This window comes from Mycobacterium sp. MOTT36Y (assembly GCF_000262165.1).
GTDB lineage: Bacteria > Actinomycetota > Actinomycetes > Mycobacteriales > Mycobacteriaceae > Mycobacterium > Mycobacterium intracellulare.
Map to the genome: position 1 here is coordinate 5089331 of NC_017904.1, position 57218 is coordinate 5146548.

The following is a 57218-nucleotide window of genomic DNA, read 5'->3' on the forward strand; positions in this document are numbered from 1 at the left end:
CGACGCGCAGCGGCTGCCCGAGGTGCTCGACTCCGGCGCCCGCCGTGTGGTGGTGGTGCGCGCGATCACCGCGGCGTCCGACCCGCGGGCGGCCGCCCGGCGGCTCAGTTCGGCGCTGGCAGCAGCGAGCTGATCCGTCGGCTCAGCTGCGACGGGACCTCGTCGGCGTCACCCGGCATGCACCACACGAAGACGCCGGCCTCGACCTCGATCGTGCGGGGCAGATACTGCCGGCGTTCGTCGCCGTCGCCCAGCGGCACCAGCGCCGTCGCGGTCCGCAGCCGTTGCCAGCTGGCCGCGAAGCCCGGATGCAGCGGCAGGTCGGCCACCTCGTCCTCGGCCACCCACCGCATTTCCGCGCTCTCCCGGTTCGGGACGGTGTGCAACAACTCGTCGGCGTCGGCGACGACGGTCGTGTAGCTCCACCGCGTGCCGCCGATCCCGGCGACCTCGGCGGTGACCAGCGTCGCGCGCACGGCGAGCCGGTCGACGAGCAACCCGGCCTCCTCGTTCGCCTCGCGGACCGCCGTCTGCTCGGGCGTCTCATGGCTGTCCCGGGCCCCACCCGGCAGCCCCCAGGTCCCGCCCTGATGGCTCCACACCGCCCGATGCTGCAGCAGCACCGCGGGCGTGCCGTCGTCCCGCGGGGCGCGCAGCAAAAGACCGGCGGCGCCGTACCGACCCCAGTAATGGGCGCCGCGCTCCGAGATCACCCAACCGTCGCCGTCGCCCTGCACGGATCAAGGATAGGCAGACTTGGTTCTTGGCGGTCTTCGGCGCGTCGGCAATTGCGTCGGCCTCCACCCATCCACCCGAACATGCTCTTAGACTTCGCTTATAGAGGTCCGTGCAGCGAAATCCAGTGGCCAAGAGATGAGGGCTGATCAGACGTGACGGTTGAGCTGGCGCATCCGTCGACCGAGCCGCAGGGATCGCGGTCACCGGCCGAACCAGCCCATCCCCGCTGGTGGTTCATCTCCACGACGCCGGGCCGCATCCTGACCATCGGCATCGTGCTGGCGGCCCTCGGCGGGATCAGCGCCTTCGCCACCTCGACCACCATCAACCACCGGCAACAGGTGCTCACCACGGTGCTCAACCACACCGAGCCGCTGTCGTTCGCGGCCGGGCGGCTCTACACAACGCTGTCGGTGGCCGACGCCGCCGCCGCCACGGCGTTCATCGCCGAAGCCGAACCGCCGCCCGTGCGGCAGCGCTACGAGCAGGCCATCACCGACGCGGCCGTGGCCGTGACCCGGGCCTCCAGCGGACTCACCGACGAACCGCAGGTGCAGCTGCTGGGCCGGATCAACGCCCAGCTGGCCGTCTATACCGGCCTGATCGAGATCGCCCGGACCAACAACCGGGCGGGCAACCCGGTCGGTTCGTCGTACCTGTCGGAGGCATCGGGGCTGATGCAGTCGACGATCCTGCCCGACGCGGCGCGGCTGTACCGGGCCACCTCGGAGCGGGTGGACGTGGAAACCACGGCGTCGACCCAGATTCCGGCGCCGGTCATCATGGTCGTCGGCACCACCGTCGTCTTCGGCGCCTTCTCGCATCGCTGGCTGGCCCGGCGCACCCGGCGCCGCATCAACCCGGGCCTGGTCGTGGGCGCTCTCGCTATCCTCGTCATGGTGGTGTGGGTCGGGACTGCGCTAACCATCTCTACGACGGCAAGTCGTAGCGCGAAGGACACCGCCGCGGAGTCCCTCAAGACCGTCACCAACGTCGCGATCACCGCCCAGCAGGCGCGCGCCGACGAGACGCTGTCGCTGATCCGCCGCGGCGACGAGGAGAAGCGCAAGCAGTCGTTCTATCAGCGGATCGACTCGATGCACCGCCAGCTCGACCAGTACATGTCCCGCAGCGACGCCGTGGACAAACCGGACCTCGAGGGCGCCGACCAGCTGCTGCTGCGCTGGCGTCAGGCCAATGACCGGATCAGCTCGTACATCTCGGTGGGGAACTACCGCGCCGCCACCCAGGTCGCGCTGGGCAGCAGCGAGGAGGATTCCACCCCGGCGTTCGACAAGCTGGAAGACGAGCTGGTCAAGGCCATGGACCAGGGCCGCATCCACCTGCGCAACGACGTCATCAACGCGCGCAGCGGGCTCTCCGGCGCCCAGGTGGGCGGCGTGGTGCTCAGCCTCGGGGCGGCCATCGCGGTGGCGCTGGGCCTGTGGCCGCGGCTGAAAGAGTATCGATAATGATCCGCCTGCCCCTGCTGCGCCGGGCGTGCACCGTGGCCGCCGCGGTTTGCATGCTGGCGGGTTGCGGGCACACGGAATCGCTGCACGTGGCCAGCGTCCCGACGTTGCCGCCGCCCACCCCGGTCGGCATGGAACAGCTGCCGCCGCAGCCGCCGCTGCCGCCCGACGGCCCCAATCAGGACTGCGACCTGACGGCCAGCCTGCGGCCCTTCCCCACCAAGGCCGAGGCCGACGCCGCGGTCGCCGACATCCGCGCGCGGGGCAGGCTGATCGTCGGGCTCGACATCGGCAGCAACCTGTTCAGCTTCCGCGACCCGATCACCGGCGAGATCACCGGATTCGACGTCGACCTCGCCGGCGAGATCGCCCGCGACATCTTCGGCGCGCCGTCCCACGTCGAGTACCGGATCCTGTCGTCGGACGAGCGGGTGACCGCGCTGCAACGCGGCGAGGTCGACATCGTGGTCAAGACCATGACCATCACCTGCGACCGGCGCAAGCTGGTGAACTTCTCCACCGTCTACCTCGACGCCAACCAGCGCATCCTCGCCCCGCGCGACTCGTCGATCGTCAAGGTGAGCGACCTGTCTGGCAAACGCGTCTGCGTGGCCAAGGGCACCACCTCGCTGCACCGCATCCGGCAGATCGACCCGCCCCCGGTCATCGTGTCGGTGGTCAACTGGGCCGACTGCCTGGTCGCGATGCAGCAGCGCGAGATCGACGCCGTGAGCACCGACGACTCGATCCTGGCCGGGCTGGTCGAAGAGGACCCCTACCTGCACATCGTCGGCCCCAACATGGCCACCCAGCCCTACGGCATCGGCATCAACCTGAACAACACTGCACTGGTGCGGTTCGTCAACGGGACCCTGGAAAGGATCCGCCGCGACGGCACGTGGAACACGTTGTACCGCAAGTGGTTGACCGTGCTGGGCCCCGCGCCGGCCCCGCCCACACCGAGGTATCTGGACTGATGGCCGAGCCGGACAAGCACTCCGAGAAGCCGGAATCGGGCCCGGAAACGGTGGAGGACGCGAACCCCGGCACCCAGCCGGCGGAGGTCCAGACCGGCGCCTCGACGGGGCGGCTGCAGGCCACGCAGGCGCTGTTTCGGCCCGACTTCGACGATGACGACGACGACTTTCCGCACATCGCGCTGGGCGCCCTGGACACCGACACCGGCGACCGCATGACGGTGGCGACGCGGGCGCTGCCCGCGGTCCGACAGCTCGGCGGTGGACTCGTCGAGATCCCGCGGGGACGCGACATCGACCCCCGCGAAGCGCTGATGACCAACCCGGTGGTCCCCGAGTCCAAGCGCTTCTGCTGGAACTGCGGGAAGCCGGTGGGCCGGTCCAGCAAGAAGAGCAAGGGCACGTCGGAGGGCTGGTGCCCGGCCTGCGGCAGCCCGTATTCGTTTCTGCCGCAACTCAATCCCGGCGACATCGTTGCCGGCCAGTACGAGGTCAAGGGGTGCATCGCGCACGGCGGGCTGGGCTGGGTATACCTGGCCGTCGACAAAAACGTCAACGACCGGCCGGTCGTGCTCAAAGGCCTGGTCCACTCCGGCGACGCGGAGGCGCAGGCGATCGCGATGGCCGAACGGCAGTTCCTGGCCGAGGTGGTCCACCCGCAGATCGTGCAGATCTTCAACTTCGTCGAACACAAGGACCAGCACGGCAATCCGGTCGGCTACATCGTCATGGAGTACGTCGGCGGGCAGTCGCTCAAGCACGGGAAGGGCGAGAAACTTCCGGTCGCCGAGGCCATCGCCTACCTGCTGGAAATCCTGCCCGCGCTGAGCTATCTGCACTCCATCGGCCTGGTCTACAACGACCTGAAGCCGGAGAACATCATGCTCACCGAGGAGCAGCTCAAGCTCATCGACCTGGGCGCGGTGTCGCGGATCAATTCGTTCGGATACCTTTACGGCACACCGGGTTTCCAGGCGCCCGAGATTGTGCGCACCGGCCCGACGGTCGCCACCGACATCTACACGGTGGGCCGCACACTGGCGGCGCTCACGCTCAACCTGCGCACCCGCAACGGCCGCTACGTCGACGGCCTGCCCGAGCACGACCCGGTGCTGAGCACCTACGACTCGTTCCACCGGTTGCTGCGCCGCGCCACCGATCCCGACCCGCGTCGCCGGTTCGCCAGCACCGAGGAGATGTCGGCGCAGTTGATCGGCGTGCTGCGCGAGGTGGTCGCCCACGACACCGGGGTGCCGCGGCCCGGCCTGTCGACGATCTTCTCCCCCAGCCGCTCCACGTTCGGGGTGGATCTGCTGGTCGCGCACACCGACGTGTACCTGGACGGGCAGGTCCATTCGGAGAAGCTGACCGCCCGCGAAATCGTCACCGCACTGCAAGTGCCGCTGGTCAATCCGGCCGACGTCGCCGCGTCGGTGCTGCAGGCGACGGTGTTGTCGCAGCCGGTGCAGACCCTGGACTCGTTGCGTGCGGCCCGGCACGGGACGCTGGACGCCGACGGCGCCGAGCTGTCCGAGTCGGTCGAGCTACCGCTGATGGAGGTGCGCGCGCTGCTGGATCTCGGCGACGTCGCCAAGGCCACCCGCAAGCTCGAGGACCTTGCCGAGCGGGTGGGTTGGCAGTGGCGGCTGGTCTGGTACAAGGCCGTGGCCGACCTGCTCACCGGTGATTACGATTCGGCCACAACACATTTCACCGAGGTGCTGGACACGTTCCCGGGTGAGCTCGCACCGAAGCTGGCGCTGGCCGCCACCGCCGAGCTGGCCGGCGACGTCGACGAGCACAAGCATTACGAGACGGTGTGGAAGACCAACGACGGCGTGATCTCGGCGGCCTTCGGGTTGGCCAGATCGCTGTCCGCGGAAGGTGATCGGGCCGCCGCGGTGCGCACGCTGGACGAGGTGCCGGCCACCTCGCGGCACTTCACCACCGCGCGCCTGACGAGCGCGGTGACGCTGCTGTCCGGCCGGTCCAAGAGCGAGATCACCGAAGAGGACATCCGGGACGCCGCGCGACGGGTGGAGGCGCTGCCGCCCACCGAACCCCGCGTGTTGCAGATCCGTGCGCTGGTGCTGGGCTGCGCGATGGACTGGTTGGAGGACAACAAGGCCAGCACCAATCACATCCTGGGCTTCCCGTTCACCGAGCACGGGCTGCGGCTGGGCGTCGAGGCGGCGCTGCGCAATCTGGCCCGCGTCGCCCCCACGCAGCGGCATCGCTACGAGCTGGTGGACATGGCCAACCGGGTGCGGCCCACGAGCACGTTCTGAGGTCTTTGCGGGTTTGCCGGTTTGCGCCGCCTGGTGGTTTTCCCGCGTCGACCTTTCCCGCGTCGGCCTTTCCCGCGTCGACCTTGCGTCCTTTGGCCGGCCCTTTCGCGTCGGCCGCCCCTTTCGCGTCGAGTGTGAATCCTGGGCGTTCAGTGTGAACCCTGGGTGGCGACACGCCGACAAACCCCGCCGTGGGTTCACACTGAAAGCCGTGGGTTCACACTCAAAGTCGGTGATTCACAGTCGATTTAAGCCGGGGCCTGGCGGACCCGGCGTCAGCCCGTCCGGCGGCTTGCCGTGCGCGCCCTGTGCACAGACGCACTCGCCGACCGTGGTTGACGTGCAATCGTTCGCGGCATGAGACAAGTGCCGTTCATCGGCAGCGAGGAGTTGGCGTCGGGAAGCCTCAGCCGCCACCAGCTGCGGGTGTCCTACCGAGCGGTGTTCCCGAACGTCTACGTGCCGATGCACGCCGAGGTGCCGCTCGAATTGCGCATCCGCGCGGCCTGGCTGTGGTCGGGGCGCAAGGCGGTCATCGGTGGAGCCGCCGCGGCCGCGCTGCATGGCGCCCAGTGGATCCCCGACAGCGTCCCGGTCGAGCTGATACACACCAACACTCATCCTCCCCGCGGCGTGCTGACGCGCCGGGAAACCCTGTGCGCCGGCGAAACCCAGATCAGCGATGGGCTCGCGGTCACCACTCCGGAGCGGACCGCTTTCGACATCGGACGGCGCGGCGCGGTGCGCTCGGCCGTGGTGCGGCTGGACGCGCTCGCCCGGGCAACGGGTTTCAAGGTCGATGACGTGCTGGATGTTGCGGCGGCGCACCCTCGCGCACCCGGCTTGCGGCGATTGGAGGCCGCGCTCGACCTGGTCGACCCCGGCGCTCAGTCCCCCAGGGAGAGCTATCTGCGACTGCTCCTCATCGATGCCGGCCTGCCCCGGCCGCAGACGCAGATCCCGGTGCTGGCCGCCGACGGCCTACCGTTCGCCTACCTGGATCTGGGCTGGGACGAATCGCTGGTTGCTGTCGAGTACGACGGCGATCACCATCGCAGCGACCGGCGCCAATTCGTCAGAGACCTCCGGCGCATGGAGATGCTCGAGGAGATGGGCTGGACCATAGTCCGGGTGGTCGCTGAGGACCGCCCGGCCAGCATCCTGCGCCGGGTGCGCGAGGCCCTCGCGAAATCGCCTGTGAGCCGGGGGCTTTCGGTGTGAACCTACGGCGTGGATTATCGGCGTGTCGCCGCCGACGGTTCACGATCAAAGCCCAGGATGCACACTCGGCGGCGAGCTATCCCGCCAGCACGTTCACGCAGTCGCGGGCGATGGCGAGTTCTTCGTTGGTCGGGATCACCAGGACGGCGATCGGCGAATCGTCGGCGGAGATCTGCCGCGCACCCTTGCCGCCACCGAGGTTGCGGCGCTCGTCAAGCACGATGCCCAGCTCCTCCAAGCCGGCGACCGCGTCGCGGCGCACCGCCGCGTCGTTCTCGCCGATCCCCGCGGTGAAGCTGATGACGTCGGTGTGCCCCAGCACCGCCAGGTAGGCGCCGACGTACTTGCGCAGCCGATGCGTGAACACGCTGTAGGCCAATTGCGCTGACTCGTCGCCGGATTCGATCATCGTTCGCAGCCGGCGGAAGTCGCGCTCGCCGGAAAGGCCCAGCACCCCGGATCGCTTGTTGAGCATGGTCTCGATGTCGTCCACGCCCATCCCGGCGGTGTGGGACAGGTAGCTGACGACGCTGGGATCGATGTCCCCGCTGCGGGTGCCCATCACCAGCCCCTCCAGCGGGGTGAGGCCCATCGAGGTGTCGATCGGCCGGGTGCCGGCGATCGCTGACGCCGAGCAGCCGTTACCCAGGTGCAGCACAATCTGTTTCAGGTCACTCGGCGGCCTGTCCAGGAAGGCGGCGGCCTGCTCGCTGACGTAGCGGTGCGAGGTGCCGTGGAACCCGTACCGGCGGATCTGATGCCGCTGCGCCAGCTCGCGGTCGATGGCGTAGGTCGCGGCGGCGGGCGGCAGGTCGTGGAAGAACCCGGTGTCGAAGACCGCGATGTGCGGAATGTCGGGCAGCAGCCGCCGGGCGACCTCGATTCCCTTGAGCGAGGGAGGGTTGTGCAGCGGCGCCAGGTCCGACAGTTCGCCGAGCCGGGCGATCACCGCATCGTCCAGCGGGGTGGGCTCGTAGAACGCGTTGCCGCCGTGCACCACTCGATGGCCGACCGCGACGACGCCGCATGTCTTGAGGTCGATGCCGTCGTCGGCCAGCGTGTCGAACGCGCGGCGCAGCGCGGCGTCATGGTCGGGAACCGGCGAACCCGCCTCACCGATACGCTCCACCAGCCCGGTCGAGAGCGCGGTGCCCGAATCGGGATCGACCAGCTGAAACTTCACCGACGACGAGCCGGAGTTGATCACCAGCACCAGGCGATCGGTCATGGGCCGCCCTGCGCCTGAATCGCGGTGATGGCAACGGTGTTCACGATGTCCTCGACCAGCGCGCCCCGCGACAGGTCGTTCACCGGCTTGCGCAGACCCTGCAGCACGGGTCCGATGGCGAGGGCTCCGGCGCTGCGCTGGACCGCCTTGTAGGTGTTGTTGCCGGTGTTGAGGTCGGGGAAGATCAGCACCGTGGCGCGTCCGGCCACCGGCGAGTCGCGCAGCTTGGTGGCCGCGACCGACGGTTCGATCGCCGCGTCGTACTGGATGGGGCCCTCCACCGGCAGGTCGGGGTTGCGCTCTCGCACCAATTGCGTTGCCGTTCTGACCTTGTCGACGTCGGCACCGGAGCCGGAGTCGCCGGTCGAGTAGGACAGCATCGCGACCCGCGGTTCGATGCCGAATTGTGCGGCGGTGCGCGCCGAGGAGATTGCGATGTCGGCCAGCTGCTCCGGTGTCGGATTGGGGATGATCGCGCAATCGCCGTAGGCCAGGACACGATCGGGCAGGCACATCAGGAAGATGCTGGACACGGTGGACACGTCCGGGACGGTCTTGATGATCTCGAACGCGGGCCGCACGGTGTGCGCGGTGGTGTGGGCGGCGCCGGACACCATGCCGTCGACCATCCCGTTGTGCACCATCATGGTGCCGAAGTACGTTGTGTCGCGCATGATCTCGCGAGCCTGCTCGACGGTGACCCCCTTCGCCTTGCGCAACTGCGCATACTGGTCGGCGAACTCGTCGCGCAACCGGCTGGCGCGCGGATCGATCACCGTCACATCAGCCAGGTCCACCCCGAGTTCGCCCGCGCGCTGGCGGATTTGGGCCTCGTCGCCCAGGATGGTCAGGTCGGCGACGCGGCGTTGCAGCACCCGCCCGGCCGAGCGCAGGATGCGGTCGTCGTCGCCCTCGGGCAGCACGATGTGCCTGCGATCCGAACGCGCCTGCAGCGTCAGCTGATGGATGAACATCTGCGGCGTGGTCACGGTGGGGATCGGAATGGCAAGCTGCGCCAGCAGATCGGTGATGTCGACGTGGCCGTCCATCAGCTCGACCGCGGTGTCGATCTTGCGTTGCGACGCCGCCGTGACGCTGCCCCGGGCGGAGGCCGCCGCGCTGGCGGTGTCGTAGGTGCCCAGCGCGGTGGCGACGATCGGCAGCCGCAGCCGCAGCCCGGCGACCAGGGCCGCGATGGACGGGTGCAGCTCGAAGCCGCCGTTGAGGACGATGCACGACAGGGACGGAAACCCTTCCGCGGCATGGGCGCTCGCGACCGCGAGCACCACGTCCGAGCGGTCGCCGGGGGTGATGACCGCCATTCCGTCGCGCAGCCGTTCCAGGACGTGGTCGGCGGTCATCCCGGCCACCATCACACCGGTGACCTCGCGTTCGCGCAGCGACTCTTCGCCGCTGACCGGCGTCCCGCGCACCGCGCTCTGAAGCTCGGCCACCGTCGGCGCCGACAACAGCGGTTCGTCGGGCAGGACGTAGCTGCGCAGGGACGACGGCCGCAGCGCCTCGTCCAGCTTCTTCCGGATGGCGTCCAGCTCGGCCGGTTCGCAGCGGTTGGCCACCACCGCCGCGGTGTGGGCGTGCTGGGCGTCCAGCTCGGCCAGGCACACCTTGACGACGTCGGCGACCTCACCGGCGGTGCGGCCCTTGCCGCTGACCGTCAGCAGCAGCGGCGCGCCGAGGTTGACCGCGATGCGCGCGTTGGTGGAAAGCTCCGCGGGTCGAATCGCCTGTCCGAGTTCGGAATAGTCGCTGCCGACGATCACCACGACGTCGCACTGCTCGGCGACGGCGTGGTAGGCGTCAACGATGGCGGCGATCGCCGCGTCGCCGTCCGCGTGCAGCTGCTGGTAGGTGACGCCGACGCATTGCTCGTACGACAGGCCCGCCGTGGTGCGCGACAGCAGCAGTTCCAGGATGTAGTCGCGATCCCCCCGGTCCTGCGGCGACCCGCTGCGCCCGGCTTCGCCGCGCTGGCGATCGCCGCCATCTGAACGCGTAATGGGCCGGAACACACCGACTTTCGCCACCGTCGCGGTCAGCCGGTGCAGCAGGCCCAGCGCGATCGTCGACTTTCCGGTCTCCGGCTCGGGCGCGGCGATGTAGATTGCCGTTGCGGCGCCCGAGACCACTCGTCCGCCCCTCAGGCCAGCCGCCGCAACCGCGGCGCCAGGTCCTTCTCGAAGAGGTCCAGGAACCGGCGCTGGTCGTGACCGGGCGCGTGGAACACCAGGTGGTTGAGGCCCCACTTCACGTACTGGCCGACCTTTTCGACCGCCTCGTCGGGATCGGATGCCACGATCCAGCGCTTGGCGACCTGCTCAATCGGGAGCGCATCGGCGGCCTTCTCCATCTCGATCGGGTCGTCGATGCTGTGCTTCTGTTCGGCGGTCAGCGACAGCGGCGCCCAGAATCGGGTGTTCTCCAGCGCCAGTTTGGGATCGGGGTCATAGGAGATCTTGATCTCGATCATCTTGTCGATGTCGTCGATGTTGCGGTCGTTGATCGCCGCGCCCTCCTTGACGGCGGGGATCAGCTTGTCCTTGTAGAGCTCCTCGCCCTTGCCGGAGGTGCAGATGAAGCCGTCGCCGGCGCGCCCCGCGTACTTGGCGACCGCGGGGCCCCCGGCCGCGACGTAGATCGGGACCCCGCCCTCGGGCACGTCGTAGATCGAGGCCCCCTTGAGCCGGTAGTACTCGCCGTCGAAGTCGACGCGGTCGCCGCGCCACAGCTCGCGCATCAACCGCACCGACTCGCGCAGCCGGGCGAACCGCTCCTTGAACTCTGGCCAGTCGCCCTCGTATCCCGTGGCGATCTCGTTCAGCGCCTCGCCGGTGCCGACCCCGAGGAAGATGCGGCCCGGGTACAGACAGGCCATGGTGGCGAAGGCCTGCGCGATGACGGCGGGGTTGTAGCGGAAGGTCGGGGTGAGCACGGAGGTGCCCAGCGTGATGCGCTTCGTGCGTTCGCCGACCGCGGTCATCCAGGCCAGCGAGAACGGGGCGTGCCCGCCCTCGTGCCGCCACGGCTGGAAATGGTCACTGACCGTTGCGCTGTCCATGCCGTGACCTTCGGCGGCGACCGCAAGCTCGACGAGCTCGCGCGGTGCAAATTGTTCGGCGGACGCTTTGTATCCGAGTTTCAGTTCAGCCACGAGTTCTTTCTACTCCTGTGCCGATGGTCGCGACCCGCCGCGCCCGGCGAAACGCCGCGCTTGCGATCGCTCCGTGCCGATGGTCGCGACCCGCCGCGCCCGGCTACGCCGCGCGTCAGACCTACACTCGCGGGCATGGGACCGGCGCCAACTCTTGTTCAAGCCACCGACACGGTGCACCTCGCCCGGGGCGACGCCGTCAACTGGACGATCGTCGCCGACGACACCGGCGTGATGCTGATCGACGCCGGCTATCCCGGGGACCGCCCCGACGTGCTGGCGTCGCTGCGCGAGCTGGGCTTCGACGCCGGAGACGTGCGTGCCATCCTGCTGACCCACGCCCACATCGACCACCTGGGCTCGGCGATCTGGTTCGCCAACGAGCACGGCACCGACGTGTATTGCCACGCTGACGAGGTGGGGCACGCCAAGCGCGAATACCTGGAGCAGGCCTCGGTTTTCGATGTCGCCCTTCGCATTTGGCGGCCGCGGTGGGCGGCGTGGGGGTTGCACGTGGTGCGCAGCGGCGGCCTGATCCGCGACGGCATCCCGTCGACGCGGCCGCTGACCGCCGACGTGGCCGCCGGCCTGCCCGGGCATCCGATGGCCGTTTTCACCCCGGGGCACACCAGCGGGCACTGCTCGTATGTGGTCGACGGGGTCCTGGTCAGCGGCGACGCCCTGATCACCGGCCACCCCCTGCTCAAGCACGACGGGCCACAGCTGCTGCCGGAGGTGTTCAGCCACAGCCAGCAGAATTCGCTGCGCAGCCTGGACGCGTTGGCCCTGCTCGACACCGAGGTGTTGCTGCCGGGGCACGGCGACGTGTGGCGCGGCCCGATCCGCGAGGCGACGGCTCGGGCCATCTCGGTGGCCGGCGGTGGGTAGGTGCCGTTAGGCGGTGAAACCCGTTGCGGCGCCGGCTATGCCAGCCACTTCTCGAAGGCGATCGGGATGAACGGCCCCCAGGACGGCAGGGGGTCCGGCGCCACCCGGGTATAGCCCGTCGCGTCGTATAGCGCCTCGGCCTCGGGCTGCCGGTTGCCGGTGATCAAGTAGAGCCGCCGGTACCCGCGCGCCAGGGTCTCGGCCTCCAGCGCGGCCAGCAACGCCCGCGCATAGCCGCGGCGCCGATGGGCGGCGTCGGTCCAGATCCGCTTGAGTTCGGCGGTGTGGGCGTCGTAGCGGCGAAACGCGCCGCCGGTCACCGGCACGCCGCCCACCACGCCGATCAACAACCCGCCGTCCGGCGGTGCCAGTTCGGCCTCCGGCACGGGCAGCCAGGACAGATGCGTGCTCGGCGTGCCGCCGTAGCGCTCCGCATACTCGACGGCCAACTCGGCCAACAGCGGTTGGGCCAGCGGATCGTCGTGGGGCGCCGAGACGAACCGCAACCGGCCGTCTGGCGGAATGGATTCCGGCATCATCGAAAACTCAAACGCGTGTCGCGGTGACGTATTCTGGGATGAACTCCGCGTCGCCTCGCCCGGTGCGCCGCCGCTTGCCGAGCCCCATGGTGCGCAGCAAGTCGGCGATGTCACGCCCGCGCGTTTCCCAGCCGTGGGCCGCCAAATACTCAGGGACATAGTGGTATTCGCCCGGATAGGTCAGGCTGGCCAGATCGACGTCGAGGCCGCGCCGCCGCCAACCGTCGACGAAGGCGCGTTCGGCCCCCAGCTGCAACGGATTCCAGGTGGGCATGTGATCGGCGGCCAACCGGCTGCCGAGGGCGCTCGCCGCGGTGACGCCGCGCAGCAACCGGCTCTGCTCCTGGGGCGGCAGATACCCGACGAACAACTGCTCGGCGACCCACACCGTGGGCTGGGCGGCGTCAAAACCCACCCGTCGCAACGCCGCCGGCCAATCGTCGCGCAGGTCGATGCCGACCGCGCATCGGTTGGTGGCCAGGGTGGCGTCCAGCCCCCGAAGCACGTCGGACTTGAAGTCGAGGACCTGCGGCCGATCGATCTCGTAGACGGTCGTCCCCCGCGGCCACCACAGCCGGTAGGCCCGGCTGTCCAGGCCCGACGCCAGGATCACCACCTGGCGAATGCCCGCCCGGCCCGCGTCGGCCAAAAATTCGTCGACGAAGCGGGTGTGCGCCGCCAGCGCGTCCATCAGCGCCGTCATCGCCGCGTCGTCGCCGTCGTCGGCCGCGAACGCGTGGTCCTTGATCGCCCGGGTGAGGTAGTCGATCCCGACCGCGCACAACAACGGTTCGGCGAACGGGTCGTTCAGCAGGCCCTTGTCGGTGGCCACAGCCCGCGCGGCGGCCCCGAACGTCGCGGTCACCTCCACATCGGCCGTCGGTGCCATCGCGCGCTCAGACGTCGGAGCGTCGCCGCAGGGTAAGCCCCACGGCCACTCGCCAGCCCAGCAACAACAACGCGGTGACCGCCGTCGCCACCACGACGAAACTGGCGGCCACGCCCGCAGACGTCGCCTTGCGCAGCACCATGCCGACGACGACGGTGGACAACCAGACGACGACCCCGGTGGGCGCCACGGCGGTGGGCCGCCGCCAGCCGCGTGCGGCCAGCCAACCGACGGCGGTGCCGGTGAGAAACGGCCACGCCGTCGTGGCGATGCCGGTGAGGTTGAGCCCTTCGTCATGGCTGCGGCGCCCCAGGGCGCAGAACACCAGCACGCCGACGACGTCCACGGCCAGCCAGCCCAGCCACCGGAGCCTAAGCATGCAGCGAGACTACCGGGGCAGGGCCTCGATCCTTGACCCGGCGGCCGCGGTGAACCTAGATTCGTCAGCAATGAATACCCATTCACCTGATGGCCTCGCGGTGGTGACCGGCGCCGGTTCCGGCATCGGCAGGGCGATCGCGCTCGGACTCGCCGCCCGCGGCGACCGCGTGGTGGCCGCGGACCTCGACGAGGCGGCGGCCTCGGCCACCGCCGGGGAACACCCCGACAAGATCACCGCGCTGCCGGTGGACGTGGCCGACCCGGATCAAGTCAACGCGCTGCGGGATCGCATCAACGCCGACCTCGGGGTGCCCAACATCGTCGTCAACGCCGCCGGATGGGACCGCACTGACCAATTCCTCAATGCCACGGCGGAATTCGCGCAGAAGGTGGTCGCGATCAACTACCTGGGGCCGGTGCATGTCTGCTCGGCGTTCCTGCCGGGGATGATCGAGACGCACGGCGGCGGGCGCGTGGTCAACCTGGCCAGTGACGCCGGCCGGGTGGGCAGCGCGGGCGAGAGCATCTACGCCGGCGCTAAGGGCGGGGTGATCGCCCTGACCAAGTCGCTGGCCCGCGAGATGGCGCGTCACCAGATCACGGTGAACTGCGTGTGCCCCGGACCGACCGACACGCCGCTGTTTCACGCGCAGCCCGAGAAGCTGAAGGAGGCACTGGTCAAGGCAATCCCGTTCCGCCGCCTGGCCCGGCCCGACGAGGTCGCCGCGCCGGTGTTGTTCTTCGCGTCGGAGGCCGCCTCGTTCATCACCGGACAGGTGATCAGCGTCAGCGGCGGTTTGACGATGGCCGGCTAGTGGCAGGCTGACGTCTATGAACAACAAAACGCCACCCGCCTTCGACCGCTACGACCCGCTCGGCCTGGACGCCTCCCTGTCCGACGACGAACGCGCCGTGCGCGAGACCGTCCGGGAATTCTGCGCCGAGCACGTCCTGCCCCACGTCGCGGAGTGGTTCGAGATCGGCGACCTCCCGGTCCGCGAACTCGCCAAGGGGTTCGGCCAGCTGGGGCTGCTGGGCATGCACCTGGACGGGTACGGCTGCGGCGGGGCCTCCGCCGTGCACTACGGGCTGGCCTGCGTCGAGCTCGAGGCCGCCGACTCCGGCATTCGATCGATGGTCTCGGTGCAGGGCTCGCTGGCGATGTTCGCGATCTGGAATTTCGGGTCCGAGGAGCAGAAGCAGGAATGGTTGCCGGGCATGGCCACCGGCGAGCTGCTCGGCTGCTTCGGGCTGACCGAGCCCGACGTCGGATCCGACCCCGCCGCGATGAAAACCCGTGCGCGACGGGATGGTTCGGACTGGGTGCTCACCGGCCGCAAGTTGTGGATCACCAACGGCTCGGTGGCCGACGTCGCGGTCGTGTGGGCCAACACCGATGACGGGGTCCGCGGTTTCATCGTGCCCACCAAGACGGCGGGCTTCAGCGCCAACACCATTCACCACAAGCTGTCGTTGCGGGCCTCGATCACCAGCGAGCTGGTGCTCGACGACGTGCGGCTGCCCGCCAAGGCGATGCTGCCCGAGGCCAAGGGGCTGCGCGGGCCGCTGTCGTGCCTGTCCGAGGCCCGGTACGGAATCATCTGGGGCTCCATGGGAGCCGCGCGCTCGGCCTGGCAGGCGGCCCTCGACTACGCCACGCAGCGCACCCAGTTCGGCCGCCCGATCGCCGGATTCCAGTTGACCCAGGCCAAACTCGTCGACATGGCCGTCGAACTGCACAAGGGCCAGCTGCTGTCGCTGCACCTCGGCCGCCTCAAGGACAGTGTGGGCCTGCGTCCCGAGCAGGTGAGCTTCGGCAAGCTGAACAACACCCGGGAGGCGATCGAGATCTGCCGGACCGCCCGAACGATACTGGGCGGCAACGGGATATCGCTGGAGTATCCCGTGATCCGGCACATGGTCAACCTGGAATCGGTGCTGACCTACGAGGGCACACCGGAGATGCATCAGCTGGTCCTCGGCCAGGCGTTCACCGGCAGCGACGCCTTCCGCTGATGAGCCGGCTGACCTACACGCACGAGCATCACCAGTTCCGGGAACTGGTACGGGATTTCGTGCGGCAGACGGTCGCGCCCAACCACGAGAGCTGGGAACGCGACGGCCAGTGGGACCGCTCGCTGTTCATCGAGGCGGGCAAGCTTGGGCTGCTGGGCTTTTCGGTGCCCGAGCATCTCGGCGGCCCGGGGGTGGACGACTTCCGCTACAACGCGATCGTGATCGACGAGTTGCAGCGGGCCGGGGCGGCCGCGGAGGCCATCGCCTTCACGCTGCAAAACGACGTGGTGCTGCCCTATCTCACCGACTTGACGACCCCGGAGCAGCAACAGCGCTGGCTGCCCGGCGTGGTCACCGGCGAGACCGTGCTCGGCATCGGGATGACCGAGCCCGGCACCGGCAGCGATCTGGCCGGGATCCGCACGACCGCGGTGCGAGACGGCGACGACTACGTCGTCAACGGCGCCAAGACGTTCATCTCCAACGGTCAGGTCGGGGACCTGTTCGTCATCGCCGCGCGCACCTCGCCGGATCGCCATCAGGGACTGTCGCTTCTGGTGGTCGACGCCGACACCCCGGGCTTTTCCCGCGGCCGCAACCTGGAGAAGATCGGCCTGCACGCCCAGGACACCAGCGAGCTCATCTTCACCGATATGCGGGTGCCGAAGGACAACCTGCTCGAATCAGAGGGCCGCGGCTTCTATCAGTTGATGAAGAACCTGCCCCAGGAGCGGCTCGCGCTCGGTGTCGGGGCGGTGGCCGCCGCGGAAACGATCCTGGCCGCAACCCTCGACTACGTCCGCGATCGCACGGCCTTTGGATCACCGATCGCCAGCTTCCAGCACAGCCAATTCGTGCTCGCCGAGTTGGCCACCGAAATCGACGTCGCGCGAACGTATCTCGACGACTGCCTCGCCGAGCACCTCGAGGGCGAGCTGACGGCCGCCCGGGCCGCCCGGCTGAAATGGTGGACCACCGACCTGCAGGTGCGCACCGCCGACCGCTGCCTGCAGTTGCACGGCGGGTACGGCTACATGCGCGAGTACAGCGTGGCGCGCGCGTTCGTCGACGCCCGCATCCAAACCATCTACGGCGGCACCAACGAGATCATGAAGACGATCATCGCCAAGGACCTGGGCCTGTAGGGACAGCCGATGGCCACCGACGTCGCCGACTACAGCGCCCTTCCCGCCGAGGAGGCGGTGCGCGCCGCCCGCGTCAGCTCGCGGCGCCGCCAGGTGCTCGATGCCGCGGTCAAAGTCATGGGCAGGACCGGGTTTCACCAGATGTCCATGCAGGACCTGGCCACCGAGGCCGAGGTCAGCGTCGGCCTGCTCTACAAATACTTCGGCGGCAAGGAAGACCTGCTGCTCGCCACGATCGTGCGCATCCTCGACGCGTTCCGCGATCAGCTGGCGCCGGTCATCGCCGCCGCCGGCGACGACGTCGTGGACCAGCTGACCGCGGGGGTCCGACGCTACATCCAGATCGTCGACGAGAACCTCGACGGCGTGGTCCTGACCTACCGGGAGAGCCGAACCCTCGGGGCGCCCGGCCGCACCCAGATCAAGGACCTCGAAATCGCCACGGCCGCACCGCTGCGCGCGGTGATCGAGGCCGGCGTCGCCCAGGGCGTCTTCCGCGGGGTCGACGTCGACCTCACCGTGTTCGACATCATGCTGCTCGCCCATGGCTGGGCGCTCAAGCACTGGCACTTCGGGCCGACCTACACCCTCGACGAATACATCGCGTTGCAGATCGGCCACGTGCTGGGCGGATTGATCGCCGACGACCGCCGCGTCGACTACGCGCACGTGCTGGAATGAGGGGCATGGGAGTCACCGCACGCCGCGTCCGCGGCACGATCGCCTTGTTGGCCCTGGGAGCCGCCGCCGGCCTGCCCGTGGCGGGCGCCGATCCGGCCGCGGCGCTGCCCCCGATGGCGTCCAGCGGCAGCGGGCCGATCATCGGCGGGGGCTCCGCGGCGGCGCAGGGAATCGCCCAGCAGCTCTTCAGCTTTGGCAATCCTAACGTCGTGCAGGAGGTCGACGGCTCGGACGCGGCGCAGTTCATCACGTCCGCGGCGGGAGCCGCCAACCCGCAACTCGCGGGGCCCTTCTCGCTGCTGCGCCGGGCGTTGGCGTGCCAGACCGACAATTCGGGATTCGGGGCGCGCGCCTATCGGCGCAGCGACGGGCAGTGGGGCGGAGCGATGCTGGTTGCGGCCAAGAGCGCGACGCCGAGCCTCGACGGCCTGGTGGGCTGCGTGAAGACCAATTGGCGAAGGACCGCCGCGGGGGGCGAAACCGCCATGTGCAACAACGGCTGGACCACGCCGACGTCCTACGACAGCCGCCGCGGCGAGACCTATTACATCCTGCTCGCGGGCACCGCCGCCGACTTCTGCAGCGATCTCAACGCCAAGTACAAGAGCGACGCCAGCGCGTGGCCGTTCTGAGCGGCAGCGATGCCCTCCCACCCGTCGCTGAAACAAATTGCCATCCCGACGGTTTCGCCGCGCGTCGGGCGGCGCGAGCTCGGGACCTATTTGAATTCATATCCAATTTGCGCAGCCGCGCCGGCGAGCGGCGGGTAAATAGCGATCCAATATAGCCGCGACATAGGCCCCGCGCAGGATAATTCCCATTCACCGAGCCACCGGATTTTGCTGAATTCCGTTCGCGGCCAGGCGGTCGCATCCGAGCTGGGTTCGTCGGTCATCCGTTTGACGAATTGGTCGGAAATATTCGCGAAATCGCTTATCTGCGAGCGATTGACAACGTAAGCTCGCCGACATCGGGCCTTAGAATGTCGTCTCCCAGACGTAGGGGGTTCTAATGTCACGTCGTACTAGCAAAATCGTCATCGCCGTGGTGCTGGCTTTCGCAGCGCCAATGACCTCGGCATGCACGATTCCGCTCGTTATCGACTGTGGACCCGGTTTGACCTGCACCGGATAGCGGTAACCGAACGGGCCCCGAGCTCAATTGGGGCCCGTTCACTCACATCACGCTTCGCGTAGCGAAGAGCACAAGGTGATCGGCCGGGGCCACAGCATGCCCTGATGCGCGCCGCGGCCCCGGCCGGGATCCGTTACCACACACGCCATTTCGGGTTATGGCGTCCCCAGAGGCGTCGAGATCGGCTTGGCCGCACGCATTTTCGGCCTCTGCGGCTCCTTCTGCTAGCCCGGTGACTCCGACGCGCCGCGCATCCGCGCGCACGTCGGCCTCGCCTTTCGTGGGTGCGGCGTCGTACGGTGGAGGCATGTCGCGCCATCGTGTGGTCATCATCGGAAGCGGTTTTGGCGGGTTGACCGCGGCAAAGGCGCTCAAACGCGCCCCCAAGGGCACCGAAGTCGAGGTCACCGTGATCTCGAAGACGACAACGCACCTCTTCCAGCCGCTGCTGTATCAGGTGGCCACAGGCATCCTGTCCGAAGGCGACATCGCGCCGACCACCAGACTGATCCTGCGCCGGCAGCGCAACGTCCGGGTGCTGTGGGGCGAAGTCTCCGCCATCGACCTCACCGCCAAGACGGTCACATCGCACCTGATGGGCATGGAGACGGTGACGCCCTACGACAGCCTGATCGTGGCCGCCGGCGCACAGCAGTCCTACTTCGGCCACGACGAGTACGCCGCCTTCGCGCCCGGGATGAAGAGCATCGACGACGCCCTGGAGCTGCGCGGCCGCATCCTCGGCGCCTTCGAGGCCGCGGAGGTCGCCACCGACCCGGCCGAGCGCAAACGCCGCCTGACCTTCGTGGTGGTCGGCGCCGGGCCCACCGGCGTCGAGCTGGCCGGCGAGATCGTCCAGCTGGCCGAGCGCACCCTGGCCGGCGCGTTCCGGACGATCACCCCCAGCGAATGCCGGGTCATCCTGCTCGACGCGGCGCCCGCGGTGTTGCCGCCGATGGGCACCAAGCTGGGCCTCAAGGCCCAGCGGCGGCTGGAAAAGATGGACGTCGAGGTCCAGCTCAACGCGATGGTGACCGCGGTCGACTACATGGGCATCACGATCAAGGAGAAGGACGGCGGCGAGCGCCGCATCGAATGCGCGTGCAAGGTGTGGGCGGCCGGCGTGCAGGCCAGCTCGCTGGGCGCGATGCTCGCCGAACAGTCCGACGGAACCGAAACCGACCGCGCCGGAAGGGTGATCGTCGAACCCGACCTCACCGTCAAAGGGCACCCGTACGTGTTCGTCGTCGGCGACCTGATGTCGGTGCCCGGCGTGCCCGGGATGGCGCAGGGCGCGATCCAGGGCGCGAAATACGCCGCCACCGTCATCAAGCACGCGCTCAAGGGTGAGGACAATCCCGCCGACCGCAAGCCCTTCCGGTACGTGAACAAGGGCAGCATGGCGCTCATCTCCCGCTACAGTGCCGTCGCGCAGGTCGGCAAGGTGGAATTCGCCGGGTTCTTCGCCTGGCTGGCGTGGCTGGTGCTGCACCTGTACTACCTCATCGGCCACCGGAACCGACTGGCCGCCATGTTCGCCTGGGGGATCTCGTTCCTGGGCCGCACCCGCGGCCAGATGGCCATCACCAGCCAGATGATCTACGCCCGGCCGCTGGTGAACTGGGTGGAGCAGCAGGCCGCCGAAGGCACGCTCGCGGCCGCCGAGCGCGCCGAGACGGCCGAGCAGAAGGCGGCCGGCTAGCTCAGGGCCCGATCGATGTCGGCGATCAGGTCGTCGGTGCCTTCCAGGCCGACGGAGATGCGGACCACGCCGTCGCCGAGCCCGATCGCCGCGCGGCCCTCCGGGCCCATCGCCCGGTGAGTGGTGGTCGCGGGATGTGTGACAAGGGATTTGGCGTCGCCGAGGTTGTTGGAGATGTCGATCAGCGTCAACTTGTCCAGCACCTCGAAGGCCCGCTGTTTGGCCCTGCTGTCCGGGCAGTCGAGCGCGAAGGTGATCACCGTTCCGCCGCCCGACATCTGGCGCTTGGCCAGGTCGTATTGCGGGTGTGAGGACAGATAGGGGTAGCGCACCCAGCTCACCGCCGGATGGGTCTCGAGGAATTCGGCGATCCGGTACGCCGAGGAATTGCTGTGCTCGACCCGGATGGCCATCGTCTCAAGGCCTTTCAGCAACACCCAGGCGTTGAACGCGCTCATCGCCGGGCCGGTGTGCCGCATCAGTTTCTGCACCGGGCCGTCGATGTACTCCTTGTCGCCGAGGATGGCCCCGCCAAGCACCCGGCCCTGGCCGTCGATGTGCTTGGTGCCCGAGTACACCACCACGTCGACGCCGAGCGGGACGCCCTGCTGCAGCAGCGGTGTGGCGAAAACGTTGTCCAGCACCACCTTTGCGCCCGCGGCGTGGGCCAGCTCGGTCACCGCGGCGATGTCCACCAGCGACTGCATCGGATTCGACGGGGTTTCGAAGAACACCGCCGTGGTGGGCACCGACAACGCCTGTTCCCACTGGGACAGGTCGTCGCCGTCGACGAAGACGGTTTCGACACCCCAGCGCGGCAGGATCTCGTTGCACACCACGAAACACGAGCCGAACAGGCTGCGCGACGCGACCAACCGGTCCCCCGCGCCCAGCAGCGCGCCCAGTGACGTGAACACCGCCGCCATGCCGCTCGCGGTGGCAAACGCCGCCGGTGCGCCTTCGAGCAGGCGCAGCCGCTCCTCGAACATCGTCACGGTCGGGTTGCCGTACCGCGAGTAGACGAAGCGGTCGACCTCGCCGGTGAACGACTGCTCGGCGACCGCCGCGGTTTCGTAGACGTAGCCCGACGTCAGGTACAGCGCCTCGGCGGTCTCGTCGAACCCCGAGCGCAGCAGCCCACCGCGCACGCCGATGGTCGCCTGGCTGACGCCTTCGGGCAACGGTGCGGGAGTGCGAACCGAGTCGTGATCGGCGGGCGTCATGCCCGGATCAACCTTGCTTCCAAGGCAATCCGATCGCCCGCCAGCCCGACTCGCCGCGATGACCGTTGGCGTCCAGCTGGCCCTCGAAGCCGTCCAGGATGTTGTAGGCCGGCGTGATGCCCAGCTGGGTCGCCACCTCGGCGGCGCCGATGGAGCGGTTTCCGGAGCGACACAAAAACAGCACCGGGCGATCCGCGTCGGTTTCGGCCGGCGCCACCTGCTCGCGCAGCTGGTCGGCGAAGTTCGCGTTGGGCCTGCCGTCGGAGGAATTCCACTCGAGGAACAGCACCTCGCGGCCGAGGCTGGACAGATCGGGCACCCCGACGAATCGCCATTCGGCGTCGGTGCGCACGTCGACCAGCACGGCGTTCGGATTGTCGCTGAGCAGTTTCCATGCCTCCAGGGGCGAGATGTCGCCCGCGTAGGAGTGTCCGCGCTCTGTGCTCATGCTCGTATTCCCTCGTCCTTCGTACGCATCGTCAGCCACCCCGGCGAGATTGCCCCCCGCGCGGCGCTACCTGACCTGCGATCGTATCGAGACCGGCGCCGCGCGCATCTCGGGGCTCAGCCGCGGGGCGCCGGGGCGGCCAGCCGTTCGGCGGCCTGGCCGGCGCGCTCGCGGGCCGCCGTCACCTCCGGCGCGGTCGCCAACGCCCGGAACCCGCTCCCGGAGACGCGCAGGTCGCTCTCCGGCACGCTCAGCGCGCCGATCAACGCGGCGGGGTCATGGGGATCGGCCGGGCCCGCCACCCGGGCGGCGGCCGGCGACACCATCATGGTGTCCACCGGCAGGCCCAGGATGGTGCGGGCCTGCAGCTCGAACGCCGAAAGTCGCTGGCTGCGCAGGGTCACCCAGGCGCTGTCGGCCGGGCGCGACGTGACGTCGGCGAAGTACACCTCGTCGCCGTTGACCATCAATTCGACCCCGAACACGCCGCGCCCGCCCAGCGCCTTGACGATCCGCGCGGCGATCGACCTCGCGGCGTCCGTCGCGGCCGCGCTCATCTTCTGGGGCTGCCAGGATTCCAGCACCTGCCCGTCGGACCCGCGGTGCCCGATGGGTGAGCAGAATTCGATGGCCGGCCCCGACGGGCCCTCGCTGCGGACCGCCAGCAGGGTCACGTAGAACTCGACCTCGACCACGGTTTCGGCCAGCACCCGGGCGGAGGACTGGTCGCCCACCGCGCGGCGCCAGGCGGGTTCGATGTCCTCGCGGCGCGCCACCACCGACTGCCGCTGCCCGGTCGGCCCGGCCACCGGCTTGACCAGCAGCGGGTACCCGGCGTGCGCGCCGACCGCCTCGAGTTCGCCCAGCGATCCGACGAACCAGAACGGCGCGGTGGGCAGCCCCAGCTCGTCGGCGGCCAGCCGGCGCAGCCCTTCGCGGTCGGCGGTGAGCCGCACGGCGCGGGCGCTGGGCACCAGCTCGCCGTCGAGGGCGTCGAGGGCCCCGGTGGCGACCGCGTCGGTGGTGGTGACGACGAGGGTGGGTTGCAGCCGCCCGATCGCCTGCGCCAGCTCGTCGGCGTCGGTCATGTCGAGCACCAGCGCCTGGTCGGCGACCCCGTGCGCGGGCGCGTGGGGGTACCGGTCGGCGGCGATCACCCGGGCCCCGAGGCGTCCCAGGGCGATCGCCAGCTCCCGGCTGATCTCGCCGGAACCCAGCAGCAGCACCGTCGGGCGCGCGTCGGCGGGGGCCGGTGGGGGCACGACGAGCGCCGTCGTCTCGTCGTCGCGTCCGTCCGTCACGCCGTCAGTCACGGCTCAAGGATAGGTCGGTTCGGCGAGTGCTAGGGCTGACTGCCCGGCTCCTCAGCGGCGCGGTGGCACCGCGCCGCATCGTCGCCGCGCTAGGGCTGACTGCCCGGCTCCTCAGCGGCGCCACCGCGCCGCATCGTCGCCGCGCTAGGGCTGGCCGGGAAGCAACCGCACCATCAGGCCGTTGCCCTCGGCCAGCACGGTCTGGTCCTCGTCGACCAATTCGGCGGAGACGAACGCCTTGCGGCCCTCGGTGCCGGTGACGCGGCCACGCACCAGCAGCGGCACGTCGATCGGGGTGACCTTGCGGTAGTCGACGTGCAGGAACGCCGTGCGGCTGATGGGCCGGTTGGCGGCGTGGGAGATCATGCCGAACATGTGGTCGAACAGCAGCGGCAGCACGCCGCCGTGCACCGCGTGGTTGCCGCCGACGTGGAACCGGCTGAAGTGGCCGGTCATTTCGACGCCCTCGGGGTCGTACCGCGTCAGGACCCACGGCGGCAGCAGCAGGCTGCCCATGCCCGGCAGGTCGGGGGTGCGGCCCGCGGGCGCCTGGCCCTCGGCCTCGGCCTGAAACGGCCCCAGCAGCTCGGTCAGCGCCGCGACCCGGTCGGCGGCGTCGTCCCAGACGTCGTCACCCGGGTCGGCCGACACGGCGAGGTCCTGCAGCCGGCGCATCGAGGCGACGAACCGGGCGAAGCCGGGACCGGGGCTGGCGGGCCCGTACTCCGGGAAGCCGCCGTGGTGTTCGTATTCGGGATCGAGGTCGATCGGGTTCGGTTCCGGGTCCGTCACGCGCGGGCCGCCAGGACGTCGCGGCGCACGATGGTCTGTTCGCGCCCGGGTCCCACACCGATGCACGAAACATGGGCTCCCGCAAGCTCTTCGAGCCGAAGCACGTAGTCGCGGGCCTTGGCGGGCAGGTCGTCGAACTCGCGGGCGTGCGAAATGTCCTCCCACCAGCCGGGCAGCTCCTCGTAGATCGGCTCGGCGCGGTGCAAATCGCTTTGGGTCATCGGCATCTCGTGGATGCGTGCCCCGTCGATCTGGTAGCCGACGCACACGGGAACGGTTTCCAGGCTGGACAGCACGTCGAGCTTGGTCAGGAAGTAGTCGGTGATGCCGTTGACCCGGGTGGCGTAGCGGGCGATGACGGCGTCGAACCAGCCGCACCGCCGGCGCCGCCCGGTGGTGACGCCGAATTCGCCCCCGGTCTTGGACAGGTATTCGCCGTTCTCATCGAACAACTCGGTGGGGAACGGGCCGGAGCCCACGCGGGTGGTGTAGGCCTTGAGGATGCCCAGCACCGCGGTGATCCGCGTCGGCCCGATTCCCGAACCCACCGCCGCCCCGCCCGCCGTCGGATTCGACGACGTCACATAGGGATACGTGCCGTGGTCGACGTCGAGCAGGGTGCCCTGCGAACCCTCCAGCAACACGGTTTCGCCGGACTCCAGCGCGGTGTTGAGCAACAGCCGGGTGTCGGCGATGCGGTGCGCGAAACCCTCCGCCTGCTCGAGCAGGGCCTCGACCACCTGGTGCGGGTCGAGCGCCTTGCGGTTGTAGATCTTGACCAAGATCTGGTTCTTCAGCTCCAGCGCGGCCTCGACCTTGTGGGTCAACACGTCCCGGTCGAGCACGTCCGCGACGCGGATTCCGATCCGGGCGATCTTGTCCTGGTAGCAGGGCCCGATGCCGCGGCCGGTGGTGCCGATCTTCTTGTTGCCCATGTAGCGCTCGGTGACCTTGTCGATGGCCACGTGGTAGGGCAACAGCAGGTGCGCGTCGGCGGAGATCAGCAGCCTCGAGGTGTCGACGCCGCGGTCTTCGAGGCCTTTGAGCTCGTCGAGCAGCACGCCGGGGTCGATCACCACACCGTTGCCGATGACGTTGGTGACGCCGGGCGTAAGCACGCCCGACGGGATCAGGTGCAGGGCGAAGTTCTCCCCCGTCGGCAAGACGACCGTGTGCCCGGCGTTGTTGCCACCCTGGTAGCGCACCACCCACTGCACCCGCCCACCCAGCAGGTCGGTGGCCTTACCTTTGCCCTCGTCGCCCCACTGGGCGCCGATCAGGACGATTGCCGGCATGAGTTTGCTCCCGCCTGCCTACTGTGGTTCTGCTGGCAGAACGCCAGATCTTGCACCGCTGCAACGGTTTTCGACATCGCCCGATGGCTCGCACTGCCGTCGGGTGACGGCGCCTCGGTTGGCCGCGTCGTGACCGTGCGCGTAGCTGCACGCGTCTTTGCTTGCCGCGCTCACGTGGCGATCCTAGACGTCGGGCCTCGCATGGTGCTCAGGGGCTTGCCGCCAGCGGCGGCTTCGCCGCGCACACGCCGTTGCGCGACGGCGCGTCCAGCATCAGGCACAGGCCGTTGGCGTCACGGTCGTATCGCTTGGCCGCCCAACCGGGCCACGCCGGTTTCCCGTTCCAGCTGACCAGCGTCCAGCCATCGTGGGGATTGCCCTGGATCTCGACGATGCCGGTGTTGGGCAGCGGGTCGAAAAGCAGGAGCAACTGTTCGGGGTTTCTGACGGTCGTCATCGTCCCGATGCCTATGTCGAATTCGCTGGAGAACGCGACCTCTCTGATCCTGCCGTCGGACGCGCGGACCGGGTTGGCCAACGCGCTGCCGTACATCCTTGCGAGCATGTCGTTGAAGCCGCTCGCGGTCGTCGCCGCGTTGCCGGACATCGTCTGGAGCGCGCCGCTGAAACGCCTGTGGAACTCGTACCCGTTGGGGTCGGCCGAGCCCGGCGCGAGCATCGGCACGACGCGCAGCCCGAGCAACCACGCGACCGGTGCCAGCAGGTACGCCAGCCCCGCCAGGCTGAACTGCGGCATCCCGTTGAAGATGCCCGCGTCGATCTCGTTGAGCCCGGGCAGCACCTGGACATTCATCCCCAGCGCCGCCGCCAACGGCGCCGCGGTCTGCTGCGTCCTGATCAACTGCGACGCGAAGATCGCGGCGACCGGGCCCTTCGCCGCGAGCACATTGGCGACGTCCTGCGCCTGTTGTTGGCCAAGCGCGGTGAGCGCGGCCCCGGGCACCGCCGTATCGATCACCCTCGCGGCGTTGGCCACCGACTGCCCGTGGCGCACCAAATCGATCACGATCGACTCGTCGGCCGACGCCCGCGCCGATGCGAGGCACAGCAGCACGGCCGAAAGCAGCACGGCGCCAACGCGACCGAGGTGCGTCGTCAGCAACGGAGGCGGGCGGGGCCGGCGCCGTACCCGAGCGGCGCGGGCCGCACGGCGGAGACAATGGCGGTGAGGCGGCGAATGGTCGTTCTCCGTTCTCTCAGCCACTCGTTGGCGGGATTCCGCACAACGTAGGCCCGGTGGCAGGAGTAAAGTATCCGGGTGTTTCCAGGCGGCGCCGCAACAACTTTCGCAGTCCGACACCATGTTGTGACTGTGTCGTTATGGCCCATTGATCGAGCCAGAGTCGTTGGAAGTCAAACAGATTGGACCAGCTTGATTGGATAGCTTGTGACACAAGACGATCCGGCCGCCGCGGTCCTGCTGTTCACGCACGGGCGGACCTACGGCCCGTTGCGGGGGTTGCGCGCCCACCGCATCGCCGGCGAACCCGACCTCGACGCCGCGATAGGCACCTTCCCGCGCCTGGTCGTGGTGGGCGCCGACGCCGACCTGGCGGCCGTGCTGACCCGGCTGCTGCGCGCGGAGCGGCTCGACGTCGAGGTGGCCTACGTGCCGCGGCGGCGCACCCGGGCGACCCGGATCTATCGCCTGCCCACCGGGCGCCGGGCGGCGCGCCGGGCCGTCCGCGGTTCCGCGCAACGGGTGACGCTGATCCGCGACGAGACCGGCTCGGTGGTCGTCGGGCGCGCCGCCTGGGTACCGCCGGACGGCGAGCGGGTGATCCACGGCGAGGCGGTCGTCGACGACACCACGTTGTTCGACGGCGACGCCGCCGGCGTGCTCGTCGAGCCGACGCTGGCCGCGCCCGGCCTGCGAGCCTCGCTCCAGGGGCGCTGGCGCCGGTGGGTCACCGGCCGCGCGGCCCAGCTGGGCAGCACGGGCGTCGTCGTGCTGCGCGACGGCGTCCCCGCCCCCCGGCCCGGCCGCCGCTCGGCGTTCTACCGCAACATCGAGGGCTGGCTGCTGGTCCGATAGTTTCGTGCGGTGAGCTTCCCCTCGCCCCAACGCGAATCGGTCCGGCCGAGCCCGATCTTTTTGGCCCTGCTCGGGTTGACGGCGGTCGGTGGTGGACTGGCCTGGCAGGCCGGCTACAGCGCGCGGCCGCTGGCCTATGTCGGGGTGTTCATCTTCGTGATCGCCGGCTGGCTGGTGTCGCTGTGCCTGCACGAGTTCGGGCACGCGGTCACCGCCTGGCGGTTCGGCGATCACGACGCGGCCGTGCGCGGGTACCTGACGCTGGATCCCCGCCGCTACGCCCATCCGGCGCTGTCGCTCGTGCTGCCGTTGGTGATCGTCGCGCTGGGCGGGATCGGCCTGCCCGGGGCGGCGGTCTACGTGCGGACGTGGTTCATGACGCCGGCCCGTCGCACGCTGGTCAGCCTGGCCGGGCCGGCGGCCAACCTGGCGCTGGCGGCGCTGTTGCTGGCGCTGATCCGGTTGTTCTTCGACCCGACGCACGTGGTGCTGTGGGCCGCGGTGGCGTTCCTGGGATTCCTTCAGCTCACCGCCGTCGTGCTGAACCTGCTGCCCATCCCCGGGCTGGACGGCTACGACGCCCTGGAACCGCACCTGAGCCCCGAGACGCAGCGCGCGCTGGCCCCGGCCAAGCAGTGGGGCTTCGTCATCCTGCTGTTCCTGCTCCTGGCGCCGGTGCTCAACCACTGGTTCTTCGGGATCGTGTTGTCGCTGTTCGACCTGTCCGGCGTGCCGGACGTGCTGGTGAGCTGGGGCAACGGGCTGACCCGCTTCTGGAGCCGCTGGTTCTGACCCTTGCCATATATGCGTCGTCACGCATATATTTCCCGGCATGGGCGCCGGCCACAACCACACCCCGGCCGAGACGGACGACGCTCGGCTGATCCCGCGCATGGTCACCGCCGCGGCGATCCTGGCGGCGTTCTTCGTCGTGGAACTGGCCACCTCGCTGCTGATCAACTCGATCGCGCTGCTGGCCGACGCCGGCCACATGCTGACCGACGTCGTCGCCGTGTTCATGGGGCTGGCCGCCGTCACGCTGGCCCGCCGCGGCAGCTCGTCGCCGGCCCGCACGTATGGCTGGCATCGCGCCGAGGTGTTCACCGCCGTCGCCAACGCGGGCCTGCTGATCGGGGTGGCGGCGTTCATCCTCTACGAGGCCGTCCGGCGGCTCAGCGAGGCGCCCGCCGTCCCAGGCGTGCCGATGATCGTCGTCGCGCTGGCCGGGCTGGCCGCCAACTTCGCCGTCGCGCTGCTGCTGCGGTCCCACTCGTCGGGGAGCCTGGCCGTCAAGGGCGCCTACATGGAGGTCGTCGCCGACACCGTCGGCAGCCTGGGCGTGCTGATCGCCGGCGTGGTCACCGTGACGACGCACTGGCCCTACGCCGACGTGGTGGTTGCCGTGCTCGTCGCGCTCTGGGTGCTGCCCCGGGCGATCGCGCTCGCGCGCGACGCGCTGCGGATCCTTTCCGAGTCGTCGCCGACCCACATCGACGTCGAGGAGCTGCGCCGCGCCCTCGCCGCCGTCGACGGCGTGACGGGGGTGCACGACCTGCACGTGTGGACGCTGTCGCCGGGCAAAGACATGTGCACGGCGCACCTGACCAGCACCGGGGACCCCGCCCGGGTCCTGCATGACGCGCGGGCGGTGCTATCGGCCCGCGGGCTGGAACACGCCACCGTTCAGATCGACTGCCCCGACGACACCGATTGCTCGGAGAGCTTTTAAGGCGTTACAGCCCAAGCGCTTTGCGCGCCTCGGGGTCGCAGTCGTCGAGCAGGTCCAGGCACCGTGCGTACTCGTCGGTTTCGCCGATCGCGTCGGCGGCGCGCGCCAGCGCGGCCACACAGCGCAGGAAGCCGCGGTTGGGCTCGTGCGAATACGGGACGGGGCCAAAACCCTTCCAGCCGTTGCGGCGCAGCTGGTCCAGGCCGCGGTGATAGCCGGTGCGGGCGTACGCGTACGCGGTGATGGCCTGGTCGTCGACCAGCGCCTGCTCGGCCAGCGCCGCCCAGGCCAGCGACGCCGTCGGATGCGCGGCGGCGACGATGCCCGGCTTCTCGCCGGCCAGCAGCTCCGCCTCGGTGTCGGGGTCCCCGGGCAGCAGGATCGGGTCGGGCCCTAGCAGATCCTTCATCGGCGTCATGGCTCTATTCTGCAGCTCGCCCGTTTTGCCCGCGGGACGCACCTCGGCCATCGCCCCGGGCCGGGGTCTCGGTCGCTAAGCTCTGCAACTACCCCACTCGACAGCGGGAGGACAGTAGTACTCATGCCCAACCCATCCGAGCCCGACCGCGGCGGCCCGCCGAACCGGCCCGGGTTCGACCCACGCGAGTCTCGCAACGATCCGAGCGACGAGTGGGGGGCCGAATCCGGCCCCGACGGCGGCTTCGAGACCGGTGACGACGCCACCGAGAGCGTGCCCATGGTCCCCAACGACGCCGAGACCGAGACCGTGGTGATCAACAAACCCGACCCGCACAGCGGTCCCCAGGAAGTGCCGGAGGCACCGCAGCGCGAGCGTCGCTTCACCGCCCCGGGGTTTGACGCGAAAGAAACCACGATCATCTCCACCACCCCGGAGCCCGCCACCGAGGTCTTCGCCACGCCGGGACAGGACGGGACCGCGCAGTTCGGGGCCCCGCCCAAAGCCGCTGTCCCGCAATCGATCCCACCCCGGCTCGGCGGGAAGCTGCGCACCTCCAGGCAATTCAACTGGGGGTGGATACTGGCGATCGTCGTGATCGTGCTGGCGCTGGCGGCGATCGCGATCCTGGGCACAGTGCTGCTCACCCGGGGTAAACACACCGGCGTCTCGCAGGAAGACCAGGTCCGGCACACGATCGGCAACTTCGACGTCGCGATTCAGCGGGGCGACCTGACCACGCTGCGCACCATCACCTGCGGCACCACCCGCGACGGCTACGCCGATTACGACGAACGTTCCTGGGACGAAACGTACCGGCGGGTCTCGGCGGCCAAGCAGTATCCGGTGATCGCCAGCATCGACCAGGTCGTCGTCAACGGCCAGCACGCCGAGGCCAACGTCACCACGTTCATGGCCTACGACCCGCAGGTGCGCTCCACCCGCAGCCTGGACCTGCAGTACCGCGACGACCAGTGGAAGATCTGCCAGTCCGCCAGCGGGTGACCCGCTAGCCCGCCCCCTGCCCGCCGACCGTGGAGTTGTTGCGCGAAACGGGCCGGATTCAGCCCCAGAAGTCGACGCTCGACGGGGTCAGGCGATCGACTTTCCGGCGCAGTGCAGGTCCGTGCACGCCTGGACCACCCGCTCCGACATCGACGCCTCGGCCTTCTTGAGGTAGCTGCGGGGGTCGTAGGCCTTCTTGGCCCCGACGTCGCCGTCGACCTTCAGCACGCCGTCGTAGTTGGTGAACATGTGGCCGGCGATCGGGCGGGTGAACGCGTACTGCGTGTCGGTGTCGACGTTCATCTTCACCACGCCGTAGCGCAGGGCCTCCTCGATCTCCGACTTCTCGGATCCGGAGCCGCCGTGGAAGACGAAGTCGAACGGTTTCGTGTCGTCGGGCAACCCGAGCTTGGCCGCCGCCACCTTCTGGCCCTGGGCCAGGATGTCGGGGCGCAGCTTGACGTTGCCGGGCTTGTACACGCCGTGCACGTTGCCGAACGTGGCGGCCAGCAGATACTTGCCGTGCTCGCCGTGGCCCAGCGCGTCGATGGTCTTCTCGAAGTCCTCCGGCGTGGTGTAGAGCTTGTCGTTGATCTCGTTGGCGACGCCGTCCTCTTCCCCGCCCACCACGCCGATCTCGATCTCGAGGATGATCTTGGCGGCCGACGCCTCGGTGAGTAGTTGCCGGGCGATCGCCAGGTTCTCGTCGATCGGCACCGCCGACCCGTCCCACATGTGTGATCCGAACAACGGCGCGCCGCCCGCGCTGACCCGGTCGGCCGAGATCGACAGCAGCGGGCGGACGTAGGTGTCCAGCTTGTCTTTGGGGCAATGGTCGGTGTGGAGCGCGACGTTGATCGGGTACCTGGCCGCGATGGATCGGGTGAACTCGGCCAGCGCCACCGCCCCGGCGACCATGTCCTTGACTCCGAGGCCGGACGCGAATTCGGCTCCGCCGGTGGAGAATTGGATGATTCCGTCGCTGCCGGCATCGGCGAAGCCCTTGAGGGCGGCGTTCACCGTCTCCGACGAGGTGCAGTTGATCGCGGGGAAGGCGTACGAGTGCTCCTTGGCGCGGCGCAGCATCTCGGCGTAGACCTCGGGCGTGGCGATGGGCATGGCAACTCCCTTCTGCCCCTTCTGCGGCCGGGTCCACCCAGTATCGTCCAGGTCGGCGGGCGGCTCACCGCGGGCCGGTATGTTGATGGATCATGAGTACCGCCGTGACGGCCCTGCCCGCCATCCTCGACCCGATGTATTGGCTGGGCGCCGACGGCGTCTTCGGGTCGGCGGTGCTGCCCGGGATCCTGGTCATCGTCTTCATCGAGACCGGGCTGCTGTTCCCGTTGCTGCCCGGCGAGTCGCTGCTGTTCACCGGCGGCCTGCTGGCCGCGCATCCGCACCCACCGGTCAGCATCTGGGTGCTGGCGCCGTGCGTCGCCACGGTCGCGGTCCTGGGCGATCAGACCGGATATTTCATCGGGCGGCGGATCGGGCCCGCGCTGTTCAAGAAGGAAGACTCGCGGTTCTTCAAGAAGCACTACGTGACCGAGTCACACGCGTTCTTCGAGAAGTACGGGCCCTGGGCGATCATCCTGGCCCGGTTCGCGCCGTTCGTGCGGACGTTCGTCCCGGTGATCGCCGGGGTGTCCTACATGCGCTATCCGCTGTTCTTGGGGTTCGACATCGTCGGCGGCATCGCCTGGGGCGGCGGCGCGACCCTCGCGGGCTACTTCTTGGGCAACGTGCCGTTCGTGCACCACAACCTGGAAAAGATCATCCTCGCCATCCTGTTCGTGTCGATGATCCCGGCGTTCGTCGCTGCCTGGCGCGGCTATCGGGGCCGCCGCCGCGCGACGGAGACCGCCGCCCGGGAACCCGAGAAGCTGCCGGCCTCCGAGTAGCGGGCCGCGCGCGGCTCAGACCGCGACGGTGAAATCGCAGCCGGTCTTGGCGCGGACGTCCTCGACCGTCACCCCGGGATGCAGTTCCGTGAGCACCAGCCCCTGCCCCGGCTCGACGTCGAAGACGCACAGGTTGGTGATGATCATGTCGACCACGCCCTTGCCGGTCAGCGGCAACGTGCATTGCTTGAGGATTTTCGGGCTGCCGTCTTTCGCGGTGTGGTCCATGACGACGATCACCCGCTTGACACCCGACACGAGATCCATTGCGCCGCCAGGCCCTTTGACCATCTTGCCGGGCACCATCCAGTTGGCCAGGTCGCCGTTCTCGGCCACCTCGAGCGCGCCCAGGATCGACAGGTCGATGTGGCCGCCGCGGATCATCGCGAAGGAGTCGGCGCTGCTGAAAAAGCTGGAGCCGGGCAGGCTCGTGATGGTCTGCTTGCCGGCGTTGATGAGATCGGGGTCCACGCTGTCCTCGCTCGGGTAGGCCCCGATGCCGAGCAAGCCGTTCTCCGACTGCAGCGTGACGTTGATGTCGTCGGGAATGAAGTTGGCCACCAACGTCGGGATGCCGATGCCCAGGTTCACGTAGTAGCCGTCGCGCAATTCGCGGGCCGCGCGCTGGGCCATGAGCTCGCGAATGGGGCTGTCGTTCTTCAGCGCTGCGCCGCCGCTGGTGGTGCGGAACTCGATGCGCTTCTCGTAGCCGATGCCCTCGATGATGCGGTCCACGTAGATGCCGGGGGTGTGGATCAGGTCCGGATCCAGCTCGCCGACCTCGACCAGCTCCTCGACTTCGGCCACCGTGACCGCGGCGCAGGTGGCGATCATGGGGTTGAAATTGCGCGCCGTCTTGCGGTAGACGAGGTTGCCGGTCGTGTCACCCTTCCACGCCTTGACGAGCGCCACGTCCGCCCGGATGCCTTCTTCCAGAACGTATTCCGTACCGTCGAAGACCCGGGTGTCCTTGCCCTCGGCGAGATTGGTGCCGTAGGCCGTGCGCGTGTAGAAGCCGGGAATCCCGGCGCCGCCGGCCCGCAGCTTCTCCGCCAGCGTGCCCTGGGGCGTGAGCGCGAGGTCGAGCTCGCCGGCCAGCACCTGCCGCTCGAACTCCTTGTTCTCCCCCACATAGGAGGCGATCACCTTCTTCACCTGCCTGCCCTTGAGCAGCAGGCCCATGCCGAAATCGTCTACGCCGGCGTTGTTTCCGACGATGGTGAGGTCCTTGATGCCGCTGTCCACCAGGGCCCGGATCAGCTTCTCCGGGATGCCGCACAGGCCGAAGCCGCCGGCGGCGATGGTGATGCCGTCCTTCAGCAGGCCGTGCAGCGCCGACTCCGCGTCGGGGTGGACTTTCTTCACAGGGCGCTCCTGTCCTCGTGCGACGATTCGGCGGAGACGTTACAGGCGGCCTCCATGAGCATCCACCCCGACAGCTGCACCGACAGGTCCCGCTCGGCGACCTCGGACGCCATCACCGCGCCCTCGACGAACTCAGCCTCTTTGCCGCCCGCGGTGGGCACCTGGGCGTCGCGGTCCCAGAACGGGCCGAACACCGGCAGCCCGTCCACCGTCTGGCGGTAGTCCCACGCCGACTTCGCGCTGGCCAGCACGATCTGGCGGGCGGTATCGCGGGCCATCGCGTCCTCCGGCGAATCCCCCGGCAGCGTGGTCGCCACCAGCGCCAGGTAGCGGGCGGTCACGCCGGCGAACAGGCCGCCGTCGCCGCCGCCGGCGCCGACCAGCACGCCCGCCGGGGCCATGTGCTCGCGCACGGCCGCGACCAGCCGATGCACCCGCGCGGCGTGCCGGGCCCTCACCTCGGCCCCGGCGCGGGCGGCCAGCTCGGTCTCGAGCCCCAGCACCACGCCCTGGCAGTAGGTGTACTGCGCGCGCACCAGCGACCCCGCCTTGATGCCGTCGAACACCAGGTGCGTCTCGGGGTCGATGAGCGTCGCCTCGATCCAATTCGCCATCTGCTCGGCACGTTTCAGGTGATCGCCGTACCGGGCGAGGAAGATCCCCGCGGGGCCGTTGGCCGGGGCGTTGAAGAACTTGTCCTGCTTGCGCCACGGGATGCCGCCGCCGTCCTCCGGCGACCACGCCGTCAGGAATTGGTTCGCCAGCTTGGGCAACGCTTTTCGGCGCTCGACGCTGGCGATGCGCGCGGCACGTTCGAGCGCCAGCGCCAGCCAGGCCATGTCGTCGTAGTAGTTGTTGATCCACGAGAAGTTGTTGCGCAGCCGGTGCGAACGGACCTGCCGGTTGATCTCGGTGTGCCGGTGGGGCTGCGGATCGCGCTGCTGGGCGTCGATGAGGCAGTCCAGCAGATGCGCCTGCCACCAGTAGTGCCAGGTCCCGAACAGCCGGTCTTTGCGCTGCGCCGGCCAGGCCACCACCCCGAGCTGTGTGGCGGGTAGACCCCACAGCCGCTTCAGGTGCCGTTGTGTGACAGCGGCTTCGCAGCTGGCCGCCCGGTTGGCCCATAGCTGATCCATACCTGCCGATCCTGCCGCATGCGTGTGAGCGCGCGGCGTCGAGTGTGAACGCAGGGCTTTCGGTGTGCATGTGTGGCGGCGACACGCCGAGCTGGCCCGCCGTCAGCGCACAGTCAACGCCGCCGGTTCACACTCAACGCGCCCGGCGGGTGTCACCAGGCGCGGGACAGGTCGGCGTGCTGCTCCACCCAGGTGTGCATGGCGATCCCCGCGGCGACGCCGGCGTTGATGCTGCGCGTCGAGCCGAACTGGGCGATCGACACCGTCAGGGTCGCGCCGCCGCGGGTGTCGTCGGTGATGCCGGGCCCCTCCTGACCGAACACCAGCAGGCACTCGCGCGGCAGCGCGGTCTCCTCGAGCCGCGCCGCGCCCGGGACGTTGTCGACGGCGACGACGGTCAGGCCGGCGTCCGCCGCGAAGTCGAGCAGCTCGGCGGTGCTGTCGTGGTGGCACAGCCGCTGATAGCGGTCGGTCACCATGGCGCCACGGCGATTCCACCGCCGCCGCCCTACGATGTGCACGGTGTGCACGGCGAAGGCGTTGGCGGTGCGCACCACCGAACCGATGTTGGCGTCGTGACCGAAGTTCTCGATCGCCACGTGCAGGGGATGCCGTCGCCGGTCGATGTCGGCGACGATGGCTTCCCGGGTCCAGTACCGGTAGGCGTCGACGACGTTGCGAGTGTCGCCCTCGCGCAACAGGATTGGGTCATACCGCGGGTCGTCGGGTGGTTCGCCCGGCCACGGCCCGACGCCGGCGGGCGGGGTCGCGGACCATTCGGTGGGCCCGGGTCCGCTCATCGCTGGGTCCACACCCCGGCGTGCGTGCCGTCGATGGCCAGTGTCGCGTAGAGCAGCGCGTCGTTGATCTCGCCCTGGGTGCACAGCGAGGCGTTGACGTGCACCGCGTCCAGCGACGCGTCGGGCAGGATCAGCACCGACGAGCCGTAGGTCGCGCAGGCGGGGTTGAGTCCCGGGGCGGGCAGCGTCGGCGAGGCCAGCAACATCATCGGGCCGCCGCGCTTGGCGGACTCGTCGCGGTAGCGGGCCGCGATGGCGGTGGCCTCCAACCCGAGCAGCATGTAGCCGTTGCCGGTGAACGCCCCCGGATCACCCAGTTGCGCCTTGGTCACCGGTTTGCCGTCGGCCCGCCATGCCGTCAGGCTGGCGGTCTTGACCGCCAGCCCGCCGCTGTCGTTGGGGTTGGTCGGCAGGAGGCCGACCGGGAAGGCGACCGGATAGGCCGACGAGCTGTTCGGGATGCGGTCGCGCGGCGAGTAGCCGTAGATGCCGCGGACCTGACTCCGATCCTTCAGCGGCCCAAGGCAAACCGTGCCGGTGAGCCGGTCGGGCGGCGCGGACAGCGGCGCGCGAATGTCGTGCACGCCGGTCTTCGCGTTCTCGCAGCTGCCCAGGCCGTCGGCCTCCATGGGGTGGGCCAGCGCGCCGTACAGGCCGAAGCGGATGTCGGTGGGTTTGGCGTGCGGGTCCTTGGTCGAGGCAGGACTCGCGTCGACGTCCACCAGCACATAGTCGCCGTCCCAGCGCAGGTTCGACACGGACATGTTCCAGCCCAGCAGCGCCAGCGATTCGCCGAGCCGCGCGCCCTGGGCCCCGTAGGGCGCGGCGGCGGGGTTGGTCGATGAGCAGCCGGCCAGGCAGAGCGCCAGGCACGCGGCGATCGCAAGGACGGCGCGCATCGAATCAGCGCCTCGGGGACGGACCCGAACGCATGGGCCACGCGAGGCACATGCGGCACAGCAGTCCCCGCCGGAAAGGAGTGGCGAATTGCCCACCTCCGAGCGACAAATCGGGCGCCTGCGCGCCTCGACGCCGTTGTCGCTGCGAGGCGGGCACCACGCACATCGCCCCGGCCAGGGACCGCTGCGGCGGGTGTGGCAATCGGTGCATCGAAAAAGTCGCCGGCACCTAGCCCAGCCCCAGCTCGGCCAGTCCCAGCACGCTGCGGTACGGCAGCCCCTCGGCCTCGATGGCCTCGGCGGCGCCGGTGGCGCGGTCCACCACGGTGGCCACCCCCAGCACCTCGCCGCCCGCGTCCTGCACGGCGCGCACCGCGGTGAGCGCCGAGTTGCCGGTGGTGCTGGTGTCCTCGACCACCAGCACCCGCTGCCCGGAGACCTCGGAGCCTTCGATAAGTCGTTGCAGCCCATGGGCTTTGGCGGACTTGCGCACAACGAAAGCGTCGATGGGCCGGCCCGGCGCGTGCATGATGGCGGTGGCCACCGGGTCGGCGCCCAGGGTCAGCCCGCCCACCACCGCGTAGTCCCAGTCGCTGGTCAGCTCGCGCATCAGCTTGCCGATCAGCGCCGACGCGCGATGGTGCAGGGTCGCCCGGCGCAGGTCGACGTAGTAGTCGGCCTCCTTGCCGGACGACAGCGTGACCCGGCCGTGCACCACCGCCAGGCGGCGCACCAGTTCGGCCAGCTCCTCGCGCTCAGGTTCGGCCACGGCCACCACCGACTCGTTTGGTGACCGCCCGCATCAGGGTCCGCGGGATCATCCGCTCGGCGGCGATGATCGCCTTGTACTGCAGACCGGGAATGCTGATCACCTTGCCGCGGGCGATGTCGGCGAGGCTCTGGCCGACCACGTCGTCGACCTCGAGCCACATGAACGACGGCGACTTGGACATGTCGATCCCGGCGCGGGCGTGAAATTCGGTGCGCACGTAGCCCGGACACACGGCGTGCACCGAAACCCCGGTGCCCTGCAGCCCGACGGACAAGCCCTCGCTGAACGAGATCACCCACGCCTTGGACGCCGAATACGTCGAGCCCCGCCCGGGCACCAGCCCGGCGACGCTGGCGATGTTGATGACCGTGCCGGCGCCCGCGTCGAGCATGCCCGGCAGCGCCGCCCGGGTCAGGTGCATGACCGCGGTGACGTTGACGTCGAGCTGGGATTGCAGCACGGCGGGGTCGGTGGACCAGAAGTCGCCGGACGTCGCGAAGCCGGCGTTGTTCACCAGGACGCGCACTCCGGCGGCGAGGCGACCGCACACCCGTTGCCGGTCGGCCGCATCGCCCAAGTCGGCGGGGAGAACCTCGACGTCGCCTGCGGTGCTCTTCAATTCGTCCGCCAGCCGGTTCAACCGTTCGGCGTCGCGGGCGACCAGCACCAAGTCGTAGCCGTCGCGGGCGAAGCGTCGCGCGTACCCGGCGCCGATCCCGGAGGTGGGCCCGGTGATCAGGGCGACGGGGCGGGGCATGAGCGCCATCCTAGTGACGGCGGCCCCACCGGCCTCCCGGCTACCCGCCGTCAGCGCTGATAGTTGGTGGCCTGGTGGCCGTTGCGCCCGGTCGGGGGCGGGCGGCGCAGCGTATCGGGGCGCGGCTCCGGTCGCGGCTGGTCGCGGCGCACCGGCTCGGCCGCGCGGCGGCCCGCCGCGGCGTCGGGCCCGATCAGGCCGGCCACATCCTGCTGCGCGCGCCGGGGCGGCAGCTCGGCGCGGCCCGCCGGCGCCAACGGGCGGCTCGGCGACGCGTTGCGCGGTCCCGCCGGTGCCCCGGACTCCTGCGGGGTCTCCTCCGGCAGCGGCGGCAGCACGCGCAACAGGTCGTTGAACTGCCGCACGGTGCGCAGACCCTCGTCCCACTGGGTGCGGGTGCTGGTGATCGGCATGGCGACCAGCGTCCAGTTCTGCTCGTTCCACATGATCTCGGCGGAATCCGGCGCGGTGTGGGCGAAGGTGACCATGCGGCGGTCGCAGGCCCGGCGGGCGGCGTCCAGGTTGGTGGAGTACACCATCCGCGGCCCGATCGCGCCCAGCAGCCAAATGTCGCTCTCCCGTGGCTCTTTGAGCCCCTTGAGCCGCAGGTCCACCACGACGTTGGTACCAACCTTGCGGTGCAGCGCGATCACCGTGGCGACCTCTTCGAGGTCGAAGATGTAGACCGCCTCGCCGCGGATCTGGCCCAGCACCACGTTCTGCGCGGTCACGTCACCCACCGTCGACATCACGCCGCGCTTCCAGCGCTTGAGGATGTCGGCCGATTCCCGCTCGTAGTCGAATCCGTGCGACCGCGCCCACGACTTACGGCGCCTGCTGCGTCCGCGCCGACGGTCGACATCGACGTACAGCAGCACCCCCGCGCCGACAAAGCACAGCGCGGAGAGCGTGAACCAGAGGGGGACCATCCAAAACAGCGTATCTGCTATTGGCCCGGAACACAGAAGGCGACCAGGTCACAACCCAATCACAGGATGCATTGCGGCGCGGGCGGGCGTCAGCGCCGACGGGCGAAGTACTTCTTGGAGTCCTCGGCCGCGGCCCGCAGTTCGGGTTCTGCCTGGAACTTCGGCTCGAATTTCGCCCACGCCGCCTCCCGCTTGGCGGGGAAGTACTCCGTCGGCCAGTACGGATGCTGTTGCGGGCTGTAGTCGCGCAGCAGGCGCCGGGCGACGGTGGCCTTGTGGACCTCGTCGGCGCCGTCGGCCAGCCCCATCGTCGGCGCGCTCGCATACATCGCCTGCAGCGGCGTCAGGTCGGTGGTTCCGAGCGACCCGAGGATGTGCAGGGCGTTGTACGACACGTCGCGCAGCACCTTGGCCATCGTGAACTTGACCGTCGCGATGTCGGTGCGGGCCTCCTTGGTGCTGGAATTGTCGATCTTCCACGCCGTTTCGAGCACCAGCAGCCGCAGCATGCGGATCGCGGCGTAGGAGTCGGCGATCTTCTCCTGCACCATCTGATGCTCCGCGATGACCTTGCCGTGCGACTCCCGCGACAGCGCCCGCTCGCACATCATGTCGAACGCGAGCCGGCACTGGGCGATGGTGCGCATCGCGTGGTGGATGCGGCCACCGCCGAGCCGACGCTGGGCCAGCGTCTTGGCGCCGTCCTCGGGGCCGAGCAAATGGTCGAGCGGAACCCGGACGTCGTTGTAGATGATGTGGTTGTGGTTGCGCGGCTCGGGCTGGATCTCGACGCCCGGGGTGCGGCGCGGCACGACGAACATGCCGTTGGTGCACATCACGAAGAGGATGTCGGCCACCCGTCCCGCCGAGGTGAACCACTTCTCGCCGTTGATGACCCACTCGTCGCCGTCGCGCACGGCGTGGGTCTTGAACAGGCTGGGGTCGGATCCGCCCTGTGGCTCGGTCATCGAATACGCCGAGAACATGTCCTGGTTGAGCAGCGGCTCGAGCCACCGCTTCTTCTGCTCCTCGGTGCCGAACGCGGCGAGCATCTCCATGTTGCCGGTGTCGGGTGCCGCGGCGCCGAACATCTGCGGGGCCTGCGGGTAGCGGCCGATGACCTCGTTCAGTAGCGCCAGCTTGAGCTGACCGAAACCGGGGCCGCCCAACTCCTCGTCGAGGAAGATCGCCCACAGCCCCTGGTCCTTGATCTGCTGCTGCAGACCGCGCACGTAGGCCTTCACCCGGGGATCGGGCGAGCGCACCGCGTAGGGGAACACGAAGTCCAGCGGCTCGATCTCCTCGCGGCAAAAATCCTCGACCCAGTCGAGCTTCGCCTGGAAATCCGGCTCGGTGCTGAAGTCCCACGCCATGTTGGCCTCCGATCTGCCGTCGGTGGGACGCTACCAATGCGCGTCCAAACGCCGAACGTCGACTTGTTGGGCGGTTTCCGGGGAAAGAACCACAACAAGTCGACGTTCGAGCGCGGCTCAGCCCAGGATCAGGGAGTCGCCGTCGGGGCTGACGTTCACCGGCACGGTGTCGCCGTCGTGCACGTCGCCGGCCAGCAACAGCTTGGCCAGCTGGTCGCCGATGGCCTGTTGCACCAGCCGGCGCAGCGGCCGCGCGCCGTAGACCGGGTCGAATCCCCGATGCGCCAGCCACTGCTTGGCCGGCAGCGACACCTCGAGGGTGAGGCGGCGCTGCGCCAGCCGCTTCTGCAGCTGCGCCAGCTGGATGTCGACGATGGCCACCAGCTCACCGGGCTCCAGGCCGGCGAAGACGATGACGTCGTCGAGCCGGTTGATGAACTCCGGCTTGAACGCCGAGCGCACCGCGGCCATCACCTGCTCCTCGGTGCCACCCGAGCCCAGGTTGGACGTCAGGATCAGGATGGTGTTGCGGAAGTCGACCGTGCGGCCCTGCCCGTCGGTGAGCCGGCCCTCGTCGAGCACCTGCAACAGCACGTCGAACACGTCCGGGTGCGCCTTCTCGATCTCGTCGAACAGGATCACCGTGTACGGACGCCGCCGCACCGCCTCGGTCAGCTGACCGCCCTGGTCGTAGCCGATGTAGCCGGGAGGGGCGCCGACCAGCCGGGCCACCGAGTGCTTCTCGCCGTACTCGCTCATGTCGATGCGGACCATCGCGCGCTCGTCGTCGAACAGGAATTCCGCCAGCGCCTTGGCCAGCTCGGTCTTACCGACACCGGTCGGGCCCAGGAACATGAACGAACCGGTGGGCCGGTTGGGGTCGGCGACGCCCGCGCGGGCGCGCCGCACGGCGTCGGACACCGCCGTCACCGCCTTGCGCTGCCCGATGACGCGCTTGCCCAGCTCGTCTTCCATGCGCAGCAGTTTGGCGGTCTCGCCCTCGAGCATCCGTCCGGCCGGGATGCCGGTCCACGCCGACACCACGTCGGCGATGTCGTCGGGGCCGACCTCCTCCTTGAGCATCACGTTCTCGCGGGCCTCGGCCTGCGGAAGCGCGGCGTCGAGTTTCTTCTCGACCTCGGGGATGCGGCCGTAGCGCAGCTCGGCGGCCTTGGCCAGGTCGCCGTCGCGCTCGGCGCGCTCGGACTCCCCGCGCAGCGCCTCGAGCTGTTCCTTGAGCTCGCGCACCACGTCGATCGCGTTCTTCTCGTTCTGCCAGCGCGTGGTGAGCTCGGCGAGCTTCTCCTTCTGGTCGGCCAGCTCGGAGCGCAGCTTCTCCAGCCGCTCCTTGGACGCCTCGTCCTCTTCTTTGGCCAGCGCCATCTCCTCGATCTCGAGGCGGCGAACCAGGCGCTCGACCTCGTCGATCTCGACGGGCCGCGAGTCGATCTCCATCTTCAGCCGGCTGGCGGCCTCGTCGACCAGGTCGATGGCCTTGTCCGGCAGGAACCGCGCGGTGATGTAGCGGTCGGACAGCGTCGCCGCGGCCACCAGGGCCGAGTCGGTGATGCGGACACCGTGGTGCACCTCGTAGCGGTCCTTGAGCCCGCGCAGGATGCCGACGGTGTCCTCCACCGACGGCTCGCCGACCAGCACCTGCTGGAAGCGGCGCTCCAGCGCGGCGTCCTTCTCGATGTACTTGCGGTACTCGTCGAGCGTGGTGGCGCCGACCAGGCGCAGCTCGCCGCGGGCCAGCATCGGCTTGATCATGTTGCCGGCGTCCATCGCACCCTCGCCGGTCGCGCCGGCGCCGACGATGGTATGCAGCTCGTCGATGAAGGTGATGATCTGCCCGGCGGAGTTCTTGATGTCGTCCAGGACGGCCTTGAGGCGTTCCTCGAATTCGCCGCGGTACTTGGCGCCGGCGACCATCGAGCCGAGGTCCAGGCTGATGACGGTCTTGTCGCGCAGGCTCTCCGGCACGTCGCCGGCGACGATGCGCTGGGCCAGGCCCTCCACGATCGCGGTCTTGCCGACGCCGGGCTCGCCGATCAGCACCGGGTTGTTCTTGGTGCGCCGGCTCAACACCTGCACGACGCGGCGAATCTCGTTGTCACGCCCGATAACCGGGTCGAGCTTGCCCTCGCGGGCGCGCGCGGTCAGGTCGGTCGAGTACTTCTCCAGCGCCTGATAGGTGGCCTCGGGGTCGGCGCTGGTGACCCGGGCGCTGCCGCGGACCTTGACGAACGCCTCCCGCAACGCCTGCGGCGACGCGCCGTGCCCGGTGAGCAGCTTGGCGACGTCGGAGTCGCCGGTGGCAAGGCCGACCATCAGGTGTTCGGTGGAGACGTATTCGTCGTCCATCTCGGTGGCCAGTTGCTGGGCGGTGGTGATGGCGGCCAGCGACTCGCGCGAGAGCTGCGGCTGCGAGCTGGCGCCGCTGGCCTGCGGCAGCCGCTCGAGCAGGCGCTCGGCTTCGGCGCGGATGGTGGCGGGCGCGACCCCCACGGCCTCCAGCAGCGGCGCGGCGATGCCGTCCGCCTGGGTCAGCAACGCCATCAGCAGGTGGGCGGGCCGGATCTCCGGGTTACCGGCGGCCGAGGCCGCCTGCAGCGCCGAGGTCAGCGCCGCCTGGGTCTTGGTGGTCGGGTTGAAAGAGTCCACGACGCCTCCATTCGGGTCGAAAGGGAGCTGGCAAAAATGCTTGTCTGCTTGTTCAACGTCGTCAATGTTGAGTCTGTTCCGCTCAACTCTACCGAGTTTTGGGCACTACGCCGTACGGGGTACCCCCGTAGCGATGACGCAGACGATGCAACACCCCGACCAGGCCGCCGACCCCACCCGAACCCCGCGCCGGGGCAGGAGCTTATGGCTGGCCGCCCTCGCCGGAGTGGCGGTCGCGGGCCTTGTCTCGGTCGGCCTGCATACCGACCTCGCCCACGGCAGCCAGTCCAGTGAGGTGCCCGACGCCGGGACGCTGCAGGTGAGCGGCGCCGGTACGACGAAGACGCTGCCCTGCCACGCCGGCTACCTGTCGGTGAGCGGAAAGAACAACACGATTACCCTCACGGGCCACTGCACCAGCGTCACCGTCTCCGGCAACGACAATCGCGTCGCGGTCGACAGCACGGACGCGCTGAGCGCATCCGGAGCCGGCAACGTCGTTGTCTACCACTGGGGTTCACCCAAGATCGTCAGCGCCGGGACAGCCAACGTCGTCCGGCAGGGCTGAATCCACGGAATCCGAGCCTAGAATCGGGGCCCGTGAGCCTCGAGGACGTCCAAGCGCTGGCCGTGCTGCGCGACGCCTTCGAACCGGACGGCGCGGGCCGCTCGGGCTCCCAGGGTGATTCCGGCGAGCTGGTGCACCGCTTCTACACCCATTGGTTCGCCCTCGACGCCTCGGTGCGCGATCTCTTCCCACCCGAAATGAGCGCCCAGCGCGCCGCTTTCGGCCACGCGATGCACTGGGTGTACGGCGAACTGGTCGCGCGGCGCGCGCGGGAGCCGGTGGCGTTTTTGGCCCAGCTCGGGCGGGACCATCGCAAATACGGTGTGCTGCCGCACCATTACGACACCCTGGGCCGCGCATTGCTGGCGACGCTGCGCTCGCATCTGGGTGCGGCCTGGACCGGCGCGGTCGACGACGCGGCCAGGCAGTCGCTGAACCTGATCACCGGGGTGATGAGCGGCGCCGCGGATGCCGAGGAGGGACCCGCCTGGTGGGACGGCACCGTCATCGAACACCTGCGGGTGTCGCGGGATCTGGCGGTCGTGCGGCTGCAGCTCGACCAGCCGATGCACTACCACCCCGGGCAATACGTCAACGCCCATGTGCCGCAATGCCCGCGCCGCTGGCGGTATCTGAGCCCCGCCATTCCTGCCGATCCCGGCGGCGGGATCGAGTTCCACGTGCGCCTGGTGCCGGGCGGCCTGGTCAGCACCGCGATCGTCAACGAAACCCGCATCGGCGACCGGTGGCGGCTGTCCAGCCCACACGGCGGCCTGGGTGTCGACCGAGACGGCGGCGACGTGCTGATGGTCGCCGGCAGCACGGGCCTGGCGCCGCTGCGGGCGCTCATCATGGACCTGTCCCGCTACGCCGTCAACCCGCGGATACATCTGTTCTTCGGCGCGCGCTACCGCTGCGAACTCTACGACCTGCCCACCCTGTGGCAGGTCGCGTCGCACAACCCGTGGCTGTCGGTGTCGCCGGTCTCGGAGTACAGCGCCGACCCGGCGTGGGCCGCCGACTATCCCGACGTCACGCCGCCGCGGGGCCTGCACGTGCACCAGATCGGCCGGCTGCCCGACGTGGTGACCAAGTACGGCGGCTGGGGCGACCGTCAGATCCTGATCTGCGGCGGGCCAGCGATGGTCAGCGCCACCAAGTCCGCGCTGCTCGCCAAAGGCGCTCCGCCCGAACGCATTCAGCACGATCCGCTCTGGAGGTAGCCATGCACGTCGTCACCCTGCGCGATCCTTCATCGCCACTGGTTGCCCAGTTCGTTCCGGACGCGGGGATGATCGGCACGTCGCTGCGCGACGCCGACGCGGAGTTGCTCGGCCAACGTCGCGGTCTGGACGCCTATGTCAGCGACGGCAAGACGATGGGCATCCCGATCCTGTATCCGTGGGCAAACCGGTTGGGCGGGAACACCTATACCGCGCGGGGCGCGACGGTGGACCTAATGCCGGGTGAGAACGGGGTGCGCGCCGACCCCAACGGGTTGCCGATCCACGGCGTCCTGGCCGCCTATCCCGGCTGGCGGGTGACGGACGAGTCCCCGAACGAGCTGACCGCTCTGGTGGATTTCGGTGCCGATCCACGACTGCTGGCCAGCTTTCCGTACCCGCATGTGCTGACGGTGACCGCGCGACTGGCCGATCGCACCCTGACGGTGCGGACCACCGTCGCCGCCACCGGCGACTCGGCGGTGCCGCTGTGCTTCGGGTTTCATCCCTACCTGCAGCTGCCGGACGTGCCCCGCGGTGACTGGGTCGTCGAGACGCCGGCGCTGCGGCACCTGAATCTTGACGACAGGGGGCTGCCCACCGGAGAGACCGAGCCGCAGCCGGCGCGCGAAGAGGCGTTGCGCGACAAGGCCTTTGACGATGCCTACGACGACGTCACCGAGGGCGCGGTGTTCGCGGTCTCCGGGGGCAGACGCCGCATCGAGGTTCATTTCGAGCGGGGCTATCCGGCGGCACAGATCTTCGCGCCGCCGGTCGACGATCCGTCCAAGGCCATCATCTGTTTCGAGCCGATGGCCGCACCGACCGACGCGCTGCGCCGCGGCGGCTATCGCTGCGCTGCGCCGGATGAGCCGGTGGTGACGCAGTTTTCGATCCGGGTGCGATCACAGTGACCACCTGGGTCACCGCAATCGCTGTCTGCTGATCACCAGGAGCATGCGAAAAGCGCTAGCACATGCGCTAGCGCTTTTGCGAATGTTGTGTGCCCCGGAGACAGGAACCCTTGGGGCGCAAGCGAAACTTCCCGAGGATTAACGCCCCCGGCGCGGCTGCCACACCACCAGCGCGGTGCTCTTGGGCACCACCGCCACGTCGCGGCGCTGGCTGGCGCGCAGCTGCGCCAATTCCTCGTTCAACTCTTTGATCCGCGCCTGCAGCGCCTCGACCTGGTTGGTCAGCTCGATGATCCGCTTGATGCCGGCGAGGTTGACCCCCTCGTCCTGCGAGAGCCGCTGCACCTCACGCAGCAGGTCGACGTCGTGCTCCGAATAGCGGCGTCCCCCACCGGAAGTGCGGCGTGGGCTGACCAGGCCGAGGCGGTCGTAGGTGCGCAGGGTTTGGGCGTGCATGCCGGCCAGCTCGGCGGCGACCGAGATCAGGAACGTTCGGGCATCCTCATTTCTTGAATTACTCGAGCCCTTGGCCATCAGCGATTACCCGCCCATCCTGCCCGGGGGTCAAACCCGCTGGAGCGCTCGGCGGCGGCGTACGCCTCCAGCGCCTCCTGGGCCGCGCCCTCCAGATTCGGTGGCACGGCGACCTTTACGGTGACCAGCAGGTCGCCGTTGCCGCCGCTGCGCTTGGGCACACCGCGTCCGCGCACTCGCAGGATCCGGCCGTCGGAAGTTCCCTTGGGCACCCGGACACCGACTTTGCCGTCCAGCGTGGGCACCGAAATGGTTGAACCCAAAGCCAATTCGGTGAAGCTGACGGGAACGGTGACGGTCAGGTCGTCGCCGTCGCGGCCGAACACCTTGTCCGGGCGCACGTGCACCGTCACGTACAGGTCGCCCGACGGCGCGCCGCGCAGACCGGCCTCACCCTGGCCGGGCAGCCGGATGCGCTGTCCGTCCTCGACGCCGGGCGGGATGCGCACGTTGATGGTGCGGGTCCGGGTGGTGACCCCGGTGCCCTTGCACTCCTCGCAGGGGTGCTCGATGATCGAGCCGCTGCCCCGGCAATCGGTGCAGGGCTCGGAGAAACCGAACGCGCCCTGGTTGCGGTTGATCACGCCGGAGCCGTTGCAGGTGGGACACACCTTCGGGCTGGTGCCCGGCCGCGCCCCGCTGCCATGGCAGTTGGTGCACGGCGCGGGGCTGGTCAGCCGCAGCGGCATCGCCACACCCTTGGCGGCCTCGACGAATTCCAGCTGGGTTTCGGTCTCGAGGTCGTTGCCGCGGCGCGGCCGGCTGGGCCGGCCGCCGGCGCCGCGCCCGAACAATCCGCCGAACAGGTCGCCGATGTTGGTGCCACCGCTGCGGCCGGCGGCATCGAACAGATCGTTGAGGTTGAACTCCGCCCCATCGCCGCCGACGTTGAAGCCACCGAAGCCGCCGGTATCGAACCGGCGCCCGCCAAAACCGCCGCCGGCGAACAGCCTTCGGGTTTCGTCGTATTCCTTGCGCTTGGCCGGATCGGACAACACGTTGTGCGCCTCCGACACGGCTTTGAATCGTTCACCGGCGGCGGGATTGTCCGGGTTGGCGTCCGGGTGCAGATCGCGCGCCAGTTTGCGGTAGGCGCGTTTGATCTCTTCGGGACTGGCGTCAGAGGAGACGCCCAGCTCCTTGTAGAAGTCTTTTTCGACCCATTCACGCTGGGCCATGTCGCGTCACCCCCTCACCTGTGGCGTTGCGTTGTGCTGATTGTGTGGTCTAGTCACCGGACGTGCCGGCGTTATCGTCCGATTCGACCGGCGCGGTTTCCTCAGCCTCACCGGCCGAGGCCGATTCGTCGCCGTCGTCGTCGACCGTGTCGACGACGCCGACCATGGCGTGGCGCAGGATTTGATCGCCGAGCTTGTAGCCCTGCCGCATGACGGTGCCGATCACCGGGCGAGATCCGTCGCCCTCGTGCTGGACGGCTTCGTGCAGCACCGGGTCGAAGTCCTCGCCCTCCTCGCCGAACGCCGTCAGGCCGAGCCCGGTCAGCGCGCCCTCCAGCTTGTCGGCCACCGCCTTCAGCGGGCCCGACTCGAGGTCGCCGTGCTTGCGCGCCCGGTCGAGATCGTCGAGCACGCCCAGCAATTGGTTGACGACGGCGGCCTTGGCCCGGTCCGCCGCGGCCTGCTGGTCACGCAGCGCCCGCTTGCGGTAGTTCGCGAAGTCGGCCTGCACGCGTTGCAGATCGGCGGTCAGCTCGGCGAGCTTGCCCTCGCCCTGAACCGCCGGCTCATCGGCCGGGGCCGGCCCTCCCGGCGTATCGCCGGGAGGGACCTGCCGTACTTCACCGGTCTCAGGATCGATTCGCCGCTTGTCGGTGACGGTCACCTGTTCCTGTGGGTTTCCTTCTGTCACTTGGACTCCCGGTCATCGTCGACCACCTCCGCGTCCACGACGTCGTCAGCGGAGCCAGCCTGCCCACCACCACCGGTCGCGTCGGTCTGCTCGCCCGCGGCCTGGGTGGCCTCGTAGATGGCCTGCCCGAGCGCCTGCGACTCCTGGCCCAGCTTCTCCATCGCCGACTTGATCGCGGTGATGTCGGTGCCGCCCAGGGCCGTCTTGGCCTCGGCGATCGCGGCGTCGACCTTGGACAGCGTGTCCTCGGGAACCTTCGACCCGCCCTCGGCTTCGCGCTGGTCCTTGACGAACTTCTCCGTCTGGTAGACCAGCGATTCGGCCTGGTTGCGGACGTCGGCCTCCTCGCGGCGCTGGCGGTCCTCCTCGGCGTGCGCCTCGGCATCCTTGATCATCCGGTCGATCTCCTCCTTGGACAGGCCGGAGCCCTCCTGGATTTTGATCGTGTTCTCCTTGCCGGTGCCCTTGTCCTTGGCCGTGACGTGCACGATGCCGTTGGCGTCGATGTCGAAGGTGACCTCGATCTGCGGGACGCCGCGGGGCGCCGGCGGGATGCCGGTCAGCTCGAATGAGCCGAGCAGCTTGTTGTGCGAAGCGATTTCGCGCTCACCCTGGTACACCTGGATCTGCACGGACGGCTGGTTGTCATCGGCCGTGGTGAAGGTCTCCGACCGCTTGGTCGGGATCGTGGTGTTGCGCTCGATGAGCTTGGTCATCACGCCACCCTTGGTCTCGATACCCAAGCTCAGCGGCGTAACGTCAAGCAGCAGAACGTCTTTCACCTCGCCCTTCAACACGCCAGCCTGAAGAGCGGCACCCACGGCCACCACCTCGTCGGGGTTGACGCCCTTGTTGGGCTCCTTGCCGCCGGTGAGCTCCTTGACCAGTTCGGTCACCGCGGGCATCCGGGTGGAACCACCCACCAGGACCACGTGGTCGATCTCGGAGACCGAGATGCCGGCGTCCTTGATCACGGACTGGAAGGGCTGACGGGTGCGGTCCAGCAGATCCTGTGTGATGCGCTGGAATTCGGCGCGCGTGAGCTGCTCGTCGAGGAACAACGGGTTCTTGTCCGCGTCGACGGTGATGTAAGGCAGGTTGATCGAGGTGCTCTGCGAACTCGAGAGTTCGATCTTGGCCTTCTCCGCGGCCTCACGCAGCCGCTGCATCGCCATCTTGTCCTTGGTCAGGTCAATTCCGCTGGTGCCCTTGAACTTGTCGACGAGCCAGTCGACGACGCGGTCGTCCCAGTCGTCCCCACCGAGGTGGTTGTCACCGCTGGTGGCGCGGACCTCGACCACGCCCTCGCCGATCTCGAGCAACGACACGTCGAACGTGCCACCACCGAGGTCGAAGACCAGGATGGTCTGCTCCTTCTCGCCCTTGTCCAGCCCGTAGGCCAGTGCGGCGGCGGTCGGCTCGTTGACGATGCGCAGGACGTTCAGGCCGGCGATCTGGCCGGCTTCCTTGGTCGCCTGACGCTGGGCGTCGTTGAAGTACGCCGGCACGGTGACCACCGCGTCGGTGACGTCCTCACCCAGGTATGCCTCGGCGTCGCGCTTCAGCTTCATCAGCACGCGGGCGCTGATCTCCTGGGCGGTGTATTTCTTGTCATCGATCTCGATGGACCAGTCGGTGCCCATGTGCCGCTTGACCGAACGGATGGTCCGGTCGACGTTGGTGACCGCCTGGTTCTTGGCGGGCTGGCCGACGAGCACCTCGCCGTTGCGCGCGAACGCGACGATGGACGGGGTGGTCCGCGAGCCCTCGGAGTTGGCGACGACGACGGGGTCACCGCCCTCGAGGACTGCGACGACGGAGTTGGTGGTCCCGAGGTCGATACCGACCGCACGAGCCATAGTGATTCCTCCTGATTGTGTAGAGCTTGTCTGGTGCCACTATGCTGAGTGAACCCCGCTCAAGCCTGCCCCTGAGGGCGATAGGCTGTCAACCTAGTCTTGAGCCTGGTTCACTCAACTTGTCGATCATGTTAACGGCCCGCGGTCCCGTGTTGTTCCCGGGGCCAGCGGTGGCGGCGCACAGTCGCCCCGCGAGTCGGTCACGCGACGGTAAAGCTTCACCATCGGCGCCGCATCGATAGGCACTCGAGTGCAGCGACTGTCGTCGGAGGGTGGGTAACCTGAGTGCCGCCATTCGAATCGTCTGGGGAGCGGCGGGTGCGGTTTTCGGATAATGCGCGGCGGAGCCTGGCCGGTGGTTCGCTGCTGCTCGTAGCCCTGTTCGCCGGCTCCGGGCTGGTGTCCGGCTGCAGCTCCGTCATCGGCGGCCGGCCGGTGGCTTCGCCCGGGGCGGGCGCGAGCGAACCGTCCTTCCCCACGCCGCGATCCACGCCGTCGCCGCCGTCGGCCACCGCCGCTCCGGTCCCGACGGCTCCGGCCGCGCCGACGGGCCCCACGAATCCGGCCGGCGCCATCCCCCTGCCGCCCGACCAGAACGGCTACGTCTTCATCGAGACCAAATCCGGCGTGACGCGCTGCCAGATCAACAAGGACACCGTCGGCTGCGAGGCGCCCTTCACCAACTCCCCGCTGCAGGACGGCGAGCACGCCAACGGCGTCAGCGTCACCACCGGCGGCAAGGTGCAGTGGGTGCTGGGCAACCTCGGAGCCATCCCGACCGTCAAGATCGATTACCAGACCTACGCCGCCCAGGGGTGGACGATCATCGCCAACGTCGACGGCACCCGCTTTACCAACGACCAGACCAAGCACGGCATGTTCGTCAGCATCGACAAGGTCAACACGTTCTAGGGCGGTAACCTTGTCGACGGCGTGGCGGGGGGATCGGTCTGCCGCGTGATGTCGCCGACCAGCTACCGGTGCTCGCTCAGTCCCGGCCTAACCAAGAAGACCTCACGACTCCATGCAACTGCGCTACATCAGCGTCGCGGCGCTGATCGCTGAAGCCGGTGGTGATCCGTGGGCGATCAATCAGAGCCTGCAGGCCGGTAGCCCGTTTCAGATATCCCAGCTCGCGGAGGCCTTCCTCAAAGCGGGCCGATGCACCGCCGAGGCCACCAATGCGTTCGACCAAGCCCGTAGTCGCTTCGACGCTGCCTGGAACCACCAAAACGGGGACCATCCGATCACTGGGTCCGACGAAGTGCAGCGAGTCACGAAAGCCCTTGGGGCGCAGTCCTTGCAGCTGCCCAAGATCGCTGCAGACCTGGAAAACATCGCCGCCAACCTGGCCGAGGCGCAAAAGGCCGCGGCCGGACAGATCGCGGCGCTGGAAGGTCAGTTGCAGCAGCTGGACGGCTTCATCGGCCAAGCGGTGGAGTTGGAGAAGGACCCCACCCTTACCGCGGAAGATCGACACGCGCTGGATGCGTTTATCAGCGGCCGCGAAGACGACGCCATCCGCGACACCAAAGCGGCGCTGGGCCAGCTGCAATCGACCCGCGACGGTTACGCCAACTCGTTTCAGAACGCAATGGGGACCCTGCACGCGGACGGATACGACCTCACACCTGCCCCTGCAGGACCCGGCCCGGCACCGGCCGACCAACCCGGCGGGGGACCCGCCCTGGCCCCGACGAAGGGCGAGGTGCTGACCGGGACTGCGGGCGCGATCGCCGGCGGCACGGCCGACGGTGTGCGCGGGGCGACGACCAAGTTGATCGCCGAGTCCCCCGGTACCGGCCCCGGCGAGGCTGATCCGGGATTGTTGCGGTGGTTCGAGGATCCGAAGATCGGCGGCTTCGAGCTGAAAGGATTCTCCCGCGTCGGCGGGGTGGTTGCTGCCGCCAGCGCGGTACCCGCTGTCATGTCCGATATCCACGACGGGAACTCGGTTGCGGAGGCCGTCACCCGGGAGGGTGCGGGCGTCGCCGCCGGTCTGTGGGCGGGCGCGCAGGCTGGTGCGCTGGTCGGTTCGATTGTTCCGGGCGCAGGGACTGCGGTTGGTCTGGTGGTGGGTGCCGGTGCCGGAGCAATCGCCGCCTTCGCGGCGTCCAAAGCGGTCGAAGTGAGCTGGGAGCCAGTTTCGGATGCGGTCGGGAGCGTGGTGCACGGCGTCGAATCCGTCTTCGGCTTCGGATAGGACGACCGCGATGCGATTCGATGAGTTCACCAAACAGCATGGCCTCGCTGTGTCTCCGGTCGATCGGTTTGCCAGATTCCTTGTTGAGGTGGGGGTGCCACCACGTTGGGAACTCTTCGATTCCGCCATCGGTACACGGGTCTGGGTTTGGCGCGACGACCCGCTCATCGACGTGTTCTGCGCCAACGCGGTGTTGACGATGCATTGCGTCGAGACCCCCCTGGATCCCGACGGAGTGTTCGCCATGTTGTCCGAGCAGCAGTCGCAGTCGGTGCCAAAATGTCATGAACTACATCGAGAATTCACCCGAGCCAAAGAGGGCGTCGGTATGGTGGGGGCGCTCACGATGCAGATCGCCCATGAGCTCGGCACCATCGACAGCGCGTCACAGTCCCGGATCATCACCGCCGAACAGGAGACCTTTATTGCGCAGCTGACGGTAACCGCGCTACACGATTCGCCGGTGGATCGGGCACATATCTGGCTGACCGCCCGACCGGGTCCGGCGGCAAATCCGGCGCCCCCCAGTCAGCAACGCGCCCGGGTGATCGGAACGCGAGAGGGGCCGTGATGGCCGGCGGCAAGGCAAAGGGCCGCTGGCGGGTGCTGCGCTATTCCTTCGGTGGCGCCTTGTGCCTGTTGGCCGTTATCAACGTGCTGGTCGGATCTAGTTGGTCTCTTTCTCTCGCCGTCGCTGCGACCGGAGGCATCATCCTCATGGGTCAGCGCCGGATTTTTCGCGCCGCGGTCAGCCGGACCGTTGACACGATCGTCTGCCGCTACATTCCCTGGTACGAGGGCAACGCCTACAGCACGACAATGTTGCTCCCGCTGATGGGAGTCGCGTCGGTCGCCTTGGGGTTCGCTCCCGGCAATCCGGCATGGCTGCGCTTCACCGGATTCCTCCTTCTTGGTGTGACCCCATTGACGGTGTGGGGCGTCGTTCGCATGTGGCGACGTTGCCTCCTCTGCTTCAGCTCGCGGATGTTGACCGTGCGATTGGCCGAGGGTAAGGGCGACTTGACCGAAATCCGGCGTGAGCTCGTTGAGTCGATCGAGCCCAGGCACCTCCCGCAGCCGGCAGGTGGTACGTCGTTACAGGTCGCCATCACTTACCAACCCGCGGACGCCGGCGGGGATGTCAAGACCGTGCTGCTTGGCCTGCGGCTGACTGTTCAGCCGATCAACCTGCTCAACGCGCTCGTCGCCTGGAAAGACGGCGCCCACCAAAACCCGAGCGAGCTGCTGGACCGGGTCGAAGGGATTCTTCGAGGCAATCCACAGTGACCGCCCGACCGGGGCCGACGTGCTCAGTGTCTGTGGGTCGGCACCCCGACCCCGTAACCGCAACACGAGACGGTCACTGATGGCCGACGGCACCGCGAAATACCGTCGGAGGCGGGCGCTGCGCCATTCCTTCGGTGGCGCCTCGTGCCTAATGGCGGTCATCGGCCTAATGGTCGGAGCCAGTTGGTCTTTGTCTGTCGTCCTCGCTGCGATCGGCGCGGTCATCCTTATCGGTCCGCGGCGGATTTTTCGTGCCGCGGTCAGCCGGACCGGCGATGAGATCGTCTGCCGCTACATTCCCTGGTACGAGGGCAGCGCCTACAGCACCACACTGCTTCTCCCGCTGACAGGAATCGCCATGGTCGATTTGGGGTTCAGACCGGGCAATCCGGCTTGGCTGTGGTACGGCGGGGTCATCCTGCTAGCCATCTCCGCCTTATTGATGGGAACCTCCATCTGGATCTGGCGCCGATCACTTCTTCGTATCACCCCGTCGGTGTTGACTGTGCGAATAGCAGAGCGCGGCAGCGAGTTGACCAATATTCGGCGCGAGGATGTCCGTTCGATCGAGCCCAAGCTCGTTCCGAACGCGGCGGCTGGTACCGAGCGGTTGCAGGTCGAAATCGCCTACCAGCCCGCTGATGTCAGCAACGAGACGACCGCGACGGTGATGCTCGGGATGTATCTGACCGTTCAACCGATCAACCTGCTCAAGCCCTCGTCGCCTGGAAAGACGGCGCCCACCAAAACCCGAGCGAGCTACTGGACCGGATCGAACGAATCCTTCGTGGCCAGTCAACGGGCGGCGCGTGATCGCGTCGGACAGCCCGAAATAACCTGCTCCGCAACTGAATTCGTCATCGCGAGAAGTCTGAAGGTCGAAATTTCCCCTCCGCCAGATTCTTTTCGATTTCCTCCAAGCTTTTACCGGTGAGGTCGGGCATGCGGAAGAACACGAAGATCCACGCCGCCACGTTGAACAGCGCGTAGAGCCACATCGAGGGGCCGGGCCCGATCGCATTGATGAGCGACAGCAGCGTCAGCGTGATGAGCAGGTTGGTCCCCCACAGCGTCGCCGAATGCACGGCGGTGCCCTCCGGTCGCACCGCCAGCGGATAGGTCTCCGAGCCGGTCAGCCATCCCATGAGCTGCAGGCCGCCAGCATTGAACACCATGAAGGCGATCAGGCAAATCATGATGTAGGCGATCACATCGTGACCGCTGTCGGCGGTGACGAAGATCAGCCCGAGCGCGAACAGGCTGATCGCCGCGCCCGGCACCATGATGAGGGTGAGGCGGCGCCGGCCGACCCGGTCGATGATGGCCAACCCGACCAGTTGGGCGATCACGTACGTCGCACCCAGCATCACCGACACCAGCAGAGCCACGGACCGGTATACGCCGTCGTCGGTCAAGATCGTCGGCGCGTAATAGATGATCATCTCGATCCCGCTGAGCTGGGTGAACACTGCGATGCCACAACCCAGGACCAGGGCCGGGCGCACCCAGGCGTCGCGCAGCCCGCTCCACCCGCGGGTGCTGGCCTTGCGTTCCATGCGCGCGAGTTCGGTCGCCTCGTCCAGCTCGGCACCCACGTCGTAGCCGTCGGGCCGGACCCGCTCCAACACGGCGCGCGCGGCGTTTCGCTCATCGTGCTTGACCAGCCAGCGCGGACTTTCCGGGAGGCGCAGCAACAGCCACAGCATGATCGCGGCGGGTACGCACGCGATTCCGGTCGGCCCCCGCCAGGAGACCGAGTCAAAGACCCCGATGAGGTTAGCGGCGAGGATGCCCACCCCGATGGCAATTTGGAAGCACAGCACCAACCGCCCTCGGTAGGCCGACGGCGAGAGCTCCGCGACATACATCGGGGCCGTCTGGGTCGCCCCGCCGACCGCGAAGCCCAGGACCAGCCTTCCCAGCGACAGCACCACGACATCCGGCGCGTCGGCGCACCACAGCGCGCCGACGATGAACAGCACCGACAGCATCAACAGCGTGCCGCGGCGGCCGAACCGGTCGGATAGCCAGCTGCACGCCAAGGCCCCGACGATGGCGCCGAGCAGGATGCTGGCGGCGACCACCTGCTTCCAGGCCGCGGTGAGGTTGAACTCCTCGGTGAGCTGCAATAGGGCCCAGGAGATGACACCGGTGTTGTAGCCGTAGAGCAAGCCCGAGATCGCCGAGACGAGCGCGATGACGACCACGGCGCTCGTCAGTTGGTTTCCCGCCTCCGCGCCGGCGCCGGCTGCACCGTGCGACGCTTCCTCGTGAGCCGCATCTGCGCACTTTGCCGGGTCGGTCCCATCGCGCAGCTCCGCCGCGCGACGGTGCTGGCTCGCCGCGGTCGGGGCGTCATCGCCGGCTTCTGACCACCATTCGCGGTCTGTGGGATCGGCGGCCATTAGCAGGGCCGCTCGTTGTAGCTGAGACGACGAACCCGGGGCGCATGGGCGGGCCGGCCGGGCATCGTGATCGCCTCCCTACCCTGCGCTCGGATTGCATGGCCGCTCGCCGCGGCGCTAGGACCCGATGTCATACCGGGCGTCGCTGCTGTGACGGCGGGTACGTGTTGGTCGCTGGCGGCTTACTCGCTTGCCTGCTCAGGCCCGGGAGGCGCCGCGCTCGATGCGGGCTTGCCGTTCGACTTCCACATCGATTCGGGAAAAGAGACTGTCACGAATATGTTGGTAAGTCAAAAATGAGATTGCGGTCGAATTGTGCTGAACTGCAATATCATTCGGCCGGAAATGGTGTTGCGGGTGTGTTGAGCGCCACAGTCTGGCGGTAGGCTGTGGACCCTGAGTGCACGCTCTGTGTGGGCACCCGCACCCCTCCTTCTGAGCGACGCGACCGCCCCCTTAGGGGTTGGCATCAGCAGGCTGGCAGGTGCGGTCAGTACCATCGGTGCCGTGGCATCCAACGGTCCACGCGATGACTTCCACAATCGGCCGACCCAGCATGCCGATTTCGGCATGAGCGAGCCGCCGACCGGTGAAGTCCCGCCACCGAACTTCCCGCCCCAGCCGCCCCACGGGTTCGAGCAACCCCAGGGCTTCGACCCGTTCGACCAGGAACCCGAGCCCACGCCCTGGTACCGCAGGCCCGCGATGCTCATCGCCTGGTTGATTTCCGTCGTCATCCTGATCGGCCTGATCGTCTTCGGGATCATCGAGCTCATTCACGACGACCAATCCGTCAACCACGTCCCCAAGTCGACGACGAGCACCACCACGACAACGACAACAACGACGCCGACGACCACCACGACCACCACCGAGTCCAGCAGCAGCGCCGAAGAGCAGCCGCCGGCCCAGCAGCCGACGCAGCAGCAGCCCACCGGGCAACAAACGCAGCAGCCCACGCATCGCCACCATCTGCCGCAGCTGCCGACGGTGATCACCATTCCGCAGGT

54 protein-coding genes and 1 pseudogene (2 of these 55 running past the window's edge) are annotated in these 57218 nt (G+C 68.7%); 26 read left to right on the plus strand and 29 right to left on the minus strand.

Annotation, left to right across the window (positions count from 1 at the left end; all coding sequences use genetic code 11):
• Positions 1-133 carry the 3' portion of a thiamine phosphate synthase gene (thiE, locus tag W7S_RS23310; RefSeq protein ID WP_014712468.1) on the plus strand. The gene continues 551 nt to the left of window position 1, outside the view, so only the last 133 of its 684 coding nucleotides appear in the window; the start codon falls outside the window, past its left edge; it ends in the stop codon at positions 131-133.
• On the opposite strand, the gene W7S_RS23315 is transcribed toward thiE, so the two are convergent.
• Entirely contained in the window at positions 105-737 is a 633-nt protein-coding gene (locus W7S_RS23315) for an NUDIX hydrolase (RefSeq protein ID WP_008261437.1), read from the minus strand. The two genes, thiE and W7S_RS23315, sit on opposite strands and share 29 nt — an antisense overlap.
• Positions 738-890: 153 nt before the next feature.
• On the opposite strand from W7S_RS23315, the gene glnX reads away from it, so the two are divergent.
• The 4 genes from glnX to W7S_RS23335 all read left to right on the plus strand — a co-directional run bounded on the left by glnX (position 891) and on the right by W7S_RS23335 (position 6696).
• Complete coding sequence (gene glnX, locus W7S_RS23320; RefSeq protein ID WP_008261439.1) at positions 891-2210, plus strand: protein kinase G-activating protein GlnX; 1320 nt, start codon at positions 891-893, stop codon at positions 2208-2210.
• Positions 2210-3187 carry a glutamate ABC transporter substrate-binding protein gene (locus W7S_RS23325; protein ID WP_014712469.1) on the plus strand — a complete coding sequence of 326 codons (978 nt, stop codon included), beginning with the start codon at positions 2210-2212 and terminating at the stop codon, positions 3185-3187. Before glnX ends, W7S_RS23325 begins: the two co-directional genes overlap by 1 nt.
• The gene (locus W7S_RS23330) at positions 3187-5475 is read left to right on the plus strand and encodes a serine/threonine-protein kinase PknG (protein ID WP_008261442.1); all 2289 of its coding nucleotides are present in this window, start codon (positions 3187-3189) and stop codon (positions 5473-5475) included. Before W7S_RS23325 ends, W7S_RS23330 begins: the two co-directional genes overlap by 1 nt.
• Positions 5476-5832: 357 nt before the next feature.
• Positions 5833-6696, plus strand: a complete 864-nt coding sequence (locus W7S_RS23335) for an endonuclease domain-containing protein (protein WP_041298096.1) — start codon at positions 5833-5835, stop codon at positions 6694-6696.
• Positions 6697-6772: 76 nt separating this feature from the next.
• Here W7S_RS23335 and W7S_RS23340 read toward each other — a convergent pair whose 3' ends face one another.
• Genes W7S_RS23340 through fgd form a run of 3 tightly spaced genes read right to left on the minus strand, consistent with a single transcriptional unit; the run spans position 6773 to position 11093 of the window.
• The gene (locus tag W7S_RS23340) at positions 6773-7924 is read right to left on the minus strand and encodes an acetate kinase (protein WP_014712471.1); all 1152 of its coding nucleotides are present in this window, start codon (positions 7922-7924) and stop codon (positions 6773-6775) included.
• Positions 7921-10071, minus strand: a complete 2151-nt coding sequence (gene pta / locus W7S_RS23345; protein ID WP_014712472.1) for a phosphate acetyltransferase — start codon at positions 10069-10071, stop codon at positions 7921-7923. Before pta ends, W7S_RS23340 begins: the two co-directional genes overlap by 4 nt.
• Before the next feature lie 11 nt (positions 10072-10082).
• Entirely contained in the window at positions 10083-11093 is a 1011-nt protein-coding gene (fgd, locus tag W7S_RS23350; protein ID WP_014712473.1) for a glucose-6-phosphate dehydrogenase (coenzyme-F420), read from the minus strand.
• A gap of 135 nt (positions 11094-11228) precedes the next feature.
• Between fgd and W7S_RS23355 the strand changes: the two genes are divergently transcribed.
• Positions 11229-11981, plus strand: a complete 753-nt coding sequence (locus tag W7S_RS23355; protein WP_020823668.1) for an MBL fold metallo-hydrolase — start codon at positions 11229-11231, stop codon at positions 11979-11981.
• 35 nt (positions 11982-12016) lie between these two features.
• Here the strand turns inward: W7S_RS23355 and W7S_RS23360 are convergent, their stop codons facing one another.
• The 3 genes from W7S_RS23360 to W7S_RS23370 are packed head-to-tail and all read right to left on the minus strand — an operon-like array spanning position 12017 to position 13788.
• On the minus strand, positions 12017-12520 hold the full coding sequence (locus tag W7S_RS23360) for a GNAT family N-acetyltransferase (RefSeq protein ID WP_014712475.1): 504 nt from the start codon (positions 12518-12520) through the stop codon (positions 12017-12019).
• Positions 12521-12527: 7 nt separating this feature from the next.
• On the minus strand, positions 12528-13409 hold the full coding sequence (locus W7S_RS23365; RefSeq protein WP_014712476.1) for an SAM-dependent methyltransferase: 882 nt from the start codon (positions 13407-13409) through the stop codon (positions 12528-12530).
• 7 nt (positions 13410-13416) lie between these two features.
• Entirely contained in the window at positions 13417-13788 is a 372-nt protein-coding gene (locus W7S_RS23370) for a DUF3054 domain-containing protein (RefSeq protein ID WP_008261460.1), read from the minus strand.
• Positions 13789-13858: 70 nt separating this feature from the next.
• Between W7S_RS23370 and W7S_RS23375 the strand changes: the two genes are divergently transcribed.
• The 6 genes from W7S_RS23375 (at position 13859) to W7S_RS23400 (ending at position 20468) form a co-directional block, all read left to right on the plus strand.
• Positions 13859-14605: an SDR family NAD(P)-dependent oxidoreductase gene (locus W7S_RS23375; RefSeq protein WP_014383402.1), complete on the plus strand. Its 747-nt coding sequence runs from the start codon at positions 13859-13861 to the stop codon at positions 14603-14605.
• A 16-nt stretch (positions 14606-14621) separates the two neighbouring features.
• On the plus strand, positions 14622-15806 hold the full coding sequence (locus tag W7S_RS23380; RefSeq protein WP_014712478.1) for an acyl-CoA dehydrogenase: 1185 nt from the start codon (positions 14622-14624) through the stop codon (positions 15804-15806).
• A complete protein-coding gene (locus tag W7S_RS23385) occupies positions 15806-16951 on the plus strand; it encodes an acyl-CoA dehydrogenase family protein (RefSeq protein ID WP_014712479.1) in 1146 nt (381 codons plus the stop codon). Before W7S_RS23380 ends, W7S_RS23385 begins: the two co-directional genes overlap by 1 nt.
• Before the next feature lie 9 nt (positions 16952-16960).
• Complete coding sequence (locus tag W7S_RS23390) at positions 16961-17632, plus strand: TetR/AcrR family transcriptional regulator (protein ID WP_014385919.1); 672 nt, start codon at positions 16961-16963, stop codon at positions 17630-17632.
• Between the two features lie 5 nt (positions 17633-17637).
• Positions 17638-18264 carry a hypothetical protein gene (locus W7S_RS23395; protein WP_014385920.1) on the plus strand — a complete coding sequence of 209 codons (627 nt, stop codon included), beginning with the start codon at positions 17638-17640 and terminating at the stop codon, positions 18262-18264.
• An 809-nt stretch (positions 18265-19073) separates the two neighbouring features.
• Positions 19074-20468 carry an NAD(P)/FAD-dependent oxidoreductase gene (locus W7S_RS23400; RefSeq protein ID WP_009952488.1) on the plus strand — a complete coding sequence of 465 codons (1395 nt, stop codon included), beginning with the start codon at positions 19074-19076 and terminating at the stop codon, positions 20466-20468.
• Here the strand turns inward: W7S_RS23400 and W7S_RS23405 are convergent.
• The 6 genes from W7S_RS23405 to W7S_RS23430 all read right to left on the minus strand — a co-directional run bounded on the left by W7S_RS23405 (position 20465) and on the right by W7S_RS23430 (position 26662).
• Positions 20465-21691: an O-succinylhomoserine sulfhydrylase gene (locus W7S_RS23405; protein ID WP_009952489.1), complete on the minus strand. Its 1227-nt coding sequence runs from the start codon at positions 21689-21691 to the stop codon at positions 20465-20467. The genes W7S_RS23400 and W7S_RS23405 overlap by 4 nt on opposite strands.
• A 7-nt stretch (positions 21692-21698) precedes the next feature.
• A complete protein-coding gene (locus tag W7S_RS23410) occupies positions 21699-22139 on the minus strand; it encodes a rhodanese-like domain-containing protein (protein WP_008261475.1) in 441 nt (146 codons plus the stop codon).
• Between the two features lie 116 nt (positions 22140-22255).
• Complete coding sequence (gene purT / locus W7S_RS23415; RefSeq protein ID WP_014943033.1) at positions 22256-23452, minus strand: formate-dependent phosphoribosylglycinamide formyltransferase; 1197 nt, start codon at positions 23450-23452, stop codon at positions 22256-22258.
• A 144-nt stretch (positions 23453-23596) separates the two neighbouring features.
• The gene (locus W7S_RS23420; RefSeq protein WP_008261478.1) at positions 23597-24244 is read right to left on the minus strand and encodes a PaaI family thioesterase; all 648 of its coding nucleotides are present in this window, start codon (positions 24242-24244) and stop codon (positions 23597-23599) included.
• Complete coding sequence (locus W7S_RS23425) at positions 24241-25539, minus strand: adenylosuccinate synthase (protein ID WP_008261479.1); 1299 nt, start codon at positions 25537-25539, stop codon at positions 24241-24243. Before W7S_RS23425 ends, W7S_RS23420 begins: the two co-directional genes overlap by 4 nt.
• A 208-nt stretch (positions 25540-25747) precedes the next feature.
• Positions 25748-26662, minus strand: a complete 915-nt coding sequence (locus W7S_RS23430; protein WP_170320614.1) for a histidine phosphatase family protein — start codon at positions 26660-26662, stop codon at positions 25748-25750.
• Positions 26663-26947: 285 nt separating this feature from the next.
• Between W7S_RS23430 and W7S_RS23435 the strand changes: the two genes are divergently transcribed.
• Genes W7S_RS23435 through W7S_RS23445 form a run of 3 tightly spaced genes read left to right on the plus strand, consistent with a single transcriptional unit; the run spans position 26948 to position 29324 of the window.
• On the plus strand, positions 26948-27595 hold the full coding sequence (locus tag W7S_RS23435; RefSeq protein WP_014712480.1) for a hypothetical protein: 648 nt from the start codon (positions 26948-26950) through the stop codon (positions 27593-27595).
• A gap of 9 nt (positions 27596-27604) precedes the next feature.
• Positions 27605-28387: a site-2 protease family protein gene (locus W7S_RS23440; protein WP_008261482.1), complete on the plus strand. Its 783-nt coding sequence runs from the start codon at positions 27605-27607 to the stop codon at positions 28385-28387.
• Between the two features lie 40 nt (positions 28388-28427).
• A complete protein-coding gene (locus tag W7S_RS23445) occupies positions 28428-29324 on the plus strand; it encodes a cation diffusion facilitator family transporter (protein WP_008261485.1) in 897 nt (298 codons plus the stop codon).
• A gap of 4 nt (positions 29325-29328) precedes the next feature.
• Here W7S_RS23445 and W7S_RS23450 read toward each other — a convergent pair whose 3' ends face one another.
• On the minus strand, positions 29329-29742 hold the full coding sequence (locus W7S_RS23450) for a DUF3151 domain-containing protein (RefSeq protein WP_014712481.1): 414 nt from the start codon (positions 29740-29742) through the stop codon (positions 29329-29331).
• A gap of 123 nt (positions 29743-29865) precedes the next feature.
• Between W7S_RS23450 and W7S_RS23455 the strand changes: the two genes are divergently transcribed.
• Complete coding sequence (locus tag W7S_RS23455; protein ID WP_008261490.1) at positions 29866-30747, plus strand: hypothetical protein; 882 nt, start codon at positions 29866-29868, stop codon at positions 30745-30747.
• A gap of 87 nt (positions 30748-30834) precedes the next feature.
• On the opposite strand, the gene fbaA is transcribed toward W7S_RS23455, so the two are convergent.
• Positions 30835-31866 (minus strand): class II fructose-bisphosphate aldolase, encoded by a 1032-nt coding sequence (gene fbaA / locus W7S_RS23460; RefSeq protein WP_008261492.1) that lies wholly within the window; start codon positions 31864-31866, stop codon positions 30835-30837.
• A gap of 92 nt (positions 31867-31958) precedes the next feature.
• Between fbaA and W7S_RS23465 the strand changes: the two genes are divergently transcribed.
• The gene (locus W7S_RS23465) at positions 31959-32651 is read left to right on the plus strand and encodes a DedA family protein (protein ID WP_014712482.1); all 693 of its coding nucleotides are present in this window, start codon (positions 31959-31961) and stop codon (positions 32649-32651) included.
• A 15-nt stretch (positions 32652-32666) separates the two neighbouring features.
• On the opposite strand, the gene W7S_RS27740 is transcribed toward W7S_RS23465, so the two are convergent.
• The 9 genes from W7S_RS27740 to clpB form a co-directional block, all read right to left on the minus strand.
• On the minus strand, positions 32667-34016 hold the full coding sequence (locus tag W7S_RS27740) for a 3-oxoacid CoA-transferase (RefSeq protein ID WP_008261497.1): 1350 nt from the start codon (positions 34014-34016) through the stop codon (positions 32667-32669).
• Entirely contained in the window at positions 34013-35152 is a 1140-nt protein-coding gene (locus W7S_RS23475) for a glycoside hydrolase family 76 protein (RefSeq protein WP_008261499.1), read from the minus strand. The genes W7S_RS27740 and W7S_RS23475 overlap by 4 nt, the downstream gene beginning before the upstream one ends.
• Before the next feature lie 152 nt (positions 35153-35304).
• Positions 35305-35952 carry an RNA methyltransferase gene (locus tag W7S_RS23480; RefSeq protein ID WP_008261501.1) on the minus strand — a complete coding sequence of 216 codons (648 nt, stop codon included), beginning with the start codon at positions 35950-35952 and terminating at the stop codon, positions 35305-35307.
• Complete coding sequence (locus W7S_RS23485) at positions 35949-36851, minus strand: hypothetical protein (RefSeq protein WP_008261503.1); 903 nt, start codon at positions 36849-36851, stop codon at positions 35949-35951. The genes W7S_RS23480 and W7S_RS23485 overlap by 4 nt, the downstream gene beginning before the upstream one ends.
• Positions 36852-37080: 229 nt before the next feature.
• Entirely contained in the window at positions 37081-37620 is a 540-nt protein-coding gene (gene pyrE, locus W7S_RS23490; protein WP_008261506.1) for an orotate phosphoribosyltransferase, read from the minus strand.
• Positions 37607-38380, minus strand: coding sequence for an SDR family oxidoreductase (locus W7S_RS23495; RefSeq protein ID WP_008261508.1), 774 nt, complete (start codon positions 38378-38380; stop codon positions 37607-37609). Before W7S_RS23495 ends, pyrE begins: the two co-directional genes overlap by 14 nt.
• Positions 38381-38430: 50 nt before the next feature.
• Positions 38431-39309, minus strand: coding sequence for a trehalose monomycolate transport factor TtfA (gene ttfA / locus W7S_RS23500; RefSeq protein ID WP_014712483.1), 879 nt, complete (start codon positions 39307-39309; stop codon positions 38431-38433).
• A gap of 89 nt (positions 39310-39398) precedes the next feature.
• Positions 39399-40682, minus strand: a complete 1284-nt coding sequence (locus W7S_RS23505) for an acyl-CoA dehydrogenase family protein (protein WP_008261510.1) — start codon at positions 40680-40682, stop codon at positions 39399-39401.
• A gap of 117 nt (positions 40683-40799) precedes the next feature.
• Positions 40800-43346, minus strand: coding sequence for an ATP-dependent chaperone ClpB (gene clpB, locus W7S_RS23510; RefSeq protein ID WP_008261516.1), 2547 nt, complete (start codon positions 43344-43346; stop codon positions 40800-40802).
• Positions 43347-43479: 133 nt separating this feature from the next.
• Here clpB and W7S_RS23515 point away from each other — a divergent pair, with 133 nt between their 5' ends.
• Genes W7S_RS23515 through W7S_RS23525 form a run of 3 tightly spaced genes read left to right on the plus strand, consistent with a single transcriptional unit; the run spans position 43480 to position 46051 of the window.
• The gene (locus tag W7S_RS23515; protein WP_008261517.1) at positions 43480-43914 is read left to right on the plus strand and encodes a DUF3060 domain-containing protein; all 435 of its coding nucleotides are present in this window, start codon (positions 43480-43482) and stop codon (positions 43912-43914) included.
• 32 nt (positions 43915-43946) lie between these two features.
• Positions 43947-45137 carry an FAD-binding oxidoreductase gene (locus W7S_RS23520; protein ID WP_008261520.1) on the plus strand — a complete coding sequence of 397 codons (1191 nt, stop codon included), beginning with the start codon at positions 43947-43949 and terminating at the stop codon, positions 45135-45137.
• Between the two features lie 2 nt (positions 45138-45139).
• The gene (locus tag W7S_RS23525; protein ID WP_014712485.1) at positions 45140-46051 is read left to right on the plus strand and encodes an aldose 1-epimerase; all 912 of its coding nucleotides are present in this window, start codon (positions 45140-45142) and stop codon (positions 46049-46051) included.
• A 138-nt stretch (positions 46052-46189) separates the two neighbouring features.
• Here the strand turns inward: W7S_RS23525 and W7S_RS23530 are convergent, their stop codons facing one another.
• Genes W7S_RS23530 through dnaK form a run of 4 tightly spaced genes read right to left on the minus strand, consistent with a single transcriptional unit; the run spans position 46190 to position 50313 of the window.
• A complete protein-coding gene (locus W7S_RS23530) occupies positions 46190-46585 on the minus strand; it encodes a heat shock protein transcriptional repressor HspR (protein ID WP_008261523.1) in 396 nt (131 codons plus the stop codon).
• Positions 46585-47763 (minus strand): molecular chaperone DnaJ, encoded by a 1179-nt coding sequence (gene dnaJ / locus W7S_RS23535; protein ID WP_008261532.1) that lies wholly within the window; start codon positions 47761-47763, stop codon positions 46585-46587. Before dnaJ ends, W7S_RS23530 begins: the two co-directional genes overlap by 1 nt.
• Positions 47764-47812: 49 nt before the next feature.
• Complete coding sequence (gene grpE / locus W7S_RS23540) at positions 47813-48454, minus strand: nucleotide exchange factor GrpE (protein WP_036429540.1); 642 nt, start codon at positions 48452-48454, stop codon at positions 47813-47815.
• Positions 48451-50313: a molecular chaperone DnaK gene (dnaK, locus tag W7S_RS23545; protein WP_008261534.1), complete on the minus strand. Its 1863-nt coding sequence runs from the start codon at positions 50311-50313 to the stop codon at positions 48451-48453. Before dnaK ends, grpE begins: the two co-directional genes overlap by 4 nt.
• Before the next feature lie 318 nt (positions 50314-50631).
• On the opposite strand from dnaK, the gene W7S_RS23550 reads away from it, so the two are divergent.
• The 5 genes and pseudogenes from W7S_RS23550 to W7S_RS23570 all read left to right on the plus strand — a co-directional run bounded on the left by W7S_RS23550 (position 50632) and on the right by W7S_RS23570 (position 54616).
• Positions 50632-51225: a hypothetical protein gene (locus W7S_RS23550; protein WP_014712486.1), complete on the plus strand. Its 594-nt coding sequence runs from the start codon at positions 50632-50634 to the stop codon at positions 51223-51225.
• A gap of 112 nt (positions 51226-51337) precedes the next feature.
• On the plus strand, positions 51338-52516 hold the full coding sequence (locus tag W7S_RS23555) for a hypothetical protein (RefSeq protein WP_014712487.1): 1179 nt from the start codon (positions 51338-51340) through the stop codon (positions 52514-52516).
• A gap of 10 nt (positions 52517-52526) precedes the next feature.
• A complete protein-coding gene (locus W7S_RS23560) occupies positions 52527-53087 on the plus strand; it encodes a hypothetical protein (RefSeq protein WP_014712488.1) in 561 nt (186 codons plus the stop codon).
• Entirely contained in the window at positions 53087-53803 is a 717-nt protein-coding gene (locus W7S_RS23565) for a hypothetical protein (protein WP_014712489.1), read from the plus strand. Before W7S_RS23560 ends, W7S_RS23565 begins: the two co-directional genes overlap by 1 nt.
• A gap of 79 nt (positions 53804-53882) precedes the next feature.
• Positions 53883-54616: pseudogene (locus tag W7S_RS23570) on the plus strand (hypothetical protein).
• A 44-nt stretch (positions 54617-54660) separates the two neighbouring features.
• Here the strand turns inward: W7S_RS23570 and W7S_RS23575 are convergent.
• A complete protein-coding gene (locus W7S_RS23575; RefSeq protein WP_193375034.1) occupies positions 54661-56010 on the minus strand; it encodes a sugar porter family MFS transporter in 1350 nt (449 codons plus the stop codon).
• A 705-nt stretch (positions 56011-56715) separates the two neighbouring features.
• On the opposite strand from W7S_RS23575, the gene W7S_RS23580 reads away from it, so the two are divergent.
• A protein-coding gene (locus W7S_RS23580) for a hypothetical protein (RefSeq protein WP_014712492.1) crosses the window boundary here: on the plus strand, positions 56716-57218 show its 5' portion. The gene runs 37 nt beyond the window's last position; 503 of the gene's 540 nt are visible here — the first part of the coding sequence; the start codon lies at positions 56716-56718; the stop codon falls past the right edge of the window.

Bases quoted from the DNA above. Each gene is read 5' to 3' on its own strand.
- W7S_RS23325 (WP_014712469.1), top strand. From the start codon at position 2,210: ATGATCCGCCTGCCCCTGCTGCGCCGGGCGTGCACCGTGGCCGCCGCG.
- W7S_RS23330 (WP_008261442.1), top strand. From the start codon at position 3,187: ATGGCCGAGCCGGACAAGCACTCCGAGAAGCCGGAATCGGGCCCGGAA.
- W7S_RS23335 (WP_041298096.1), top strand. From the start codon at position 5,833: ATGAGACAAGTGCCGTTCATCGGCAGCGAGGAGTTGGCGTCGGGAAGC.
- W7S_RS23340 (WP_014712471.1), bottom strand. From the start codon at position 7,924: ATGACCGATCGCCTGGTGCTGGTGATCAACTCCGGCTCGTCGTCGGTG.
- W7S_RS23355 (WP_020823668.1), top strand. From the start codon at position 11,229: ATGGGACCGGCGCCAACTCTTGTTCAAGCCACCGACACGGTGCACCTC.
- W7S_RS23360 (WP_014712475.1), bottom strand. From the start codon at position 12,520: ATGATGCCGGAATCCATTCCGCCAGACGGCCGGTTGCGGTTCGTCTCG.
- W7S_RS23365 (WP_014712476.1), bottom strand. From the start codon at position 13,409: ATGGCACCGACGGCCGATGTGGAGGTGACCGCGACGTTCGGGGCCGCC.
- W7S_RS23370 (WP_008261460.1), bottom strand. From the start codon at position 13,788: ATGCTTAGGCTCCGGTGGCTGGGCTGGCTGGCCGTGGACGTCGTCGGC.
- W7S_RS23375 (WP_014383402.1), top strand. From the start codon at position 13,859: ATGAATACCCATTCACCTGATGGCCTCGCGGTGGTGACCGGCGCCGGT.
- W7S_RS23380 (WP_014712478.1), top strand. From the start codon at position 14,622: ATGAACAACAAAACGCCACCCGCCTTCGACCGCTACGACCCGCTCGGC.
- W7S_RS23385 (WP_014712479.1), top strand. From the start codon at position 15,806: ATGAGCCGGCTGACCTACACGCACGAGCATCACCAGTTCCGGGAACTG.
- W7S_RS23390 (WP_014385919.1), top strand. From the start codon at position 16,961: ATGGCCACCGACGTCGCCGACTACAGCGCCCTTCCCGCCGAGGAGGCG.
- W7S_RS23395 (WP_014385920.1), top strand. From the start codon at position 17,638: ATGGGAGTCACCGCACGCCGCGTCCGCGGCACGATCGCCTTGTTGGCC.
- W7S_RS23400 (WP_009952488.1), top strand. From the start codon at position 19,074: ATGTCGCGCCATCGTGTGGTCATCATCGGAAGCGGTTTTGGCGGGTTG.
- W7S_RS23405 (WP_009952489.1), bottom strand. From the start codon at position 21,691: ATGACGCCCGCCGATCACGACTCGGTTCGCACTCCCGCACCGTTGCCC.
- W7S_RS23410 (WP_008261475.1), bottom strand. From the start codon at position 22,139: ATGAGCACAGAGCGCGGACACTCCTACGCGGGCGACATCTCGCCCCTG.
- W7S_RS23425 (WP_008261479.1), bottom strand. From the start codon at position 25,539: ATGCCGGCAATCGTCCTGATCGGCGCCCAGTGGGGCGACGAGGGCAAA.
- W7S_RS23445 (WP_008261485.1), top strand. From the start codon at position 28,428: ATGGGCGCCGGCCACAACCACACCCCGGCCGAGACGGACGACGCTCGG.
- W7S_RS23450 (WP_014712481.1), bottom strand. From the start codon at position 29,742: ATGACGCCGATGAAGGATCTGCTAGGGCCCGACCCGATCCTGCTGCCC.
- W7S_RS23455 (WP_008261490.1), top strand. From the start codon at position 29,866: ATGCCCAACCCATCCGAGCCCGACCGCGGCGGCCCGCCGAACCGGCCC.
- fbaA (WP_008261492.1), bottom strand. From the start codon at position 31,866: ATGCCCATCGCCACGCCCGAGGTCTACGCCGAGATGCTGCGCCGCGCC.
- W7S_RS23465 (WP_014712482.1), top strand. From the start codon at position 31,959: ATGAGTACCGCCGTGACGGCCCTGCCCGCCATCCTCGACCCGATGTAT.
- W7S_RS23475 (WP_008261499.1), bottom strand. From the start codon at position 35,152: ATGGATCAGCTATGGGCCAACCGGGCGGCCAGCTGCGAAGCCGCTGTC.
- W7S_RS23480 (WP_008261501.1), bottom strand. From the start codon at position 35,952: ATGAGCGGACCCGGGCCCACCGAATGGTCCGCGACCCCGCCCGCCGGC.
- W7S_RS23485 (WP_008261503.1), bottom strand. From the start codon at position 36,851: ATGCGCGCCGTCCTTGCGATCGCCGCGTGCCTGGCGCTCTGCCTGGCC.
- W7S_RS23495 (WP_008261508.1), bottom strand. From the start codon at position 38,380: ATGCCCCGCCCCGTCGCCCTGATCACCGGGCCCACCTCCGGGATCGGC.
- ttfA (WP_014712483.1), bottom strand. From the start codon at position 39,309: ATGGTCCCCCTCTGGTTCACGCTCTCCGCGCTGTGCTTTGTCGGCGCG.
- W7S_RS23505 (WP_008261510.1), bottom strand. From the start codon at position 40,682: ATGGCGTGGGACTTCAGCACCGAGCCGGATTTCCAGGCGAAGCTCGAC.
- W7S_RS23515 (WP_008261517.1), top strand. From the start codon at position 43,480: ATGACGCAGACGATGCAACACCCCGACCAGGCCGCCGACCCCACCCGA.
- W7S_RS23525 (WP_014712485.1), top strand. From the start codon at position 45,140: ATGCACGTCGTCACCCTGCGCGATCCTTCATCGCCACTGGTTGCCCAG.
- W7S_RS23530 (WP_008261523.1), bottom strand. From the start codon at position 46,585: ATGGCCAAGGGCTCGAGTAATTCAAGAAATGAGGATGCCCGAACGTTC.
- dnaJ (WP_008261532.1), bottom strand. From the start codon at position 47,763: ATGGCCCAGCGTGAATGGGTCGAAAAAGACTTCTACAAGGAGCTGGGC.
- dnaK (WP_008261534.1), bottom strand. From the start codon at position 50,313: ATGGCTCGTGCGGTCGGTATCGACCTCGGGACCACCAACTCCGTCGTC.
- W7S_RS23555 (WP_014712487.1), top strand. From the start codon at position 51,338: ATGCAACTGCGCTACATCAGCGTCGCGGCGCTGATCGCTGAAGCCGGT.
- W7S_RS23560 (WP_014712488.1), top strand. From the start codon at position 52,527: ATGCGATTCGATGAGTTCACCAAACAGCATGGCCTCGCTGTGTCTCCG.
- W7S_RS23565 (WP_014712489.1), top strand. From the start codon at position 53,087: ATGGCCGGCGGCAAGGCAAAGGGCCGCTGGCGGGTGCTGCGCTATTCC.